This is a genomic window from Streptoverticillium reticulum (assembly GCF_047456005.1).
Taxonomy (GTDB): domain Bacteria; phylum Actinomycetota; class Actinomycetes; order Streptomycetales; family Streptomycetaceae; genus Streptomyces; species Streptomyces reticulum.
This window is the reverse complement of the sequence record NZ_CP179755.1, coordinates 8,210,983-8,268,653: the sequence shown is the minus strand read 5'-3', so window position 1 is coordinate 8,268,653 and position 57,671 is coordinate 8,210,983. Positions and strand designations below refer to the sequence as shown.

General features: G+C 70.4%; 37 protein-coding genes and 1 pseudogene (1 of these 38 running past the window's edge). 22 read left to right on the top strand and 16 right to left on the bottom strand.

What is annotated here, in order from left to right:
* From ACMATS_RS37225 to ACMATS_RS37200, 6 genes are all read right to left on the bottom strand, one after another.
* Nucleotides 1–839: the 5' portion of an alpha-hydroxy acid oxidase gene (locus ACMATS_RS37225; protein ID WP_414170557.1), read on the bottom strand. It extends 292 nt beyond the left edge of the window; 839 of the gene's 1,131 nt are visible here — the first part of the coding sequence; its start codon is at nucleotides 837–839; its stop codon lies off the left edge, out of view.
* Complete coding sequence (hppD, locus tag ACMATS_RS37220) at nucleotides 836–1,945, bottom strand: 4-hydroxyphenylpyruvate dioxygenase (RefSeq protein WP_414170556.1); 1,110 nt, start codon at nucleotides 1,943–1,945, stop codon at nucleotides 836–838. Before hppD ends, ACMATS_RS37225 begins: the two co-directional genes overlap by 4 nt.
* Nucleotides 1,946–2,731: 786 nt before the next feature.
* Nucleotides 2,732–3,289: an RICIN domain-containing protein gene (locus tag ACMATS_RS37215; RefSeq protein ID WP_414170555.1), complete on the bottom strand. Its 558-nt coding sequence runs from the start codon at nucleotides 3,287–3,289 to the stop codon at nucleotides 2,732–2,734.
* Between the two features lie 213 nt (nucleotides 3,290–3,502).
* Nucleotides 3,503–4,927: a DEAD/DEAH box helicase gene (locus tag ACMATS_RS37210; protein ID WP_414170865.1), complete on the bottom strand. Its 1,425-nt coding sequence runs from the start codon at nucleotides 4,925–4,927 to the stop codon at nucleotides 3,503–3,505.
* Between the two features lie 128 nt (nucleotides 4,928–5,055).
* Complete coding sequence (locus tag ACMATS_RS37205) at nucleotides 5,056–10,806, bottom strand: carboxyl transferase domain-containing protein (protein ID WP_414170554.1); 5,751 nt, start codon at nucleotides 10,804–10,806, stop codon at nucleotides 5,056–5,058.
* A 28-nt stretch (nucleotides 10,807–10,834) separates the two neighbouring features.
* Nucleotides 10,835–13,510 carry a methyltransferase domain-containing protein gene (locus tag ACMATS_RS37200; protein WP_414170553.1) on the bottom strand — a complete coding sequence of 892 codons (2,676 nt, stop codon included), beginning with the start codon at nucleotides 13,508–13,510 and terminating at the stop codon, nucleotides 10,835–10,837.
* 447 nt (nucleotides 13,511–13,957) lie between these two features.
* On the opposite strand from ACMATS_RS37200, the gene ACMATS_RS37195 reads away from it, so the two are divergent.
* Nucleotides 13,958–16,282, top strand: a complete 2,325-nt coding sequence (locus ACMATS_RS37195; RefSeq protein WP_414170552.1) for a BTAD domain-containing putative transcriptional regulator — start codon at nucleotides 13,958–13,960, stop codon at nucleotides 16,280–16,282.
* Here ACMATS_RS37195 and ACMATS_RS37190 read toward each other — a convergent pair.
* A complete protein-coding gene (locus ACMATS_RS37190; protein ID WP_414170551.1) occupies nucleotides 16,237–16,593 on the bottom strand; it encodes a DUF6355 family natural product biosynthesis protein in 357 nt (118 codons plus the stop codon). The genes ACMATS_RS37195 and ACMATS_RS37190 overlap by 46 nt on opposite strands.
* A gap of 231 nt (nucleotides 16,594–16,824) precedes the next feature.
* Between ACMATS_RS37190 and ACMATS_RS37185 the strand changes: the two genes are divergently transcribed.
* The 13 genes from ACMATS_RS37185 (at nucleotide 16,825) to ACMATS_RS37125 (ending at nucleotide 42,413) form a co-directional block, all read left to right on the top strand.
* On the top strand, nucleotides 16,825–17,172 hold the full coding sequence (locus tag ACMATS_RS37185; protein ID WP_414170550.1) for a VOC family protein: 348 nt from the start codon (nucleotides 16,825–16,827) through the stop codon (nucleotides 17,170–17,172).
* 538 nt (nucleotides 17,173–17,710) lie between these two features.
* Complete coding sequence (locus tag ACMATS_RS37180) at nucleotides 17,711–19,879, top strand: hypothetical protein (protein ID WP_414170549.1); 2,169 nt, start codon at nucleotides 17,711–17,713, stop codon at nucleotides 19,877–19,879.
* Between the two features lie 11 nt (nucleotides 19,880–19,890).
* On the top strand, nucleotides 19,891–22,653 hold the full coding sequence (locus ACMATS_RS37175) for a hypothetical protein (RefSeq protein WP_414170548.1): 2,763 nt from the start codon (nucleotides 19,891–19,893) through the stop codon (nucleotides 22,651–22,653).
* Nucleotides 22,654–22,716: 63 nt separating this feature from the next.
* Complete coding sequence (locus ACMATS_RS37170; RefSeq protein ID WP_414170547.1) at nucleotides 22,717–25,311, top strand: DUF6603 domain-containing protein; 2,595 nt, start codon at nucleotides 22,717–22,719, stop codon at nucleotides 25,309–25,311.
* 7 nt (nucleotides 25,312–25,318) lie between these two features.
* Nucleotides 25,319–27,520, top strand: coding sequence for a hypothetical protein (locus ACMATS_RS37165; RefSeq protein WP_414170546.1), 2,202 nt, complete (start codon nucleotides 25,319–25,321; stop codon nucleotides 27,518–27,520).
* On the top strand, nucleotides 27,517–30,972 hold the full coding sequence (locus ACMATS_RS37160; RefSeq protein ID WP_414170545.1) for a hypothetical protein: 3,456 nt from the start codon (nucleotides 27,517–27,519) through the stop codon (nucleotides 30,970–30,972). The genes ACMATS_RS37165 and ACMATS_RS37160 overlap by 4 nt, the downstream gene beginning before the upstream one ends.
* A 29-nt stretch (nucleotides 30,973–31,001) precedes the next feature.
* The gene (locus ACMATS_RS37155) at nucleotides 31,002–32,480 is read left to right on the top strand and encodes a hypothetical protein (protein WP_414170544.1); all 1,479 of its coding nucleotides are present in this window, start codon (nucleotides 31,002–31,004) and stop codon (nucleotides 32,478–32,480) included.
* A 243-nt stretch (nucleotides 32,481–32,723) separates the two neighbouring features.
* Nucleotides 32,724–33,614 carry a hypothetical protein gene (locus ACMATS_RS37150; protein WP_414170543.1) on the top strand — a complete coding sequence of 297 codons (891 nt, stop codon included), beginning with the start codon at nucleotides 32,724–32,726 and terminating at the stop codon, nucleotides 33,612–33,614.
* Nucleotides 33,615–33,669: 55 nt separating this feature from the next.
* A complete protein-coding gene (locus ACMATS_RS37145) occupies nucleotides 33,670–34,620 on the top strand; it encodes a hypothetical protein (RefSeq protein WP_414170542.1) in 951 nt (316 codons plus the stop codon).
* Between the two features lie 47 nt (nucleotides 34,621–34,667).
* Nucleotides 34,668–36,395, top strand: a complete 1,728-nt coding sequence (locus tag ACMATS_RS37140; protein ID WP_414170540.1) for a hypothetical protein — start codon at nucleotides 34,668–34,670, stop codon at nucleotides 36,393–36,395.
* 167 nt (nucleotides 36,396–36,562) lie between these two features.
* The gene (locus ACMATS_RS37135) at nucleotides 36,563–37,666 is read left to right on the top strand and encodes a M91 family zinc metallopeptidase (protein ID WP_414170539.1); all 1,104 of its coding nucleotides are present in this window, start codon (nucleotides 36,563–36,565) and stop codon (nucleotides 37,664–37,666) included.
* Between the two features lie 64 nt (nucleotides 37,667–37,730).
* Nucleotides 37,731–39,491 (top strand): hypothetical protein, encoded by a 1,761-nt coding sequence (locus ACMATS_RS37130; protein ID WP_414170538.1) that lies wholly within the window; start codon nucleotides 37,731–37,733, stop codon nucleotides 39,489–39,491.
* Nucleotides 39,492–39,536: 45 nt separating this feature from the next.
* On the top strand, nucleotides 39,537–42,413 hold the full coding sequence (locus ACMATS_RS37125; RefSeq protein WP_414170537.1) for a M91 family zinc metallopeptidase: 2,877 nt from the start codon (nucleotides 39,537–39,539) through the stop codon (nucleotides 42,411–42,413).
* A 191-nt stretch (nucleotides 42,414–42,604) separates the two neighbouring features.
* On the opposite strand, the gene ACMATS_RS37120 is transcribed toward ACMATS_RS37125, so the two are convergent.
* Together ACMATS_RS37120 and ACMATS_RS37115 are read right to left on the bottom strand one after the other, a co-directional pair.
* Nucleotides 42,605–43,747, bottom strand: coding sequence for a cytochrome P450 (locus tag ACMATS_RS37120; protein WP_414170536.1), 1,143 nt, complete (start codon nucleotides 43,745–43,747; stop codon nucleotides 42,605–42,607).
* Nucleotides 43,748–43,749: 2 nt separating this feature from the next.
* The gene (locus ACMATS_RS37115; RefSeq protein WP_414170535.1) at nucleotides 43,750–44,433 is read right to left on the bottom strand and encodes a class I SAM-dependent methyltransferase; all 684 of its coding nucleotides are present in this window, start codon (nucleotides 44,431–44,433) and stop codon (nucleotides 43,750–43,752) included.
* Nucleotides 44,434–44,534: 101 nt separating this feature from the next.
* On the opposite strand from ACMATS_RS37115, the gene ACMATS_RS37110 reads away from it, so the two are divergent.
* Together ACMATS_RS37110 and ACMATS_RS37105 are read left to right on the top strand one after the other, a co-directional pair.
* On the top strand, nucleotides 44,535–45,521 hold the full coding sequence (locus ACMATS_RS37110) for a DUF5937 family protein (RefSeq protein ID WP_414170534.1): 987 nt from the start codon (nucleotides 44,535–44,537) through the stop codon (nucleotides 45,519–45,521).
* Between the two features lie 647 nt (nucleotides 45,522–46,168).
* Complete coding sequence (locus tag ACMATS_RS37105) at nucleotides 46,169–46,690, top strand: GNAT family N-acetyltransferase (RefSeq protein ID WP_390779341.1); 522 nt, start codon at nucleotides 46,169–46,171, stop codon at nucleotides 46,688–46,690.
* Nucleotides 46,691–46,893: 203 nt separating this feature from the next.
* On the opposite strand, the pseudogene ACMATS_RS37100 reads toward ACMATS_RS37105, so the two are convergent.
* Nucleotides 46,894–47,040, bottom strand: a pseudogene (locus tag ACMATS_RS37100) (nitroreductase/quinone reductase family protein); the annotation flags it as partial.
* Between the two features lie 165 nt (nucleotides 47,041–47,205).
* Nucleotides 47,206–48,402 carry a GNAT family N-acetyltransferase gene (locus tag ACMATS_RS37095; RefSeq protein WP_414170533.1) on the bottom strand — a complete coding sequence of 399 codons (1,197 nt, stop codon included), beginning with the start codon at nucleotides 48,400–48,402 and terminating at the stop codon, nucleotides 47,206–47,208.
* Nucleotides 48,403–48,529: 127 nt separating this feature from the next.
* On the opposite strand from ACMATS_RS37095, the gene ACMATS_RS37090 reads away from it, so the two are divergent.
* The 4 genes from ACMATS_RS37090 (at nucleotide 48,530) to ACMATS_RS37075 (ending at nucleotide 51,573) form a co-directional block, all read left to right on the top strand.
* The gene (locus ACMATS_RS37090; RefSeq protein WP_414170532.1) at nucleotides 48,530–50,047 is read left to right on the top strand and encodes a M20/M25/M40 family metallo-hydrolase; all 1,518 of its coding nucleotides are present in this window, start codon (nucleotides 48,530–48,532) and stop codon (nucleotides 50,045–50,047) included.
* A 37-nt stretch (nucleotides 50,048–50,084) separates the two neighbouring features.
* On the top strand, nucleotides 50,085–50,534 hold the full coding sequence (gene coaD, locus ACMATS_RS37085) for a pantetheine-phosphate adenylyltransferase (protein WP_390779344.1): 450 nt from the start codon (nucleotides 50,085–50,087) through the stop codon (nucleotides 50,532–50,534).
* Between the two features lie 145 nt (nucleotides 50,535–50,679).
* Nucleotides 50,680–51,153 carry a nitroreductase family deazaflavin-dependent oxidoreductase gene (locus ACMATS_RS37080; protein WP_414170531.1) on the top strand — a complete coding sequence of 158 codons (474 nt, stop codon included), beginning with the start codon at nucleotides 50,680–50,682 and terminating at the stop codon, nucleotides 51,151–51,153.
* A 60-nt stretch (nucleotides 51,154–51,213) separates the two neighbouring features.
* Nucleotides 51,214–51,573 (top strand): putative quinol monooxygenase, encoded by a 360-nt coding sequence (locus tag ACMATS_RS37075; RefSeq protein ID WP_414170530.1) that lies wholly within the window; start codon nucleotides 51,214–51,216, stop codon nucleotides 51,571–51,573.
* A 138-nt stretch (nucleotides 51,574–51,711) separates the two neighbouring features.
* Here the strand turns inward: ACMATS_RS37075 and ACMATS_RS37070 are convergent, their stop codons facing one another.
* Nucleotides 51,712–52,326 (bottom strand): acyl-homoserine-lactone synthase, encoded by a 615-nt coding sequence (locus tag ACMATS_RS37070; protein WP_414170529.1) that lies wholly within the window; start codon nucleotides 52,324–52,326, stop codon nucleotides 51,712–51,714.
* Between the two features lie 224 nt (nucleotides 52,327–52,550).
* Nucleotides 52,551–53,231, bottom strand: coding sequence for a TetR/AcrR family transcriptional regulator (locus ACMATS_RS37065; RefSeq protein WP_390779348.1), 681 nt, complete (start codon nucleotides 53,229–53,231; stop codon nucleotides 52,551–52,553).
* A gap of 170 nt (nucleotides 53,232–53,401) precedes the next feature.
* Between ACMATS_RS37065 and ACMATS_RS37060 the strand changes: the two genes are divergently transcribed.
* On the top strand, nucleotides 53,402–54,352 hold the full coding sequence (locus ACMATS_RS37060; protein ID WP_414170528.1) for an NAD-dependent epimerase/dehydratase family protein: 951 nt from the start codon (nucleotides 53,402–53,404) through the stop codon (nucleotides 54,350–54,352).
* A 45-nt stretch (nucleotides 54,353–54,397) separates the two neighbouring features.
* Here the strand turns inward: ACMATS_RS37060 and ACMATS_RS37055 are convergent, their stop codons facing one another.
* Nucleotides 54,398–54,931 carry a GNAT family N-acetyltransferase gene (locus ACMATS_RS37055; RefSeq protein WP_390779351.1) on the bottom strand — a complete coding sequence of 178 codons (534 nt, stop codon included), beginning with the start codon at nucleotides 54,929–54,931 and terminating at the stop codon, nucleotides 54,398–54,400.
* A 126-nt stretch (nucleotides 54,932–55,057) separates the two neighbouring features.
* Complete coding sequence (locus ACMATS_RS37050; protein ID WP_391153684.1) at nucleotides 55,058–55,333, bottom strand: plastocyanin; 276 nt, start codon at nucleotides 55,331–55,333, stop codon at nucleotides 55,058–55,060.
* 298 nt (nucleotides 55,334–55,631) lie between these two features.
* On the opposite strand from ACMATS_RS37050, the gene ACMATS_RS37045 reads away from it, so the two are divergent.
* Nucleotides 55,632–56,384 (top strand): SDR family NAD(P)-dependent oxidoreductase, encoded by a 753-nt coding sequence (locus tag ACMATS_RS37045; RefSeq protein WP_414170527.1) that lies wholly within the window; start codon nucleotides 55,632–55,634, stop codon nucleotides 56,382–56,384.
* 102 nt (nucleotides 56,385–56,486) lie between these two features.
* Here the strand turns inward: ACMATS_RS37045 and ACMATS_RS37040 are convergent, their stop codons facing one another.
* Entirely contained in the window at nucleotides 56,487–57,107 is a 621-nt protein-coding gene (locus tag ACMATS_RS37040; RefSeq protein ID WP_414170864.1) for a LuxR C-terminal-related transcriptional regulator, read from the bottom strand.
* Nucleotides 57,108–57,671: the final 564 nt, after the last annotated feature.

The window sequence follows — 57,671 nt, the reverse complement described above, 5'->3', positions numbered from 1 at the left end:
ACCTCGGGCAGTGCCTCCAGGGCGGTGACGGCGCCGTCGAGCTGGCGGCCGCCGTGGTTGGACACCACGATCGCCTCCACCCCCAGGCCGGCCGCGCGGTCCGCGTCCTCTGCGGTCAGCACGCCCTTGAGGACGATGGGCAGCCGGGTCAGCGAGCGCAGCCAGGCCAGGTCGTCCCAGGTGAAGGCCGCGTCGTGGTGGCGTTCGGCATGCGCACCCAGCGCCGAGGCACCGGCCGTGCCGGCGTGCAGGCCGGCCGAGACCTCGCTGCCGAAGTTCGCGGGGGATATACCCGGCGGCAGGCGGAAGCCGTTGCGCAGGTCGCGCGGTCGGCGGGCCATGCGCGGGGTGTCCACCGTGACCACCAGTGCACGGTAACCGGCCGCCTCGGCCCGCCGGACGAGCGCCTCGGTGGTGGGGCGGTGCCGGAAGACGTACAGCTGCATCCACAACGGGCCGTCGGCCGCCCGGGCCAGATCCTCCAGCGGGGTACCGGAGAACGTGCTGACGACCATCAGCGCGCCGGCCTCCCCGGCGGCGCGGACGCAGGCGAGTTCGGCCTCGGGAGTGACCAGTCCGTGGAAGGCCATCGGCGCGATGCCGACGGGCAGCCGGACGGTGCTGCCCAGCAGGGTGGTGCCGGTGTCGCAGCGGGAGACGTCCACCAGGACCCGGGGGCGCAGCCGGTGACGGCGGTATGCCGCCTCGGACTCGTGCAGGGTGGTCTCGTCGCCGCTGCCGCCGTCGATGTAGTCCCAGGCGGAGGGCTCGACGAGGTCGCGTGCGGCGGTGCGGTAGTCGTCCAGCGTGACCAGCGCCTGCTGGACCGGTGCGCTCATGCCTGCGCCGTACCCGCGAGCACGGGGGTCTCGTCCGCGCCGCCGGTGCGGGCCCGTTCGCGTTCGACGGCCTCGTAGAGGGCCTTGATGTTGCCGCTGCCGAAGGTGCGGGCCTCGACGCGCTGGATGAGCTCGAAGAAGAGCGTGCGCCGGGCGTAGGGGGACCGGGTGAAGATCTGTATCAGGTGACCCCAGTCGTCACGGTCGACCAGGAGGCTCAGCTCGCGCAGGGTCTCCGTCTCCATACCGACGTCGATACCGCGGTCGGCCAGCGCCGTGTAGTAGGCGGACGGGGTGGAGAGGAAGTCCACGCCGCGGGCGGCCAGCGCACGTACGGCGTCGGCGATGGTGTCGGTGCCGAACGCGATGTGCTGGACGCCGGGGCCGCCGAAGTTGTCGAGGAAGTCGTGGAGTTGACCCCGGGGGCCGTCGGTGCGGGGCTCGACCATGGTGAAGGTGATGCGACGGCTGTCGTTCTGCACGACCTTGGAATTCATGGTCTGGCCGCCGACGACGATGGTCTCGTCGTAGGTGTGCTGCAGGCCGAGGGCACGCTCGTAGAAGGAGACCGAGCGGTCCAGGCTGTCCGGGCGCAGGCAGAGCGCCAAGTGGTCGACGCTGTGCAGGAGTCGGCTGCTGCTGCCGCCCTGGTGCGCGACGGGCCGGTGGACACCGGGCAGGAAGGAACCGTCCGGGTTCTCGCGCTGGACGAGTGAGTGGACCAGGTCGGACTCGGTTCCGATGACGGCGACGGTGACCCGCCCGGACTCGTCCTCGTGGACGGCCGGTTCCCGGACGGCCTCGGCCCCGGCCGCGACGGCGCGTTCGAAGTCGCCGACCGCGTCGGTGGACGAGAAGGCCACGTCCCGTACGCCGTCGCCGTGGCGGCGGACGAAGTCGGCCGTGGGGCCATGGTCGTTCAGGGAGGAGGTCACCACGAGCCGGACGTCCCCGTGCCGCAGCACGAACGAGCGGTTGCCGTCCGCCCCGGCACCAGGACCGGCCTCCGCCTCGGTGTGGAATCCGTAGGCCGAGCGGAAGTAGTGGGCTGCCTGAACGGCGTCCCCCACGCTCAGGCCAACGTGGTCGACAGCCAGCAAAGTCACGTCTCTCACCTCTGTTGCGCGATCGGGCCGACCCGCACGGCGGCACAGCACGCCGTCGGCTCGCCCGGCCCTGCAGCGGGCCGGTAATTCACTGCGTGGAACTGCGTGGAGTGGAACTGCGTGGAGACGAAGGGCACGCCGCTGTGACCTTCATCGGGCGATACACCACGGGGAGAGGTCACACAGTGGCCTTCTCCGGTCCGCATCAACGGTGTTGGGGTGGGGGGTGTTGGGGTGATCGCCAAGAACGGATGATGATCATCCTGTCCATGCCACTCAGCCACGAGCAAGGGCAATTTTCGGTCGTCCGGACGGGGGCGGTGAACCAGGTGTATGCGGCCGTGAATTGAGCTGTTCACGAAGGGGAACGGGCCCTGAAGCTGCTCTTGTGCGGGGCGCGGGAGCTATTGGCGCGGACTTGCAGGAAACCCCCTAGAGTTTCTGGAACTCCGCAGGTGGCTTGATCCGGCCGTCGGGCACGGAGCCTTTCCTCTTCCCGTCGGCAGCCTGGTCCGGCTTCTCCCGGATGACTGCCTTGATGTGGCGTTTCCCGCAATTGGTCCCGATTGCCACGGGACGAGCAGGACTTGTCCTCGGCGGGCACATCCGGCCGGGTGCGGGGGCAGGCGGAGAGGTACGGCCCGTACCGCCCGGTCGGCAGGTACGGGCCGACGGTCCCGCTCCGCATCATCCGCGAGTTGCACTCGTGTCACACGAAACGATCCACCGGATCGGGCCCCGCCACGAGGGCGGAACCCGCAGATCGATCACGACCCGAAACGCGCCTCAATAGGCGTTGTTGATCCACCAGGACTGGTAACCGGAGTTCTTCGACGGATCGTTGCACGGGTAACCGCGAACGCCGTACTCGGACTCGTCGAGGCAGTTCCACGGGGCGTTGATGCCGTTGCGCAGCACCTGGATGGTGGAGCCGGCACTGGTGGTGAAGAACTCCAGCGCCCACTTCTGGTAGCCGTTGGCGAAGCTGGGGTTGTTGCAGTCGTAGGTGCGCAGGCCGAAGTCGGAGGACCAGTCGAGGCAGCGGCCGGTGTTGACGTTCCGGAGCTGGCCGTAGCCGGAGGACCAGTTGGTGACGCGCCAGCGCTGCCAGCCGCCGTCGACGCTGTTCTGGTTGCACTCGTAGGTGCGCAGGCCGAAGTCGTTGGAGTCGTCGAGGCAGCCGCCCGACCAGTGCGAGCCGATGATGTAGTCGTGTCCGACCTGCCAGCCGTAGGCGGTACCGCCGTCGGCGTGGGCAGCGGTGGCGCCGGTCATGCTGACGCCGCCGGCGACCGCCAGCGCGGCGGCTGCTCTTGCGAGGCGCATTCTGAGCTTGTTGACCATGGTGCCCTCCTCTGTGAAGGCAGGGGCCCGCGCTGACGAGCCGGACCCCGCATCCGATCGCGCCCGAACCTTCCCACTGGCAGGAACGCGCTACAAGAGCATGAGCACGTCATGTTCCGGAATCGGGGGCTCGGCCGCCGACACCGATGCAAGGGCTGATACGAGGGCGTTCATCTCGCAGGTGTACTCGCAGGAGAGCCAGGGCAGTGGCTCTCAGCCGCCGCGCCGTACCCGGGCCGCCTTGCGGGCCTCGGCGAGCATACGGGCCTCGCTTGCCTTGCGGGACTTGCCGCCGGACTTGCCGCCGTTGCCGCGGGAAGCGTCCTTGCTGCTGCCCAGGCCGCGGAAGGGGACGTTGGTGTTCTTGGCCCGGGGTGCGGCGGGCCCGCCGTCGAGCGGGATGCCGGAGGGGGCCTTGGCCCCGGTGATCCGGCTCAGCTCCGCCTCACCCGAGCGCACCTTGGTGACCGTCGGCTCGATGCCTGCCTCGGCCATCAGCCTGCTCATCTCGCGGCGCTGGGCCGACAGGACCAGCGTGACGACGATGCCGGACCGACCGGCCCGGGCGGTGCGGCCCGCGCGGTGCAGATAGTCCTTGGGGTCGGTGGGCGGGTCGACGTTCACCACGAGATCGAGGTCGTCGACGTGCAGACCACGGGCCGCGACATTGGTCGCCACCAGAACGGTGATCTGGCCGTTCTTGAACTGCGCGAGGGTCCGCGTGCGCTGCGGCTGGGACTTGCCACTGTGCAGGGCCGCGGCGTGCACTCCACTGGCCCGCAGGTGCCGGGTGAGCAGGTCGACGGCGTGCTTGGTGTCCAGGAACAGCAGCACGCGGCCGTCACGGGCGGCGATCTCCGTGGTGACGGCGTACCGGTCGGGGCCGTGGACGACCAGCACATGGTGGTCCATCGTCGTGACCGCGCCCGCGGACGGGTCGACCGAGTGGACGACCGGGTCGCGGAGGTAGCGGTGGACCAGCTGGTCGACGTCGCGGTCCAGGGTGGCCGAGAACAGCATCCGCTGGCCATCGGCATGCACCTGGTCGAGCACCTCGGTGACCTGCGGCAGGAAGCCCATGTCGCACATCTGGTCGGCCTCGTCGAGAACGGTGATCCGCACGCGTCCCAGGCGGCAGGCCTTGCGCTCGATGAGGTCGTGCAGGCGGCCGGGGGTGGCGACGACGACCTCGGCACCATCGCGCAGCGCCGCGGCCTGCCGGCCGATCGACATGCCGCCGACGACCGTGGCCATCCGCAGCCGGAGTGCGTCGGCATACGGCGCGAGCGCCTCGGTGACCTGCTGGGCCAGCTCCCGGGTGGGCACCAGGACCAGGGCGAGGGGCTGCTTCGGCTCCGCGCGCCGCCCGGCCGTCCGTGCGAGCAGCGGCAGGCCGAAGGCGAGCGTCTTGCCCGATCCCGTGCGCCCGCGCCCCAGGACGTCACGTCCCGCGAGAGCATCGGGCAGCGTGGCTGCCTGGATCGGGAAGGGCTCGCGCACGCCGCGCTCGGTGAGCGTCCGCAGAATTTCGGCCGGCAGGTCCATGTCGGCGAAGGCGGCCGGGGACACCGTCGGGGTGGGGGTCACCGGCCGGGCGAGGTCGCCGTGCGAGGTGCCGAAGCGGTCCGGGTGGTCCAGGTGGTCCATGACGAGCCTTCCGCAGGGAGAACGTACCGAGGAAGGCCCGGCAAGTATGAGCAGCCGACGAACAAGGGGCACCGCGTGGACGGAGCCGCCAGCTGTTACAGCCGTCCAAACGTTTGAGGCTAACACACAGTGATATTCCGGCCCCCAGGACTGTCATGCGCCGGGAGCATGGGGCCTGGGGGTGTTGCCGGCTGGTTCGGCGTCCCCGTCCCGGATGTCACGCGGGGCGCTGTCTTACGACGCAGCCCGGTCTCGATCGCGTCGATGATCGCGGGGCGCAGGTGCGCCGCGCTGATGATCCTGTCGACGGAGCCGACCTCGACGGCTCGCTGGATGGTGTGGATCCCGTCGAACTCGGCGGCGACCTCGCTGAGCTTCTCCGCCCGGACGGCCGCGGTGACCTCGGCCAGTTCGACGTTCAGCGCGGCGCGGTCGGCAGTGTCGGCGGCGGCCGCCTCCTCCCGGAGCGCGGCGACGCGGGGGTCGGCTGCGCTGCGTTTGCGGACCTCGCCGGAGAAGACGACCGCGGCGGCGGGGGCGCCGCCGAGCACCGAGGCGAACGAGCCCTCGACGGCGAGGATCGTCATGCTCGGGTTGAGCGCCTTGGAGAACACGGCGAACGTGCCGCCGTGGCAGCGGGAGACGATGCAGAACACGATCGGGCCGTCGAAGTTGACGACCGCCCGGCCGATCTCGGCGCCGTACTCCAGCTGGAGCTTGCGCATCGACTCCGGGGAGCCGTCGAACCCGGACATGTTCGCCAGGACCACGAGCGGCCGGTTGCCGGAGGCGGCGTTGATCGCCCGCGCCGTCTTCTTCGACGACATGGGGAACAGGGTGCCGGCGGTGTAGGTGTCCGGGCCGTCGGTGGGTGGGAGGCCGCGCCGGGGTACGGCGTGGGACTCGACGCCGAGCAGGCAGGCCGGGTGTCCGCCGATGCGGGCGTCCTGGACCACGGAGGTCTCGGCGTCGGCCATGCCCGCCCACCGCTCGAGGACGGGATGGTCCTGGTCGGCGACGGCCCGCATCATGGTGCGGATGTCGAACGGTTTCTTGCGGTCCGGGTTGGACGCGTCGGAGAAGATCTCGCCGATGGTGGCGAAGTCGCTGTTGTCGGCCGGGTGCGGGTAGGCGCGGATGTCCCGGTCGGCCGGGTCGGTCGTCGGGGCCCGGCGCGGCGCCCGCTCGCCGGGCGCGATGTAGGCGTGGTCGTAGTGGGTCATGAGGAGCGCGGCCGCGGCGGTGAGGTTCGGCGCCCAGTACTGGGCCTGGCCGTTGGGTCCCATGATCCGGTCGTGGCCGCCGATGCCGAAGTTGTCCTCGGCGGACACGCCGCCGGAGAAGTCGAGGGACTGCTTGCCGGTGAGGACCATCGCCGAGTCCGGGGTCATGACCAGGATGCCCTTGGTGTGCATGAGCATCGTCGCCTCGGCGTTCCAGTACGGCTGGCCGCCGACGGTGATCCCGGCGATGACGATGTTGATCTCGCCGCCCTCCTGGGTGAACTCGACGATCCGCTTGAGCGCGGCGGCGACCCAGTCCATGTTCTCCGAGCCCGAGGTCATGGAGATCTTCGCGCCGGCGGACATGGCGAACCACTCGATCGGGACCCGCATCTCCTCGGCCAGGTCGAGGGCGGCGATGACGCGGGCGCACTCGGGCTCGGACAGGGAGCCGAGGGACTTCGTCGGGTCGCCGAGCAGCGCCACGCGGGTGACGCCCTCGGGGTACACGGCGGTGGGCGTGGTGACGATGCCGGCGACGATGCCCGCGGTGTTGTTCCCCTTCGGCCGGGCTGCCGGGACGAGTCGCCTGCGCCTGGTGCCGGCCCAGGCGGCCTCGCCGGGCTCGAGGTCGTACTCGGTGAACGTGCCCTTGTCCCCGGCGAGCAGGCCGATGAGCTCGTAGGGGTAGACGGTGCCGCGGCGGGCCGCGGACAGGACCTTCTGCCGGTAGCCGTCCAGCGGCAGGATCGCGTCGGTCGGCGGCGGGCCCGTGTGCAGCACCGGGGCGCCCTGCGGGTCGGCGGTGATCCGCAGGGACGTCTCGGCCGGTTCCCCGGTCGCCTGGCGCTGCCGGACGACGAACTGGACCTCTTCCAGGCCGGCGCCGGACACGGACGGGCGGAGCCGGCGGATGAGCGGGGCCAGTTCCTGCGCGCTGAAGTCGCTGGAGGGCCACACGTACATGATGATCCGGTTGGTCCCTGTCTCCGTGCCGCCCGGCCGCTGTGACCCGGCGGCGCGGATCGCGTCGCAGCAGGCGGCGAGGGTGTTCTCCACCTCGGGCAGGGCGACGAGCCGGCCGTCGGCGTCGCGCAGCGGGGTCAGGTCCCGGACCTGGCCCATCGCAATCAGCCGCTCGTCCCTGCCGTCGCTCTTCGCGACGGCCCGCAGCAGGTGCAGGTCCTCGTCCACGGACGGCAGCCGGGTGAGGCTGAACTCGCGGAGCCGGCCGAGCTGCAGCCGCTCGGCGATCTGCGGGTGCAGGCCGCGGACCGGCCGGTCCTCGACCAGGCGGCCGCCGTCGCCGGGCCGGAAGGTGAAGTGATGCTGCATGACGGGGCCGGCGACCGTGACGGTGATCCGGACGACCCCGGCGGGCGCCGGCCGCGCCGCAACGGCGCTGGTGACCGCCGCAGCGATCTCGTCGGCGGCGGGCCGGCCGGCCCAGGCGACGTAGATGTCGGCGGCCAGGCCGCCGCCGGGCGCCCGGCCGGAGAGGGTCCCGGTGGCCGCGACCGCGTCCGGCAGGCCGACGATGTCCGTGGTGGTGGCCGCGACCCGGGTCACGGCGCCGGCCTGTCCTGCCGCGAGGGTGCCGGCGTGCTCCACGGTGACGAACCGGTGCCCGGCGATGCCGACGGTGGTGACGTCCGTCAGAGGCCGGTTGCCGTAGTGGCTGCGGGTCAGGACCTCCAGCAGCGGCGCGTGATCCAGGCCGGGCCGGCCGGCACCCGCCAGGCGCGTGGAGCGGATGATCCGCTGCCCGAGCAGCCGGACGAGGGGCCCGGGGCCGGCGGCCATCGCCCGGATGCGGTCGCCGCGGTCGGCGGCGGCCGGGTTCGCGTCGAGGTGGCGCAGGTCCGCGCGGACCGCGGCGTACACGCGGGCCCGGCTGCGGCGCAGCACCGGCTGGGTGAACCAGCGGAACACGACGCCGCGGGCGAGGCCGGACACCGCGGGGAACCGTGCCCGGGTTGCCTCGATGAGGTGTTCCAGGGCCAGGCGCGCCTGCTCCCGGGTGGGCTCGGCGGGCGGTGCGCTCGCCTGCCACTGCCGCAGCAGCTCGGAGACGATCACGGCGCCGTCGGCCATCCGCTGCTGCGCGAGGAAGATCCGGAAGACCGCCGTCTCCAGCTCCGGCGTCCGGTCCGGCCCGGTGACACCGTAGTGGGCCAGGACCCGGCGCAGCCGGGCCCGGACCTCCTCGGGAACCCCGGCGCGGTCCGCGTCGAGGCTGCCCAGGTAGGCATGGAAGTACTCGCGCGGGCTGTGCAGGAAGCGCGCGGGGCCCGCCGCGGCCGGGTCCGGGCCCGCGGCCCCCGCACGGCGGACCGGCCGGTTCCGGCCCAGCTCCGACAGGTCGGCGAAGACGGTGAGCAGGTCCAGTTCCGCGGGGACGAGCTCGTCGCCCAGTTCGGCGCGGGCCTCCAGGTATCCGGCGCGCAGGAGCTTGCGGTCGTCGGCGTCGCCGTCGAAGCCGAGCAGCAGGCCGCGCAGATCCCGCAGGCACGCGCCGGCCAGGTCCGCGGCCGAGCCGCTGCCCGCCACCGCAGGCAGGTCGATGGCCTGCTCCCCCGCATCTACGGCGCCGGTGACCGCCGCGCCGTCGCCGGACGCGCCGTCCTGATCGGGCAGTTGCTCCAGGTGCAGCAGCGGCGTACCGGACGCGACCTGGGTGCCGGCCGACACCGGGCACTCGCGGACCAGGGCACGGAACGGGGCCCGCAGCACCGTCTCCATCTTCATCGATTCCAGCACCAGGACCGGGTCGCCCTCGGCGACCTCGTCCCCGGCAGCGACCGGGGTCGCGATCACCAGGGCCGGGGCGGGCGAGCGGACCACGCCGCCCTCGGCGCGGCTGACCCCGTGCGCGACGCCGTCGACCTCGACCAGGTGCACGGGCCCGTGCAGGGAGGCCGTCAGCCGGAACCGCTGCCCGTTGACGGTGATGGCGCCGCTGTAGCCGTCGAAACGCTCGAGCACGGCGTCGGCCACGGCGATGTCGCCGCCGGCCGCGATCCCGACCCGGAACCGGTCCGGGCCGCGACGCGCGACCCGGACCCGGTAGGAGACGTCGCGGAGCTTGTAGTCGACGGCCTGCCCGGGGTCGTGGCGGACGTGCGGCCGCCCGCCGCGGGCGGCGGCCAGCAGGGCCTGCCGGCCGGCCGCCTCCTCGTCCTCGTAGGCCCTGACGGCCGCGGCGACGAGGGCGACGCCGGAGTGCTCGCGGGCGGCCAGGCGGCCCTGTGCGCGGACCCGGTCGATCCAGCCGGTGTCGGCCCAGCCGCCCTCGCCGTTGCCGTCGGTGACCTCGGGCTGGTCCAGCAGGTCCAGGACGAAGCTCTTGTTGGTGGCGCCGCCCTCGATGACGACGCTGGTCCCGGTCATGGCGCGGCGCAGCCGGGCCAGGGCCTCGTCCCGGTCGCGGCCGTAGGCGATGACCTTCGCGATCATCGAGTCGAAGTCCGCGGGGATCGTGTCGCCCTCCCTGACGCCGGTGTCGACGCGTATCCCCGGCCCGGCCGGCAGGACCAGGCGGGCGATGCGGCCGGGAGCGGGCGCGAAGTCGCGGTCCGGGTCCTCGGCGTTCAGCCGTGCCTCGACGGCGTGCCCGGCCTCGGCGGGCCGCTCCCCGGAAAGGCGCCCGCCGGACGCGACGTGCAGCTGCATCCGCACCAGGTCGGTGCCGGTGGTCAGTTCGGTGACGGGATGCTCGACCTGCAGGCGGGTGTTCACCTCGAGGAACGCGAACTGCTTGTCGTCCGGGTGGTAGAGGAACTCCACGGTCGCGGCACCCCGGTAGCCGACCGAGAGGACGAGCCGCTCCGCGGACGCCTTGAGGTCCGTGACCTGCTCCGCGGACAGCAGCGGGGAGGCGGACTCCTCGATGACCTTCTGGTTGCGGCGCTGCACCGAGCAGTCCCGCACGCCCAGGGCCCAGGCCGTGCCCCGGCCGTCCGCGATGACCTGGACCTCGACGTGCCGCGCACCGGTCACGAGCCGCTCGAGGAAGACCGTGCCGTTGCCGAACGCCCGTAACGCCTCGGAACGGGTCCGCTGCAACGCCTCGGTGAGGTCGGCGGGCGAGGTGATGACCCGGATGCCGCGACCGCCGCCGCCGGCGGTCGCCTTGAGCATCAGCGGGTAGCCGATCCGCTCTGCCGCCCGGTGCGCCTCCTCCAGGGTGGCGACCGGGCCGCGGCTCCACGGGGCGACCGGAACGCCGGCCTTCTCGGCGATCAGCTTCGCGCCGATCTTGTCGCCCAGCTTGCGCATGGCCTCCGCGGACGGGCCGACGAACGTGACCCCTGCCTTCTCGCACAGCTCCGCGAACGCCGGGTCCTCCGCGACGAAGCCCCAGCCCGGCCATGCCGCGTCCGCACCCGACTCCGCCAGGGCCCGCTCCAGCACCGCCAGGTCGAGATAGGGGCGGTCCGCGGCCGCGCCGAGGCAGACCGACCGGTCGGCCTCCCGCACGAACGCGGCACCGCGGTCCGCGTCGGTGTACAGCGCGACCGTCTCAGTGACCTTCCCGGTCTGCGCGGACAGGTCACGGACCGCGTGGATCAGCCGCATTGCGGCCTCCCCGCGATTGACAATGGCAATACGTCTGAACACCGGCCAGGTCTCCTTCTGATGATTCATGCGGCGCCGGAAATGCCGTGCGACAGCGTCAGGAAATGCCCTGGCGGCGCTCGAAGACGCCGAACTTCCACTCGATGTTGTAGCCGCGGCCCGTGGCGGCCGGCCCGGCGGAAATCTCCGGGAAGACGTGTTCGCGCACGATATGGCGAATGACCGCCTCCCGCGTCGCCCGGTCGGTGATCTCGGCGAGGTATTCCGCCTGATTCGACGGGACGAGAGCGGTCGCCAGGTTTTCCTCGGCAAGCAGTTCGAAAGTCTGACTGGTCGTGATGCCGGTCATGAACTGCTCAAGAGCCGCGACAACGCCTTCGATGGACTGCGGCGTGGGCAGAATCCGGCGGTCCGCACGCTCCTGGGCGTTCGGGTTTCCGGCCGCACGCGCACGGACAACAGCCTCGCGCAACGGTGTCGGGAGAGCGGACGGGTCGGCTGCGTCCAGCGCATTCAGCCAGTGCTGTCGGAGCAGCCGGTTGGGGTCGTGGAAAAGAACGGAATTCCTGGTGGCGGGCGCGAGGTCGGGCGCGTTGAAGACCAGTTTGCCGCCGGGCGCCAGCACGTCCGCGATCGAGGCGGCCGCGTGCCGCATCGGGCCCTGACGGAGCAGGTGGAACACCATGTTGGCCATCACCACGTCGACGTGGTCGCCGTTCATGACGTCGAGGAGACCACGGAATCCCCCGTCGTCTCCGCGCAGCGAGTGGAACCTGGCCCACGGGACGTCCTTCAGGAGTTCGTGGCCCTGGGCGAACCATCCGGTCGGCAGGTCGACCAGGTGGAGCTCGAAGCCGATGCCGCGGCCGGCGAGGCGTTCGGGCAGGTCCTGCGCGATGCAGATCTTGGAGAGTTCGATCGACGCCAGGCCGGTGCCCGCCCCGTAGTCCAGGACTCGGATGACGTCGCCCCTGCCGGCCTGCTCGGCGCGCGCGTTGATCGCGGTCATGACGTCGCGGACCACGACTCCGGTTGCTCCGGAGGACCACCTGCGGGGCTGGGACAAGTCGCCGTCCCAGTAGAGCAGTTCGTGCAGGCCGCGGCCGTCGTCCAGATCGGAACCCGGTTCCGGGCGCCAGTCCCCCGCCCGCACGGTCGTCGCAAGGTCCGGTCCGGTTACCGCGGTCGCCCGGAGCTGCCGGTTCCGGCCGGCCGGCTGGATGACCTCCAGGGGGTTGGGCTGCGCGCACACCAAGTGGTTGGCCGAGACCGCGACGAAAGGCCGCGTGGCCGGGTGGCGGCGTTCGAGGTGGCTCACCGCGGACAGGCCGGCTCGACGGCAGCAGTCCATGAACGTCGAGTACTCCACCGGATACCGGTGTGACAGGCCGCGGTAGGCATCGAAGGCGACCGAGTGCAGCGTGCCGAGATGCCGGGACGCGACGTGCGGAGGCACGCAGTGCGCCTCGAGGAGCACCATGCCGTGCTTGCCGATGTGCGGCTTCCAGCGCTCCAGATGCGCGACGAGATCCGCCTCGACCGCGGCGGCCGACAGCGGCGTGCCGTCGGGCGCCACATACGCGCCGGACGCCGAGCCGGGGGCATCGGACGGCGATCCGCCGTGGTAGGTCCGCTCGTGATCGGTGAACGCGCGGATGTGCAGGCCGTCCTCCATCGACAGCCCGTGCTCGGCCAGTTGCGCCCGCAGTTCCAGGGGCGACGCGACGTCGCCGAGCAGGAGCAGCGGGTCGGGTACGCCGGCAGCCTGCAGTTTCTGCCGGGCGTCGTCGAGGGCAACCGGGCTGGCGTCGATCCCGATGTAACGGACGCTGTCGCCGAACAGGGAGTGCAGGTGGACGAGCCAACTGCCGTCCCCGCACCCCATGTCGGCGATGAACGCCGGAGGCCGGCCGTAGGCGAACATCTCCTGGAAGACGGGGTCCGCATCAGCGAAGTACCGGCGATGAGCGGCCGAGCCGGCCCGCGCCATGAGCGTGCGCTCGCCATGCCACTGGTCACCGCCGGGGCTTACCACGAGCTCGCCGCGCAGTAGCTCTTCCAGACGGGCCAGCAGGGGAAGGCAGGAGCCCGCCAGGGCGAAGTGATCGCTGAAGTCCCGGAAGGCCCGGCCTTTCGGGGTCCAGTGGCACTCGGTGTCGACCCAGCCGAGCAAGGAGAGGAGACGTTTGACGTCCTGCGGGATTCCGTCGCTGCCTTCGCGGGCGCGGAACAGCAGCATTGCCGGTACTGCCAGCGCTCCTTCCAGAAAGGCTCCTGCGAGCTCGTCCTGCTCGTTGCCGGCGTGCCGTTCCTCCAAGCGCCTGACCGCGGCCGAGAAGGCATCCGAGGTCTCGGCGTCCCACGGGGTCTGCCACGCGTCGGGTGTGCTGCCGGCGAACCGGGCGAGTAACCGGCCTGCCTGTACGAGGTCGTCGCGATGGCGCAGGGCAGCCCGCCCGGACGGCGTCCACCCTGCCGGCTCGGCGTCGCCGTCGAACCAGCCGACGCTCGCGAGGGAGCGCCGGACCACGCCCAGGTAGCCGGTTTCGGGGAGGCCGCAGTCCTTGCCGGGGCCGGCTTCCAGCAGGTCGAGCGAGGCGAGCGCGCGGATGACCGAGGAGATGACCACGCCATCCTGGTAGAGGAAATGACGACGGCGCGCATAGGCACGGTAATCCGCCGGCGCCTCGGCGCCGGTTGTCGGGAACGTAGTGGTTATCGTCGTCTCAGAAGGCACTGCATACCCCTTTAACCATCCGTGGTCAGCCGACAACGCGAGCCTGGTAGCCGCATCGGGTCTTCTGCCTGGTGCGTCGGTCAGCGGGAAGGGCTGGCCGAAATCCCCCGTTCGCAATCCCGTCGGTCGCGTTGGAGGGCGTTGAGCGGGGACAGCGGACGAGCGTTCCTGCGGCTGCTCCTCAACTGATCGAAAAATCAACTCTCTTGTCGTGTGGACGGAAACGCTAACGACGAGGTTGGGGGGAGATGAGGCTTTGGCGGCACAACTAGTGAAAGGACTAGAGAATCGAGTACTGCGGCGATTCCGGTAACAGGACGTCCGAGAACCGGATGCCGCGCAGCGGTCCGCACCCGTGGCCTGCGCATCGAAGAGCCCGACGACCTGCGCGAAGGGCTGCGCGCTGTACGGCACCCGTGCGTCGCCGGCCCGGACGGCGGCGCGCTCTGGCAGAGCCGGGCCGGCAGCGGCGCCTGCCTGCACATGCCGTGGACCAAGCTCACCGTCTGCTCAGGCGGCGACATTTCGCACGAGGTGCTGGCAGTGCTGCTGGCCGCCGCCGGCCGGACGGTGTCGCCGCCGCTGCTCGTGGACGCCGTCTGGGACGAGGGCGACCGGCCGTCCCGTCCGGAGCACTCGGTCCGTACCCATGTGTGGCGGCTGCGCCGGGCGTTGGCCCGGCACACCGCCGAGCCGTTGCTCGTCACCGTCGGCGACGGCAGGAGCGGGGGGTACGCGCTGCGCGTCCCCGCCCACACCGTGGACGTCCGGTCCTTCGAGCGCGCCGCTGCCCGGGCCGAGGAGATCCGGGCCTCCGGCGGCACCGCCGGGCAGGCCCGTGAGGTCCTCACCGGCGCGCTGGAGCTGTGGACGGGCGAGCCGCTGGCCGGGCTCCACGGACCGCACGCCCGGACCCTGCGCGCCCGCCTCCAGCAGGCGCGGCTGTCCCTGCTGGAGGCCCGGCTCGGCCTCGCCGCCGAGCTCGGCGACCGGCCCCGCCTGGCCGCCGAAGCGGGCGCCCTGGTCCTGGAGTTCCCCGCTGGCGAGCGGCTGCGCGCGGTGCAGATGCCGGCACTGTACCGCGCGGGCCGCCAGGCCGAGGCGCTGGGCGTCCACGAGGACACCCGGCGCTACCTCGGCACCGCGCCCGGTGCCGAACTGGTCGCGCTGCACCAGCGGATCCTGTGCTCCGACCCCACCCTGCGACTGCCCGAGGACAGCGGATGCCGGCCCCGCACAACACCCGGTTCGGGCGGCGCCTTCCCCTCCCCCGTCCCCGGCTTCACCGGGCGCGACGAGCAACTCCGGGATCTGACCGGGATGCTGACCAGGAAGGAAGCCTCGGCCGTCGTCGTCTCGGCGACCAACGGCATGGCAGGCGTCGGCAAGACCACGCTCGCCGTGTACACCGCGCACGGGCTCGGCGACGACGCGTTCCCGGACGGGCGCCTGTACGTCGACCTGCGCGGCGCCGACGCCGAACCCCTGCAGCCGCACCACGTACTGGAGGGATTCCTGCAGGAGCTGGGCGTCGCCGACGAAAACGTCCCCGACGACGCCGAAGAACGCGTCGCGCTCTACCGCACCCTGCCGGCCGACCGCCGGATGCACCTGCTGCTGGACAACGCGGCCTCCTGCGAACAGCTCAGACCGCTCCTCCCCCGCGCCGCCGACTGTGCCGTCCTGGTGAGCAGCCGAGCCTGGCTCACCGGACTTGCCGGGGCGCGCCACCTGCGGCTGGACATCATGCCGCCCGAGGACGCCCTGCGCCTGCTGCGGCGCGCCATCGGCAACCGCGCCGTGGACGCGGAACCGGAGGCCGCCGTCGCGCTCGTGGCCACCTGCGGACACCTGCCGCTCGCCCTGCGGATCGTCGCCTCCCGTCTGGCGGCCGAACCCGGCCGGCCCCTGGCCGACCTGGTCCGGCGGCTGGCAGACGAACGCCGGCGCCTGGACGAACTGCGCACCGGCGACACCGCCGTGGACGCCGCCTTCGAGCTCTCCTACGCCACCCTCACCCCCGAACAGGCCAGCGCCTTCCGGCTGTTGGCCGTCCCGGACGTCCCCGACCTCGCCCTGCCGAGCCCGGCCGCCCTGCTGGGGCTGGGCGCCGACGAGGCGGAGGAGCTCCTCGAATCCCTCGTCGAACTCAACCTGCTGGAGTCGCACCGCCTGGACCGCTACCAGTTCCACGACCTCGTCCGCGCCTTCGCCCGGACCCGGGGCGCCCGCGAGGCCCCCCGGCACGACGACCCGCGCCCTCGTCGGCCTGCTGGACTTCTGCCTGGCCACCGCCCGCAACACCGACACGGTCGCGCACTCCGCCGAGCCGGGCGAGCGCACGCTCATCGACGCCGTACCGGCCTCCCCCGGGATCGCCTTCGCCACCGCCCGGGAGGCCACCGACTGGATGCGCGAGGAGACCGTCCTGCAACGCCCGGGTGCTGCGCCTGTGCGGGAACGGTACGAGGCGCTGCGCAGGGCCGACGCCGCGCTGCCGCTCTTCCGCACCCTGAACGTGTCCTCCTTCGAGGCCGCGTCGGGCAACCTGATCGCCGAACTCCACGCCGAGGAGGAGCGGTACGCACTCGCGGCGCAGACCGCCGAGACGCTCCTGCCGCTCGCCCGCAAGGTCAGCGCGATGCTGGAGGGTGGTCTGCTCCGGACGCCCGGCCGCAGCCTCGTCTGGACGAGCCCCTGGTGCGGCGCGCGGATGCCGTGGACGCTCCGGGGGCTCGGGCGGCGCGTCGGGACGCGCCCGGTCAGGGGCCGGTGTCCCCCGGGTGGGAGCAGAGCCCGCCTTGGTAGTTGCTGTCGTACCAGGCGCCGGTGGCGTCGAGGTCCAGGTTGGTGCGTCCTGGCCCCACGCAGCGGTGGTAGTCGGCCCGCGGCCACCGCTTGACCTGGATCCACACATTGGTGTTCGTGGCGCAGTGCTCGTAGTAGGCCCGTTCACCGTTCTGGCTCTCGTTCCAGCCGCACCCCTGGATCCGCTCGGCGGCGGCCGTTGCCGGGGTGACCGTAGAGCAGGCGAGGGCGCCGGCCAGGGCCACGGCCGCGAGGCCGAGCCGGGGTGCGCGCCGAAGCGCTGTGGTGGCAAGTGATCCACGGAGTTTCATCGTCGTCTCCTTCGCCGGAGGGTGGTACCGGGACCGGCCCGGCACCGCTGCTGACGACGCCAGAGTGGCCTGGCGGGAACCGTGCCGCCAACTGTTTCGACGGTGACCAAAATAGGCGGAACAGCCTTGCCGGGGATCAAACATTCGTCCCCTTCTCGGGTGCGGCGACGGACGGGCCGTAGTACTTCTAGGGAGTCCTGGAGACTCGTCCGTTCTTCCCTGGAGCCATCGATGACCGTTCGTCGTGTCGTGCCCAACGTCCAGTCAGAGACTGTGCAAGAGAGCCGTGAGTTCTATGGCCTGCTGGGTTTCGAGCAGGTCATGAACCACGGCTGGATCATGACGATGGCCTCCCCGTCCAGTCCGGCGGCGCAAGTGAGCTTCACGGCCGGCGACAAGACCGCCCCGGTCACTCCCGACATGAGTGTTGAAGTGGACGACGTGGATGCGGCCTACGCAGCCATGCGAGGCAGCGGTGCAGAGATCCTTCATCCCCTGCAGGATGAAGAGTGGGGGGTGCGGAGGTTCTTCGTTCGCGATCCCAATGGCCGGGTGATCAACGTGCTGGGCCACCGCTGACAGCGCCGCGCCCAAGCGGGGCCCCAGGAGCTGTGGCGCCCGGGGCTCCGGTCCGGGCGAGGGGATGGTGCAGCGCCCTCTCGGCAAGTTCCTCAACGGAGAGTGACATAGCCGATTCCGTCCTCGATATTTCTTCGGTCGCTTACGGCCGCCCCCTCGGCGAACGGGTACTGAGCGTCACAGCGAGCAACCCCCATTGCGTTTAACACTCAACAGAAATTTGTGTTCAACGCTCAACCGATCGGACTCCGACGCGCTTTGCATACCGATCGGACGACGGCACGGCGCATCAACTTACAACGGACTCGATTCACAAGCCACTTAGCGTTGCGTGGCGTAACTCACAGCAGAGCCGGGGACCTCAGCACAGGATTGGCGCGTTGTCACCTCACGCGCCGGCCGAGGCACCATGGAAATTGACGTGCAACGCGATTCCTGAGCTATCGTCATCACGATCCGGGCAGACCTCCGAAGCGGAGTTCCGGCTTCCCTTTCCGAGAGACCCGTGCCCCGACCAACCATCAGGACAATGCGAACCATGTGCATCACTGCCCACGACCTCCGGGCATCCATTCAGGAGGCATTCGACGGCAGGATTCCGTTCGTTCTCCCGTTGCGCAGGCTCGGGATTTCCGAGCAGCCTGATTCACGCCACAGCCAGCTGTATGCGGACCGTCCCGTCGGCCTCTCCTCCGTGGATCTGGAGGGACTGGAAATCACCGGCCGGGCCGCGCTCTTCGAAGCCTGTGCCCCCACGCCGGTCCGCATCCGCTTCACCGAGGATTCCGACGGACGCATCTCGGCCGTGACACTGTCCGCGGACGGCGACATCGGTCCGCCGCCGACCGTGCGTCATCCTGCCCTGGACGAGGCACTGCATGCCATACCCGGGCTCGGGGAATACCGCGCCACGCGGCTGACGGTGTCCTGCGACATCAGCCGGCAGATCAACACCGTGTCGTACGGGATCGTCGCGGATCTCGACGGGCCCGCCCAAGGCTGTCAGGTCCGGGCCACCGTTCGGTGCGTGGAGGAAACAGGGCGCACGGAGCAGGTCAGCGCAACTGCGGACATCACACTTCCCGGGCACGGGACCGAACCGGGCCCCGGATTCTCCGAGTTCGCCGGCTGGGCAGGCGCAGATGCGGCCCGTTTCGGTGGTTCGCTGGACGCATTCGCCGTCCGGTCCCTTGCCTTCGGCTATTCCTCGCACCCGAACGCTTTCACGTTCAGGCTGTCCGGAGAACTCGGCCTCTTCGGTGTCTCCGGCACGGCGACGGTCGAGATCCGGTCAGTCGCATCGGATGCCGGCACGGAACGGACCGTATCCGTCTCCGGCGCACTGAGCGTCCCCGTCCAAGCGGGTGAGGGTGCACGGAATCTCGTCCTCAGTCTCGCCTATGCGCACGAAGAGACCGACACGCTGACGGTCTCGGGACGATTCGCCGACGCCCCGGCATTCGACGGCCTCGACGGCGTCGCGCACCTGCCGTTCGTACCTTCCGAGCCGAAGCTCATGGCCGAGCTCCCGGAAGGGCTGGCCGATATCGTCCGGCACATTTCGGTGAACGGACTGTCGGCCTGCTTCGACCTGTCCACCATGTCCCTGGCCGCCATAGGGCTCGACATCGCCGTCAAGGGTGAGTGGGAGCTGGTGCCCGGGCTGCTCGCTCTCGAAGAGATCGACCTGTGGTTCCTGCTCGGATTCGGGAAGGGCGCCCGGCGGTCCCAGGGCGGGCTGACGGCACGCGGCCGCCTGCCGGGCGGCTTGGAGGCCATCGCCTCGGCCACCTTCCCCGACCCCGTGGTCCGTCTCGTGGTGGAACCGGACGCGCTCCGCGACCGCGAGGTCGGCGAGTTCGGACCGCTCCGCCTCGACGGCGGGGGCGTCCGGCTCCGCGAGGCGCAGGCGGAGTACGCGGTGCGCGACGGCTCCTTCCTCGCCGCCTTCGCGCTGGAGTCGGAGATCCACGTCCCCGACCCGCGGCCGGGCAGCGACCGCTCCCCGATCACTCTGACCGGGGCGGAACTGCGGCTCTCGGGCAGCAAGGGCGAACCCGTACAGGCCCTCATCGCCGCACGCATGGATATCGGCAGTGCCCACGCGGAGGTCAGCGCCCGCCACGAACAGGATCGCTGGATCCTCGACGCGCGGCTCACGCACGCGGACTTCGGCGAGCTCAGCGACTGGCTGCACGACGAATTCGGCATCACGGCCCCCGAGGCGCTCGCGGGGCTGCGCCTGGACCGCGCGGAGTTGTCCTACGAGCCGGGGCCGGAGTGCCGGTTGAGCCTCGCGTGTGACGGCTCCGTACTCCTCTTCGGCCACGAAGCGGTGTTCTCCACGACCATCGACCTCACGGATCGGGAGGCGTCGTTCGACGGAACCCTGCGCATCGGCCTCGTCTCCCCCGACGGGGAACCGCACCCGATGGAAATGCGCGCGCATTTCCGCAAGGGGGACGGCGCCTGGGAGATCCGGGCGAGTTGGCGCGACCCCGGCGGGATTCCCCTGGCCTGGCTCCTGCCCGATGCGCTGGATTCCGGCATTCCCTCGGCGAGCCGGATGCGCATCGACGAGGTTGCACTCACCTATGACGCCGCCACGGGGTCCTGCGTCCTCGGGCTGAGCGCGGGCGGCTTCTCGCTCGTGGCGGTCGACCAACGCGTACGCAACCAGAACCCGCAAGCCCTGAGCACCCTTTGAGGACAACATCCATGCCCCATCAGGAAACGGATGCCACGATCGCGCCGTTCCGCCTCACCGGCTGCTACCAGACCCCCGGCTGGCAGGACTGGACGGCTGACTACGAGGTCAGGGTCGGTGCCGCGCTGGCGCGGTCGCCCCAGGTAGTGGGAGCGGCCCGTAAGACCCTCTCACGGCTTTTCGAGGTCCTCTGGCAGGACTGCGCCCTCAGCAATCCCGAGTTGACCGGGGAGGAGATTGGCCGGAAGGTCGTCAGCGCCTTCTTTCTCGACGACCTCACGTCCGCCGGGCAGACCGGTATCGAGGGTTACGAGCAGCGCATGGAGAGGATCACGTTCCTGCGGAGCGAGCCGTCACGGCGGGATGTGGAGCGCGGTGACTGGAGTTTGCGCGAGGTGATGACGGCCATCTACAACGCCGCGTACTTCCGCTCCAGCATCCTTGCCAAGCGCGGCAAGGAGCCTGTCGCGGACGTCTCGTTCAAGACACTGGTCCACAGGCTCTGGCTTTCCACGGAGGCGCCCCGCAGAGAGCGTGTGCAACGGGCTCGCGAACTCGGCCTCAACACCCGTCACCTGGACCCGTACGCGCACTTTCTCGCCGGGGACGGGCAGCTCCTGGTGCAGCGTGCCGCCACCGCGTTGACCCCGTTCGGCTACAACTTCGCCCGGGACGTCTACGCCCTGGGCTGCATGTCCTTCTACTCCGGTGCGGCCGATACGTACGAGATCGCGCAGAGCCAAGCGGCCCGGCAGGCCCGTACAGATCTCAACTCGGCCGAGCGCAAGCAGAACAGGGCGCACTGGGAACGGCTGGCCCTGCCGCTCTCCGCCGCGGAACGGGCGTTCCTCGCCACCGACGAGGATTCCTTCCTGACCCTCGAAGGCTTCGACGTCGAGGAATTTCCGGTCGACCAGATACTCAAGGACGCCTTCGGCCATCCCGACGAAGACGCGACGCGGGAGAAGCTGAGACAGGAAAAGGGCGTCCTCGACGTCCAGTTCCACTACGACTACGGCAGTCCGCGCAATCCGGTGAACGACCAGTACCCCGTCGTGAAGGTGCTGAAGGTGGTCGCCCGGCAGGTCGTCGCACACCGCCTCCGGCTGGGTGATCTGCGCGGCACCACGCTCTCCGGCCCCGAGTTCCCGCTCCCCTGGGCATCCGGCTGGGCCTACTACGACATCGACCCCGGCAGCCGCTGGTACCGGTCCGTGACGGCCAAGGGGTTTCCGGTGGCCACGGGCGTGTCCGGCACCACCGCCCGCATGCTGGCCACCTTCGGCTGGCTGAACGTCCCGGGGTGCCGACCGCGCGATTTCCTGTACGCCCTCATGGGCTGGATGCTGCCTGCCCGGGACCACTCCTTGTACGAGATCCTGCGCGGCGCCGGGATGGCGCTGCTGACTCCGCGACACGAGCGGAACGAGGTGGGGCCGGAAGGCTTCACCATGCGGCAGCGGACGCTGCTGGGACCGGACCACCGTGCGGAAGAGGAGTTCCTCGCGGGCCTCACGCCCACGGACGACGTCATACGCACCTATCGCACCTTCCACGAACGGTGTGTACAGGAAATCCTCCAGCCGGCCGACGCCGCACGGCTGTCCCCCGACTCGCTGCCGTACGACTTCTACACCGGCCGCGTGGAGGCAGCCGAACTCCACGAAGCCGACCCCCCTCAGCTCAAGGAAGCACGGGACGTCATCGAGTCGTTCCGCAAAATCTCCGAGCAGTACCGGTCCATGGACGAGGTCTACCAGCAGGGGGACCGGGAGTCCGCCAAGAGCATCACCTGGATCCTTGAATCCGATGCCCGCATCAATCAGGAACGAGACCTCGCGACGCACTGGAAGCTGGTCCAGGATGCCGCGAAGCAGATAGTCGACCGCATACATCCCGCTCATCTGGTCGCGGTGGGCGTCTACACCACCGACAGCCATCAGGCCATGAACTTCCTGCTGGAATTCGAGCAGCGCATGCCCGGTCCCATCACGAGCTGGGTGGACGCACCCGCCCACATGGCCATGCGCAGATGGTTCAAGGCCCTGGTGAAGGCTCATGCGGATGCCGAGCTGAACAATGACTCGAATCCGGATCTGCCGTATGTACTGACCAGAGGAGATGCCTGCGGTGACGCTTTCTCAGACCTCAACAGCGCGCTGAGCGACTGGGGTTGGGCCACGACCGACGAAGACAAGGCCGAGAAACTGCGCGCGGTCAATGAGCGGATAGAGGATTTCTGCCGGATCATCGACCGCCTCCCCATGGACGCAGTGGTCGCCGAGTTGAGAATGCATATCGGCCTGGCGTACGAAGCCCTGGAGAGATTGCCCGGTTACGTCGGAACAGTCCATCGCGGAGACTGGACGCTGTCCGGTGGGAAGGGGTTCCTCGATGCCATCGGAGCGACCTTCGGAACGTACGGACGTCCTGGGTCGAAGGTCACCTTCACCACATTGACGAGTTCCACGCTGGACCGCGGCAAAGCGGTCGACTTCGCGAAGAAGAACACATCGCGGAACGCCGCCCACAGCAAACCGGTGCTGCTCAACCTCGACCTCAGCAAGGGCGAGGGAAGTTTCATCGACCGATTCAGTCGGGCCATCGGAGAAAAGGAGGTGCTGATCAAACCGGGCACCAGACTCCGCGTGACCGCCCGGGAGATGCGGCCGGCGTATCCGAACAGGGACGAGCTCATCGAGGAGATCGATCTCGTATCCGACGACTCCCGCCCCGGGTCGTGGAGCCTGCTGAGTTTCGTGCGCGCGAAGTAACCGTCCCCATTCCCCTGTCGACCCCTCGGCCAGCGACCCCTGGCCCGGCCCGAAAGGCGCCCTTTGTTCGCCCTCCTCGTCGATGCGCAACTCGCCGCCAGACTCAGCGACCTCCCCCTGGTCGGCGACCGCATCTCCCCCGAACACGACCTCGGCATCACCGGCGTGAAAGCCGTCATCGCCTCCGACGCCCTCACCGCCGAGCAGGTGAAAGCCCTCAACGAACAGATCTCCCGCCTGGACGGCACCCACCCCCGGTTTCCCGAGGAGACCCGCGGGCGCGCCCTGGTGGCCCTGGACTACGAGTGGGGAGGTGAGAAGCGCACTCCCCTGATGTTCCGCCTCGCCGGCGCCAAGTCCCCCGAGCCCAGGTCCTCCAAGTCCCCCGAGGACCCCGCGAAGCAGCAACTCGACGCCGCACCGCGCACCCTGGCAGCATCGGCCCCCGCCCCGGCCGCGTCCGACGACCCGGCGGCGCCGGCCGTCGCCTGGGTCACCCTCGACCGCTCCTTCGGCCCGCTGCTCCTGCGGCGGCTGGGTGCCGGCTACCAGGACGAGAAGATCTGGGTGCTGTGCGACGCCGGCGTGCACGCCGGTCCGCTGGAGATCGGCGTGGACGGGCTGGGGCTCGGCATCCCCCTGAACGGCGGGGACTTCACGCCCTCCGGCCGGCTCGACGGTCTGAGCCTGGCCTTCCGCAAGCCGCCGCTGGAGATATCCGGCGCGTTCGTGAACAAGCCGGTCACCGAGGACTCGCCCTACGACCGTCTGATCGAGGGCAGCGCCCTGATCAAGACCCCCACCGCCAGCTTCACGGCGATCGGCGCATACGAGCACCTCAAGAGCGGGACGCAATCGCTCTTCCTGTACGCCGAGTTGGGGGCGAAGTTCGGAGGCCCGCCGGCCTTCCGCGTCACCGGCGTCAAGGCCGGCTTCGGCTACAACAGCAGCCTGCGCGTGCCCGCCATCGACCAGGTCGCCGGATTCCCCCTGCTGCGCGGAATCGACGGAGCGGGCCAGGACACGCCGCCCGAGCCGCTGGACGTGCTCAAGGAGCTGACCGAGGGGACCGACGCCGCTCCCGCCTGGGTCACCCCGCACGAGGGCAGCACCTGGCTGGCCCTCGGTCTGAACGCGGACGTCTTCGAGATCGTCCACTGCAAGGCCCTGGCGTTCGCCGAGTTCGGCCCGGACGACCTGGTGGTGGGGCTGCTGGGCTCGGCCAAGGCCCAGTTCCCCGACCCCGAGAAGAAGATGGGCGAGCCGTACGCCGGCGTCGAGCTGGACATCTCCGCGGTCTACCGGCGTTCCGCCGACATGCTCGCCGTCGACGCCCGCCTCGCCCCGGACAGCTTCCTGCTCGACCGGGCCGTGCACCTGACCGGCGGGGCGGCGCTGCGCCTGTGGTTCGGCAACAGCGACCACCCCGGCGACTTCGTCTTCACCATCGGCGGCTACCACCCGCGTTACGCCCCCGCCCCCCACTACCCGCAGGCGGACCCAGTCGGCGTCGACTGGACCTCCGGCTCCTCGGTGGCCCTGAAGGGCACCAGCTACTTCGCGCTGACCCCCTCGGCCGTCATGGCCGGCGGCCGCCTGGACCTGCGCTACGACAGCTCGTGGGCCAAGGCCCGGGTCGACGTCGGCTTCGACGCCCTGGTCGAGTGGGCGCCGTTCCACTACGAGGTGGACGTGTGGGCGGAGATCACCGCCCAGGTGTGGCTGTTGCTCGGCTGGAGCGGCGAGGCGTCGCTGGGCGCGCGGCTGTCGGTGTGGGGCCCGCCGTTCGGCGGCACCGCGCACGTGAAGGTGCTCGGCATCTCCATCCCGATCGACTTCGGCGAGCGCAGGGCCGGTCCCGCGCCCATCGGTTGGGACGAGTTCCGCACGCTGCTGCCGCAGCACCCGCTGACGGTCGCCCCCGTCGACGGGCTCCACCCCGACCACGCCACCGCGGCACAGCAGGCCGCACCGGCCGACGGTGGCTCCGGCGCGTGGACCGCCACCGCCGACGGTTTCGCCTTCACCGTCGGCAGCGCCTTCCCCGCCTCCGCGCTGAAGGTCAACGGCGTGGACGAGACGGGGGACGAGACGGGAGACGAACGCGCCAAGGTCGGCATCCGTCCCATGGGCAAGACCGGCCTCGACGTGACGCTCTCGGTCACCGTCGAGGAGGAGACCACGGACGGCCACTGGCGGCAACTGCCCGCCGACCGCTGGCGGGACTGGACGGTCACCACACAGCACACGCCGCAGCCGACCGCGCTGTGGGGGGACGGGAAGGCCGACGACGCACTCGGCGCGGACCCCTTCGTCCACGGCCTGGTCAGCGGCGCACGCATCGCCGTACCGGCCCCGCGCCTGCCCGAAGCGGCCGCCGCCGGCCAGAGCGGTCGCCTCGACCACGCCCCGCTGCTGCCCGAAGGGATCCTGCCGCTCGACCCGGGCGCAGCCCCCGCCGGGGTCCGCGGGGAGCGGGAGGAGACCGCCGGCACCGGCGCGCTGCGGGTCGACACGTCCGAGCAGACCGCGCTGCGCAAGGACGCGCTCGCCGCCCTGCGCGCCGCCGGTTATCCGCTCGGCGCCGCCCCGGAGCTCGACCGCTACACCCGCGAAGCGGCCTTCTCCTCCCCGCCCCTGCGTCTCGCCCACTCGTGAGGACCTCATGACCACGCAACCGACCGAGCCGTCCGCACCGGCGGGCAACACCCCCGTCACCTTCTACGACCACCTGCTGCCCGGCATCGAGGCCGGCCGCTACCGGATCACCGTCGACCAGCAGTTGCCCGCCGAGCAGTTGCCGGGAGCCCGGCTCGACCCGGTGGAACAGATCGTCGACGTACGGGCCGCGCAGTTCCGTCTCGACCCCTCGTGGGTGCACGCCGTGTACCCGGCCCCGCACAGCCAGGGCCCCTTCCACGGCCTGCTCCCGCACATCACGCTCAACCCCGCGGCCCTGCCGTGGGAGCGCGAGCCCTTCACCGGCAACGTCCAGAACCCGGCCCGGGCCCCCTGGCCGGCGCTGCTGCTGTTCGGTGAGGGCGAACTGCCCGGCGACCCCAACGCCCTGGGCACCACCGCCTCGGTGACCGTACGCGCGCTCCTCGACGGCGACGCCGCGGTGTCCGGGCCCGCCCTGGACCGGAACGCCGTCGACCCCGCCCTGCTCGACACCCCCTGCCGGGTCGTCGACGTACCGCGGGACCTGCTGGCACAGCTGCTCCCCGAGCTGTCCGACCTCGCGTTCCTCGCCCACGTCCGCTCGGGCGGCGAGGACGCCGCGCCCGCCGAAGGCCAGGACGGCCGGCTGCGCCAGGAGGCGCACGCGGTCATCACCACCGCCCGCTTCCCCGCCACGGCCCAGGGGCGGTACGTGGCCCACCTGGTCTCGCTGGAGGGCCACGCACCGGCCGGGGCGCAGGCCGACGGCAAGCCCGTACGCCTGGTGTCCCTGCACAGCTGGACGTTCACCTCCTGCCCCGAATCCGGGGACAGCTTCAGCCGGTTGGCCGGACGCTTCGCCCCGGGGCACGGCGAGCACAGCGCCGCCCCGCTGTGCCCGACCCCTGCCGCGGACGCCAATCTGCCGGAGGAGCTGGGCACCCTGCTGGAGCAGGGCATGGTCCCGATGACGCACATCACCGACTCCGGCGAGCGCGCCCTCGCGTGGTACAGCGGCCCGTTCCTGCCCCGCGTCGCGCCCGGGCTGCCCCGGCCGGCGGACGGTCACTTCCCCGACGCCGACGGCCTGTTGCTCCACGAGCCGCACACCGGCACCTTCGCCACCGGCTACGCCTGCGCCTGGAACGTGGGCCGCGCCCTGGCCCTGGCCGACCCCGGCTTCGCCACGACCCTGGTCCGCCTGCGCCACCAGGGCCGGCTGCGCCGGGCGACCGACCGCCAGTACGCGACGTACCGTCGGCAGCTCTTCCACAACGCCCCGTCCGCCGGTCCGGCCCCCCGCATGGCCGCCCGCGCGGCCGCCCCGACGCCGCGCGAGCAGTTCGAGGAACTGCTGCGCGGCGACGCCCTCGACGCGCTGGCCGAGTCCTTCGCCGCCCCCGACGACGCCGGGCCGCGCCCGCGGACCGTGCGCGCCGCCCCCACCGCATACCGCCTCGACGCACCGCCGCGCTCCTCCGCCCCGCAGTCGGCGCCGTCGGACGCGCGGGAGACGGCGGCATGGCTGGCCAGACTGCGCACGCTCAGCGGAGTGCCGTTCGACTGCCTCGTACCGGACCAGCGGATGCTCCCGCCCGAGAGCCTGCGCCTGTTCCACGTCGACCGCGGCTGGCTCGACGCCCTGCTCGACGGCGCGCGCAGCCTGGACCGGCACCCCGGCGCCGACACCGCGACCGATGCCGAACTGGACGGCCTGCTCGACGGCCACGGGTCCGTGCCCGCCGCCGGTCTTCTGCTGCGCTCGGCCCTCGTTCCGGGCTGGCCGACGCTGCGCGTCGAGGCCCACGCCGCGTCCGGGACCGTCCCGGTCGAGGTGATCCGCCGCGAAGCCCTGGGCGCCGACGTCCTGTTGATGCTCTTCGACCGGATGCCCGACCGCCTGACGATCAGCGAACCGCACCAGGGGCTGCACTTCGGCATGGACGACCAGGGGAACGTGGCACTGCGCAGCCTGGCCCCCGGCGAGGTCGGCCGGCCGCTGGGGCGCTCGGTGCCCGTCGGCGCGGACCCGGCCCTGACCGTCACCACGCCCGCCGGGGCACGGGTGCTGGACCTCGGCAGGCTCGCGGCCCGCCTCGCCGAGGACGTCAAGCCCGGATCCCCGCTCTCTCCCGCCGAGTTCGCCGTGCAGCTGGTGCGCGCCCCCGAGCAGCTGACCCTCTCCTTCGAAGGAACCACCCGATGAACACCGACCTCCTGGTCCCCGTCAGGCTCCGGGCCCTGGTCGTCAACGACCAGGTGCGCGCCCGGGACTCCTTCCTGCGCTGGATGCCCAACTACCACCTGCTGGGCGTCCACCGCTCCCCGGAGCCGTCGCCCTACGCGAGCACGACCGCGGAGTCCTTCAAGAAGGCGGACAACGACGGCGTGTACCTCCACTGGGAGCTTCCGGCGGCACTGCGCCGGGCGACCACGCCCGGCGGCGAGGTCACGCTCCCGCCCGCGCCGAACCGCTGGCTGGTCGTCCGGCACGCCCACACGGCAGCGGGCGAGTACGCCACCGCCGCGTGGGTCGTCGAGAGCGACTTCCTCGACAAGCGCACGGGCACCGTTCCCTACCTGCGCCCCGGCCGGGGCCACGTCACACCGACCCGGATCGGACGCCACACCGAGGCCGCGCAGTGGACGGAATCCGCGGCGGAGCAGCCCACCTTCCTGACCGCGACCGGCCCGGGCACTCTGACGTTCGCGGCATTCCAGCCGCACTGCCAGGACGTCTTCTCCTTCCACGACCCCCTGGACCAACTGCCCCAGCAGTTCGACCGCCTGGGCTACCAGGTCATCGGCTGGCACGCGACGGGCTCCGACGACCCGCTCGCCGACCCGCAGGTCCGCGAGGCCCTGGAAGGCTCCCTGGGCTGGCAGACGGACAGCACCCCGCCCCCGGGCTCCCGTACCGTCTACACCGGCCGCGTCCACAGCGTGCTGCCCCACTACGACCCCTCCGGCGAGCAGCGGCCCGACCCGACCGTGGCCGTCGCCGACAGCGCCCGTTCCGCACTCACCGCCCTGACCGCCGGCAAGGCGGCCACCGACCCGTCCCTCACGCTCGCGCCCGCGCTGCTCGACCAGCTCCAGTGCAACACCCTCGCCCGGGCGGACGAGCCGGACAACACACACCTCCTCGCCGACACCCTGCTCGGCGCCGGCTTCGGCGACGGCACGGCCTCGTACGCCTGGCACGCGGTGCCGCCCAGCACCGCGGAGGAGGCCGCCTCCTCCGAGGACGAGCGCCGGGCCCGGTCCGTCGAGGCCGGCTTGAACGCCGCGCAGCACGCCTACGACCGGGCGGAGCGCGAACTGGCCGGGCTGCGCCGGAGGCTGTACGGCATGTGGCGCCTGCAGGGCCTGCCCGTCCTGCCGCGCGGCTATCACCACCAGCAGCTGACCCAGGAGCTCGACGCCGGGCGCGAGGGAAGCCTCGCAGCGCGCGTGCGTGCCGACCGGGAGGCGGTCGACCGCCTCCGGTCCGCCCTTCCGGGCGGGGACACGCCCGCGCAACTGGCGGAATCGGTCCGCCAGTACGCCCAGGCGCAGGGCCTGCCCACCGGCTGGGGCCTCAAGCGCGTGGCCCCGGCCCCCTTCCACCGGGCCCTGGACCCCGCCGTCGTCCTGCAGGGCGCCGGCTCCCTGCCCGTCTCGGACGACGCGACGCTGCGCTGCCGGTTCGGTGACCAGACCGTGACGGCCGTGCAACCCGCCGACGGCTCCGCCGAGTTCACCGCAGACCGGGCCGATCTCGCCTGCAACACGCTCGACCTCGGCGCCGGCGAGCACACGGCCATGCCGGACTCCACGCGCGCCCTGCTGCGTGAGGCGTTCCTGCTCGACCCGAACAGCCGGCCGGACGCGGGCGCAGTGGCGATGCCGCGCACCGGTACCGCCCCGGCCTTCGGCGACGATGCCTGGGAACAGCCGTGGCACCCCCTCCACCTGCTCTGGGAGATCGAGTACCACCCCCTCCCCCACGACCAGTGGGAGTTCGACGGCGACCGCTACACCTGCCCCCGGCCCCGTCCCGAGGCCGCGCGCACCTACATCGGCCGGACGCTGCTCAGCGACCACCTGCCGCGGAGCCTGGCCGACCAGCTCCGGCAGTACGCACCCGACGACCCCGGACTCGCCCCGCACTGCGACGCGTTGGCGGAGCGTGTGGTCCGCGGAGACGTGCTGTCCAGCTCGCTGGCGGGGCTGCGCGACATGCTCATCGGCCAGGACCCCGGCCAGGGCGTCCCGCCGCTGGGCGCGCCGCCGGAGCTGGCGGAGCTGATCGGGGACGCCTACCGCACCAGCCCCGACCCGGGGCCCCTGCCCGTGCCCTTCGAAGGCTGGCCGGACTCCGGCTTCCAGCAGCTGCGCGCAGGCCAGTTCCGCTTCCTGCGGCTGACCCTGGTGGACTCCTTCGGACGTGCCCTGGACGTCATCACCCCGGCGGGCACCGGCGGGGCGAGCGGCCTCCGACACCCCGTGGTGGCCGAGCAACTGCGCCCGCAGCACGTCCCCGAGGCCCTGGAGACCACCCCGGAGCACGTCATCCAGCTGCCGCCGCGCCTGCCGCAGGCCGCGCGCCTGGGGCTGGACCTCATGGACGCCGCCCGCGACGCACACCAGGCCACGCACCTGGACGACGGCAACCCGCTCGGCGGCTGGATCGTCCCCAACCTGGTCGACGGCTCGCTCGCGGCGTACGCACCCGACGGCACCGCCCTCGGCCTGCTGCGCTGGGCGTACCGCATCGGCCGGCCGTCCCGGGAAGCGGTGTGGACGCCGCTGCCCGGTGCCGCCCCCACCGGCCTCGACGCCCTGCGCACCGCGTTCCCGCAACTGCACGCGCTCATCACCTGGTTCCAGGGCACCGGTGCGGACGGCAGCCCGCTGCCCGCCGCCATGGATCTCCTGGAGACCTCGCTGGTGGACATCGTGCCCACCGCGGGCGCCGCCTCCGCCGCGCTCGCCGGGCGTCCGCTGGCCCTCGTCCGCTGCCGCCTCCACCTGGACCTGGACGGACCGCCGCCCACCGACCCGGGCTGGCAGCACATCTTCGACCACGAGCCGCCGAGCCCGGAGTTCACCCACTACTCCTGGCCGGTGCGCCTGGGCGAGCAACTGCGCATCGGCGACGGGCTGGTGGGCTACTTCGCCGACGCCGACCCGGACGTGCTGCGCACCGTGGTCGCACCGGGCGACGCGCATCCGCGCATCGCCGCCATCGGTGACGGAACCCACCTGCGCGTCACGGCGGGAACGGCCCAGCAGCTGACCCTGCTGGTCGACCCGCACGCCCCCGTGCACGCCACCACCAACCTGCTGCCCACCACGACGCTGGAGATCCCCCACCGCTTCACCGACGGACCGCTGAACCGCATGCGCACCGTCCTGCGCACGGGGCCGCTGCTCACCCCGGCGGCCGCCCTTCAGAAGGGCACCGTCGCCCTGCCGGTGCGCACCGTCGACGACCAGACGTGGACATGGGCGGAGCGCGCCGCCGACGGCACCTGGGCCCACTTCCCCACCTCGGCCGCGAGCACCACCCCGCGCTGGACCGGCCAGGCCCCCGTCCTCCGCTCCGGCCTGCTCACCTCTCGCAGTCCGCTCCCGCAGGCCGGCTCCGCCGCCGTCACCGCTGCATCCGAGTAACTCCCGCAAGAACCGAAGGAACAGCCACCATGAGCGCCAACATCGGCGGCACCAGCCGCCTGACCTACGGCCTGGCCACCGTCCCGGCCCCGCTGGCCACCGGCCGGCCGGCCCACATCGACATCGTCGTGTCCAACTCGGGCACCGAGGCCGTCCTGTGCAAGCAGATCCTCGTCGAGATCCCCACCGGCGACCTCGCCCAGGACCTCGTGCCCGCGGGCGGACACGTGCGCCCCAACGCCGAACCGAAGGAGCAGTGGACCGCCGACGAGATCGAGAGCGGCGTCCTCCTGGCCCTGCCCCAGGACGAATTGGCGGCCTTCACCCCGGGCAACACGCCCGTCGTGGTCCGCCCCGTCACCGGCGAGTCCGTCTCCCTCACCACGCACGGACTTCTCCTGAGCCTCAAGGACTTCAAGGCCAACGGCCTTGCGGGCACCGCCCTGCTGCGTATCCGGGAAACGGTGAGCGTCGACAACGGCCAGACCTGGGAGACCAACCAGGTCGTCCTCCCGCTCGCCAAGTACCCTATGGCCGAGGCCCTCACGCCCGACGTGGTCGGCGACCTCGTCCTCCGCGAGATCGACACCAACGGCAACCCCGGCTCGACCCCCGTCACCCTGCTCAAGGCGCGTCAGAAAGCCGCCCTCACCTGGACCGCGCCGTCCGACGCCGTCTGCGACGTCTACTACGACGGCCGGCACGACGGGCCGCTCAGCGGACGGGACAAGTGGCAGTGCGACGTCACCGGCCTCACCCGTGACACCCAATTCCACGTCCGGGTGACGCTGGAGCGCTCCGGCGAGACGATCACGCACCACCTCTCGACGGCCGTCGCGGTCGAAGAGCCTGTCTTTCCGCAATTGACCGTCACCAAGATCTCCGCAGGCGGCCAGAGGGGCAAGTACGACCACCCGCTGCTCACCATCGACGGTGCTGTGCAAGTGGAAAAGGACAGTCACTTCTCCGGTTCCGTGGGAGTGGCAGGGGAGAGCCACTTCTACGGAACCGTGTACGGCGGAGACGGAACGCTCGCTGTGGGCGATGCCGTGGTCGCGAAGAAGGACCTCACCGTGACGGGCAAGCTCGCCGTGACCGAAAAGGCGCTCGTCGGCTCGACGGACTTCAGCGGCATGGGCAACGGCGACCTCTGGATCAGCGGCAAATTCTCGGCCGACCGCGCCGATCTCAACACCCTCCTCGGTACCCCGGACAAGCTGACCGGCGCCTTCCAGGGCGCGGAACGCACGGCACAGTCCCACGGCCTGCTGCTCCTGTGGATCAAGACCGTCGGACGTCACGCCACCAGGACCGTCTACGTCGACATCAACACCGGCGGCGACAACTTCGAGACCGTGGCCGCCGCATCGATCGACTACGGCAACGCCCCGGACGTCTGGGGTGCCTCCGCCACCGTCCCCCTGCGCAAGGGACAGCGGTACAAGATCTGGCAGGAGGGCGAAGGCGGCACCACCGACGCGTACTTCTTCCCCGTCCTCTCCGGATGACGCCGGCAAGGCCACGCTCGTCTCCGCCGACGTGAACAACACCGGCCCCGCACGAGTCGCCATCGCGTGGGGCGACCACCCCTTCCCTGCGTGAACCGGGCGGCCGGGCACAGCGCAGCGCACGCCGTGCCCGGCCGCGGAGCGGCCTCCGCGCGCCGGCCTTCTCCCCCGTCCGAGCCCCCCCGGCCCCACCCCGAACCCGTGCCCCCGAAGGAGAACAACTTGAGCCCCCAGCCCGGGCCCATGACGGATGGAACCCCTGCCCGTAAGCCGGCCGACATCGTGCTCACGGACACCAAGGACACGACCTGCGCCGTCATCACCTTCCCGGAAGCGGCAGATCAGCATGCCGGGCCACCGCCGACCGTGATGATCGACTGCGGAAATTCGCTCGGGTCGCAGGAGACCGCCGAGAAGATGCGCGCCACCGTGCGGCGGGCCCTCGCCGGGCGCACGCGCATCGACCATGTGTTCCTCACGCACCCTGACTCCTCCCATTGCAACGCCCTGATCCCGGTGACCCGGGGGCTGGAGATCGGGCAGGTTTCCTGCGGCGGAGACCTCCGGCAGTACGCCGGCCTCCAGGGAGGAACAGAGCTTCACCGGTGGCTGGTCGGCAACAATGCGCGCACCTTTCCGCCGTCCTTCCGGGGATTGGGTGCGCCGGTCGTCTCGTTCGGCGGAATGCGGCTCTATGTGCTCGCGGCGAACTCCACCGGCAATCCGGGATCGTCCGATGCGGACGCGAACGGATGCGTCCTCCTGCTGGTCTACGGTTCGCTGCGCATCGTCTTCCTCGGCGATGTGCCGGGCGCCGTTGCAGCCGGCCTTCAGGCGGAGGCGTTCCCGGCCGATGTCGCAGACGGGCTCACAGGTCATCCCCTCGCACCCCAGGGACAGTTGCTCGTGCTCGGTCATCCCTCGGCCGACGGCGCCCACGGGTGGCCCTGGGGTCCGGAGGGGAACCACCGGTACACCCTCGTGCAGGAGCACACTCCGTTCGCCTCGGAGGGCGGCCCGGCCACCGGACACGCCAGCGCCGCGGTGCTGTTGTCGGGCCCGTCGGCGGAAACGGCGTCCGCCGCCGAGGCGGCGGAGAAGGACCGGTTCACTTTCACGTCCGTCGATCTATAACCCGCCCCCCCCCGAAGCGAACTCGTTCACCTTCTTCCCCGAATCAGGATCACAGATGCCGAACGGCAGTCAGAAGAAGCTGCTCCCCATTTTTCCGTACGTGCCGAAGAGGGTGCCGGACTGGGTGTACCGGATCGACAGCCGGGGCCCGGAGGAGATATTCAAGGACGGGTTCACGGGCTGGGACACGTACTACGACATCCCGGGCCACCTCGCGGACTGGAAGAACTTCAGCAGGAAGAGCGGGTTCGTCAGTGTGGCGCGGGATGCCGACACCGCCATCAAGATGTTCGTCCGCTGGGAGCTCGGCGATCTGCTGGAAGAGATGAGGGAAACCGACCTCAATGCCGGACTGGCCGTCCGGGAACTCGAAAAGAGAAGGCACGGCAGCGAGGCGGACCTCTCCGAACTGCGGAAGATAGCGCGGGAACTGGCCAGGGACCGGGACGGCACCTCCCTGAAGAAGTGGCTGTACGTGATCAAGCCGACCAAGTACTTGGTCAGCATGGAAGGCAATGTGCTCGATCCGGGGCGGCGCGGCCATGCCGGAGGCCGGGCCCGGAAACTGGTGAAGGAAGCCACCGAGTGGGACGCGCCGTGGCACATCCCCCCGCAACGGGTCCTGGAGGCGTACCAGGTGGACATCACCCTGCGCTTCACCTTCTCCGAGCGGCCCGACGGCCGCCTGCCGGTCAAGCAGCATGCGTGGTCCTCGGCACGGGACTTCATCAAGCATGAGCCGGACCGGAGCAAGGGATTTCCGGGATTCGACCGGGGGTTCCGTTACAACCCGTTCCAAGACGAAGCGGCACGCTGGACAGGGCTCGTCGGCTATTGGACGAATCTCGACAAAGCGCCCCGGACCCCTGGCTCCCCGAAGTTCACCCCGCCCCGAGGATGGCGCGGTGAAAAGGAGTTCTGGCCGGATCGGGGCCAGGCAGAGCCCAGCCATCCGTTCGGCACCCCGGCAGAGGTGACTCCGGTCGTCCCCCGGTGGGCCCGTTGACGGCCGTGCACGGCGCAGAAAAGCATGCAGAAACGAAAGGCGAAGTGGTGTCCCTGTCGATGGCGCAGGTCCGGACGATCCTCACCGACACGAAGGGGGAATTGACGCTCACCCCAGAGCAGTTGGTGCACGAGAACGCGCTGAAGCTCTTCGACGACTACCTCTTCACGGACGCTCTGACCGTCCATGACCCCGAGGTGGACCTCGAAGCGCCGGCCGTCACCGGCCGGTTGGCACTGGCTCACCACGGCGCCGACCTGCCCTGCACCCTGCGGTTCCTCGGCGATGCCCGGGGAACGGACGTGAGCGCCGTCGTGCTGGACGTACAACTGCCGGACTGGCGGTTCCGACTGGGCGATCTCGACCTCGACCTGGGCTTCCTGGGCACCGCGTGGAAGTCGGGGCGGCTGCACGCCGTCCTCACCCTCGGCCTGTCCGAGGACGGGGGCCCGGCCGTCGTACCCCGCTGCGTGGTCCGCCTGCCGGGAATCGGCGCAGACGCTCGACAGTGGGAGTTCGACGTCACTTCTTCCGGGGCATCGACGGTCACCGCGTCGCTGGCTCTGGGCGAGGGACTTTCCTTGTCCGCCCTCGCCGATCTCGCTCAATTGCCGTTCGGTTCGGGTGCCGATTTCGCCCTTCCGACGGAGATACCTGTCACCGCTCCTCGAATACGGCAGATCCAGATGGTCGCCGATACCGGCCAAAGACGGCTGTGCAGCGTCTGGTTGCGGGTGGGCCTGGCCGATCACGTGGCAGTGGTCCCGGGGACGGCGGAGCTCACCGCCGTCGAGGCGGAGTTCACCCTGACCTTCCCCGAGGGCAGCCCCGTACGGACCCGGGCCGCTCTGCATGCCGGTATCGACATGCACGGCTACACCCTCAGCGGAACCATCACGGTTCCGGAGCTGGAGGTGACGGCCGAGGCGGCCGGCCCCTTCCCGGACACCGGCACACCGGCCGAACTCGCCTCCGGGAGCGGTCTGGAGGGTCTTCCCGTCGCCCATGCCACGCTCAGGGCCGATCTGCGGGAGGGGAGTTATGCCCTCGCGCTCGGCTATTCGGCACCCGCAGCATCCGGTGCGGACTTCGCCCTGGAGAACGCAGCCCTCGAAATAGCCGGCCACGGGAGCGGGGCTCCGGATGTACGGATCCTCGGCGAGCTGGCCATCGGCTCCGCCCAGGTCCGCGCCGTCGCCGCCCGTACGACGGACGGCCGGTGGGAACTGGCCGGATCGGTGCGCCATGTGGACTTCGCTTCGGTCGCCGACTGGCTGTCGGAACGCATGGGAGTCACCGTGCCGGAATTCCTGCGAGGCGTCGTCCTCGACGACCTGTCCGTGGCCCGGAGGGCCGATGGTTCCTTCGAGTTCTCCGCCGACAGCCTGTTCTCTCTCGGCAGCCGCACAACAGACCTCCTGATCAGCGCCGCCAGTGGCACCGGCCCGGGAACCGGGCATCTGCAGGCCACGCTGTCCGTCGATCTGCCGGCGGCCGAACCCATGATTCTGGAGCTCCAGGCGCAGCCGGGAGGCCGTGTGCAGGCCTCCTGGCAGGGCGACGCCGCGGTATCCGTGACAGATCTCGTCGAATGGCTCGGAGGGACGGTGGACGATTCCGTACGGAACCTTCTGCCCAAGGTCACCAAGCTCGAACTCATGACGGGGGACGGCGGTGTCGTCGTCGCCGCGGACGCCGGAACCGTGCGTGCCGTATTCGCCACGGCGCCATCCGGAGCGACGCCCGCCCCGCTCGCGGACACCCACCGCGGCTGACCGATCACCTCCTCGCATTCTCCTCGCATTCGGAGCACCCAGTGACCCACCCCTCCACCCCCAGGACGCCCCCCGCGCGCATGCGGATCACGATGGGCACGCGGGGTTCCTGCCCGGCCGTGGAACTCCGCCCGGGAATCGCCGTCACGTCCGTCAACCGCACCACCATGCTGTCGCACCCGACAGCCCCCCTCGACCAGGCGTTCCTGGACCATGTGGACGACCTGCTGGCCCGGTTGGAGGCCGTTCCCTCCGGTAAGCGCCTGGTGGACTTCTTCGGGCAGGCCACTCCGCTTCCCGGCCCCGACGGGTTCGGCGCATCCGCCTTCACCGCCCAGTACGAGTCGGGGAATTCCCCGGCGAGCATCTCGACGGTGATTCTCTCCCGAGGGGGCGGGACCGTCGCGGATACCCGCACTCTTACCGACGAGACGCCCGCCGCCCGCACCGGTCTCGGCTACTTCTCGTACATCGAGTTCAATCCGCGTTTTACCGTGGTTCAGGACAGGGTCATTCTGGCGCCCGAGATCGTCCTGGGCCATGAACTGGTCCACGCCGCCCACATCGTCGCCGGATCGATGGAGACGAACGAGGAGGAGCAACCCTATCTGGCGGGACTCCTCAACGGCGCTCTCGCGTTCGACACCAGCCCGCTCGAAGAGATCGTGACCCACGGCAACCCCGTCGCTCTGGAGTGGCTGCTGGGCACCACGACCGATCCCGGAACGGGACGGAAGGTCCTGCGCAACACCCCCGGACAACTGCGGAGTATCGAGGCAGTCGACCTCCACATGGCCAACGACGCCGCGCGGGCACAGCACATACGCACACAGCGCATGGAGTTGTTCGACATCAGCGAACGCCGGCTGGCCAAGGAGCTCGGATTCGCTGCGCGCCCCACCTACGGCCCGTTGGCGAAGGGAGATCAAGCTGCGGGCATCTGGAAACGGGGCTGGAAGCGACCCGAGGGGGACTCGATGTTCAGGGACCTCATCCTCAATGACCCTAAAAACAACGCGAAGAGAAGCCTTGCTGTGAAGTACTTCGACCGCTTCTTCAACGAGCTGGACGACTTTCTCGCGGATCGCACGACGGCCGAGCCCCACGTTCGGCAGGAGCTCGAACCCGAGCACGCCGATCGGGCCGGACGCATCATCGCGGCCCACGACGGCCCTTCCCCTGTGCTGGAGTTCGCGCGCCCGCAGCCGCCCGTGGCCGACCCCGGAAACGGCCCCGCCGTCATCAGGATCAGTGAAGAGACCTATGCCTGACCCCACCGCTTCACGTGGGTACGGCCCAGAGTATCGCCCAGAACATCGAGGACGGGATTCGGCAATGCCATTGTCCGTTGAGGAAATCGCCGAGAGGGCACGGAACGGAAGTCTGCGCATCGAGGCCGAGGAGTTCGCCGACCCCGCGGTCCGGGGCGCGTTCTCCACGTATCTCGGCTCTCCCGAACTGAACTTCTCGGACGCGGAATTCACCGCGGAGAGCATGACGGTCCGGGGGCGCTGCGTCGTACCCGACCTCGGGCCGGAGCCGTGCCCGGCCGTGGCGGAGTTCCTGGCCGACACCTCGGGCAGGACGGTCGTGGGATTCGTCCTGGTCGTGGACGCCCCGAAGTGGCAGCTGCCCGGGCCTTTCCCGGCGCACGACCTGAGTCCGCTGCAGGCCCTGGGGGCGCAGTCGCCCGTCGTCGTGCTCGACGCCACCCCCCGGCCGGGCGAGGAAGCGGGAGGGGAACAGCAGAGAGCCGTCCCGGGAGCCCGGTGGGAGCTGCCCGGTCTCGACGAGCCGGTGCTGTTCCTCGCCTCCGTGCACGAGGGCACGTTCACGGTGTCCGCCCGCTTCCCCGACGGGCTCACCCTGCCGTCCCTGCGGTACGTGGCAGACCTGCCGGGCTGTACGGGCGCTGATGCCGTCACCGAGCACTTCCCCGCGGAGTGGCAGGGGCTCCTCGCCTCGGCACTGCCCGCGCTCCGCGAGGTCACCGTCTCGTACGCCCCCGGGGACGGGCGGGTGACCGGAGAACTCGAAGTCGATCTGGCCCAGGAATGGCCGCTGTTGGCGGGTGTGACGCTCGGCCGGGTCCGTGCGCGGATCGCCCTGGACTCCGCCGCCCGGCAGAACGGCTGGGGAGGGCTGTCGGTCGAGCTGGGTGCGCACCTGTCCGTGGCCGGACTGGAAAGCGCCGTCACGGTCGACCTGCCCGCCCTGACGGCGTACGGCGAACTCGCCGACGGCAGCGGCCTCTTCGAGGACGCCGCCCCGGGCCTCGGCAAGAACGGCTGGGGACGGCTCTCCTTCCTGTGCGACCTCCGGGAAGGCGCCTTCGTCGTCGCGGGAGAGCTCCTGAGCCCCCTGGAGATCGCGGGCGTACGCATCGAGGACCAGACGGTCCTGGTGTCCGGCGGCGGGGACCGGGCGCTCGAAGTCACCCTGGCGGGCACGCTCGTCGTGGGCGGGACCCGGGTCGGGGTGAAGGCCGCCAGGAGTGCCCGGGGCTGGGGGCTCACGGTGGAGGCGGACCGCATCGCCTTCCGCGACATCAGCGCCTGGACCGAGCAGGCCATGGGCAGCGGCCTGCCCGCCTCCCTGGCGGAACTCACCCTGCAGGAGCTGTGCTTCGAGATCGTCCCCACGCCCTCCGGCCGGCTGTTCGCCGCGGCCGGATCCGCCAAGTTCCCGCTGCCCGCCGGACTGCGGGCCCGCGCCCGCCTCACGACGCGGATCAGCACCGGGGACGGCCCGTCCGAGGTCGAGGCCACGGGCTCCCTCCTGCTCAGCGGCCCGGAGTCGTCGCTCATGGAGCTGGACCTCGTGGCGGACAAGGATCCGGACGCGACGAGCTGGACCGCGACCTGGGCCGCCCAGGAAGGCATCACGCTCGGGGAGGCGCTCGCCCCCCTGCTGCCCGCGACGGGGTCGCCGACGGCGGAGCTGCCGAACCTGCTGCCCGCCGTCGAGAAGATCTCGCTGCGCTACACCGCGCCGACGGCGGACGGTGCCGCTTCCTCCCTGGTCCTGACCGCCGACGCCCGTCAGCAGGCCGACACCCGTCATCAGGCGCGGGCCGTCCTGGTCGTCACGGACTGAAACCCCCTGAATCCCCGCGGGCTCCCCGAAAGGAAACCCCCCGTCATGCGTCGCCTCACAGGGCTCGCCCCTGCCCGTCTGACACCACCGCAGCCGGTCCAGGCAGCCGCGGAGTCGCCCATCGAGATCGCCTGGCTCGGCGGCAAGCCGCTCTCCCTCACCGTGATACGGCCCGGCATCGCCGTGTGTCCCGACCCGGACGTGCTCGACATCCGCGACGACACCTCCAACCCCGAGCCCGGCCTCGAGCTGGACCACGGGGACTACATCGGGGAGATCGACTTCCTGCTCCGGCGGATCGAGTCCTCCGAAGCGGGCAAGCGCCTCGTCGAGTTCCTGGGCCACGCCCGGCCGTTGCCGGACCCGGACGGCACCTACGGCGGGCCGGAGGACTGGGACGCGGGCGTCAGCACGCGGGTCCTGTGCCGCCACAGCGGCTCCCGGAAGAGCGGTCGAACGCCGAAGCAGCGGGACCTCGTGGGGATCAACGTCATCATCACGCAGGCCACGGACGGCAAGCCCGCCCAGTGGTCGCTGAACTCCAGGCTCGAGGGACCGCTCTACAACGGCCGGGGCGTGTACTCCGTCGTCTCCTTCCACCCCCGGCTGCTGCTGCTCTCCGACGACGTCGCCACGGCCCCCGAGGTGACCCTCGCGCACGAGCTGATCCACGCCGCACACGCCCTGGCCGGGACCATGGACGACACGGGTCACGACGACGACGAACGCGCCAGGGTCCGGCAGGCCGCACTGGCCGAGACCGAGCGGCTGTTCCGCGAGAGGTACGGCACCGGCTACGCGGTCAGCATGAAGAACCCGGGCCCGGTGGACGTACCCGACACCGGCAAGCCCGAGACGCGCAAGGAGCGCGAGGCGTTCTACAAGGCGACACTCACGGAGCTGTCCCTGAGATACCTCAACCCGCTCCCGGTCGCGGAGACGGAGCAGGGGCTGGTCGTGCTGCGCGGCATGAACTGGGAGGAGATCCGCACCCACGGCAGCGACGTGGCCCTGGAGTGGATCGACGGCGTGGTGGTGCGGCACAAGGGGCGTCGGATCTCGCCCTCCCCGGCCGAAGCACGAGCGGAGCGGGTGGCGTTCGACCACCACGCCCGCGCGGTCGTACACGCCGGCCGGCGGGACGCCGACGGCCTCGCCGCCCTGCGCGACGCCGCCGCCACCTGGCAGCAACGCATGCGCGTGCGTGGGGTCACCGAGGTGGCCATCGCCCGCGACCTGGGATTCCGGCACCGCATCGCCTACGTCGCGCTGACGAGGGTGGAGCGCGTGCACCACTTGGCCGTGCCCCGCAAACGGATCCCCCACCAGCTCTTCGCCGGTGCAAGCAGCTTCGTGTACAAGCGCGACGTCTCCTCCCTGAACGCGCTGGCAGCGTTCCTGAGTCGTGTCGACCAGGCCGCCGCGTTCCAGGTGTGGGACCACCGGGACAAGATCGGCGCTGCCCGCCTGGAGCAGGGCTACCTGGTCGAGCAGCGCGCGTGCCATCGCAGCCCGGGCCGTCCGGTCGAGACCTCCCGGCCCCAGTGGACGAGCCCCGACAGCCTGTCCGAGGAGCAGCGGAAGCAGGCCGGCGTGATCGTCAACCAGGTCCGGCCCGCAACCCCGGCCACCGTCAGGACACCCTGGGAGCCGATCACGGACGTGTACGCGGGACAGGTGGTCGGCAGTCTCCGGCCCCGCAGGGGAAGCGTGGGTTTCGTCGCCATGGTCCCGGCGAAGGTCGACGACCACGGCAAGCTGCTCACCCTGGCGCGCCGCTACCGCGACGAGGCCACCGCGAGCGGGCAGGGGTGCGCGCTCGTCATCGGGCTCAACGAGGGCTACCCCTACGGCGAGAGCGATGCCAGACGCGCGGAACGCGTCGCACGGCAGCGGCAGATCATCGACGGCTTCACCAAGGCCTGGGAACGGGAGAAAACCGAATTCCCGGTCGCCGTCCTGTCCTTCCTCTGGTGCGCGCCCAGGGGCAGGACGAGTCTCGGCGATCAGAAGACCATCCCCTACGGCGCCATACGGCAGGCCATCGCCGGGAGCGACAAGGCGCAGGAGTTCGCGAAGGCGCTGCACGCCGACGGCAAGGGATACGAGCAGATCTACTTCCACACCGGCGACGCCGATGTGATCTCGCTCAGGACCCCCGACGGCGCGCCGCTGTTCGACGCGGCGGCGGACCGGCTGCGGGAGGGCAACTGGCCCGATCTCTTCAGCGGGGGCTACCGCCTCTCCGCGGGCGGCGATCCGCGCGTGGACATCGCCACCGCGATGGACCGGGACGTCCGCGTCGCGATGGCGAAGGTCGACCCCAGGACCGTCTACTTCCCGGAGCCCAACACGTTCATCAAGCTCCTGGACGGCGAAACCCGCCTGGAGGACGGCATCACCTTCGGCATGGGCGACCAGGAAGGAGAGGCCCTGGCGAAGTCTCTCGGGAAGCTCCGCGGCGAGGACAAGGACAAGAGGGTGTTCGCCCCCGGCTGCTCCGTCGTCACCGACGGCGAAAGGCTCGTCAAGGCCATCCTGGACACACCCGCAACAGGCCCCGTCAGCGGCCGGCTCGTCGCGCTCCGCCAGTCCTACACCCAGAGCCATGCCCGCCGTGAGGAGTGGCGCAAGCGCGTCCTCGACTTCTACGGGGTGGCGCCTGATGCGGCGTTGGGCCTGTCGGATCTCGTCTTCGCCGTTCCGGACGACACCAGGCTGGCAGAACTCGCCGGAATGAACGAGGAATCTTTCAGGCAGTACGTCACCAAGGACAGAGCGGCGGAGCTCTCGAACAGCATCAAGGAGAAGAGCCTCGACGCCCCTCTCCGGGCCCAGCGCCCGCTCGGCGCGATCATCAACGGCACCCACCAGGCCCTGCTGCGCAACTACGTCGCCGCGTATCGCCGGCTCCCGCACTGAGCACGCAGCGACTGGGCGGTGCGGGTGGGTCCGGAAGAACTTCAGGGCCCGACCGGCTCGTTGGGCTCACACGTCCGAGAGTTCGCCGTGTGAGCCCGTCGAGTCGGTTCACCGACCGGTGTTTACGGCCATTCCCACCGTACGGCCGGCTTGCGGTTGAGGACGCGGTGCAGCAGAGCAGCCATGTTCGTTCACCTCCTTCCGGTGTCGTGGACCTGCCTCACGGCGCGGTGGACCGTGAAGGACCGGGGGACGGCGCCCTCGATCATGGCCGGGCGCAGGTCCCCGCCGGTGATGCTCAGGCGGGCGTCGCCGGTGAGGGCGGTCAGCGCTTCGGTCATCAGCACGTGTGCCACCGCTGCGCCGGCGCAGGTGAAAGGGCCTGCGCCGAACGGTATGTAGGGACCGTGCGGGGCCGGTTGCGCCCATCGTTCGGGGCGGAACTCCTCGCAGTCGGTCCAGCCTTGTTCGTCGTGGTGCAGCAGGTAGGGGCTGACCGAGATGGTGTCGCCCGCCTGGAACGGGATGCCGCCGAATTCCGTGGGGCGGGGTACGGAACGGCCGACCATCCACACCATCGGCCGGTGCCGAAGTGCTTCCCGTACGATCCAGTCCGCTTGCCACGGCAGGGGGGAATCCGATGTGTGGTGCGAGAAGGCGAGCAGGACGGCCCACGCGAGTGAGGCGCTGACGGGTGCCACGATCGACCGGTACATCGTCAGGAAGACCTCGGCCACGGTCCGGGCCGTCAACTCGTCCGGGCATGCGCCGAGCACGGCGTCCAGCACGTCGCGGGGTTCGCCCGCATCGTTCTCCCGGCGGTGTCCGACCTGTTCGGTGAGCGCCGCGAGGAACTTGGCGCGCAGGAGTTCCGCGCGTGCGCGTTGCCACACGCGTGGCGCCTGGAACACGATTCCGCCGTGCACGGCCCTGTCCATCAGGCGCCGGACCCGGGTCGGGGTGTCCGGGTGCAGGAGCAGGTCGGCGAGACTGCGGTACATGAGGTCGGTGGCCGTGGCCGGCCACTGTGTGGTCGGCGGCAGTCGGGCCACCTCGGCGGCGAGTGCCTCGCGGTACTGCGGTACGTGCGCCCGCAGGAGGTTCCGTACCGCGTGGCCGACCTCGATCTGCGCGGAACGGGTCGGCAGCAGGTCCCCGAAGAAGCCCGATCTGCCGGAGTTGAACTCCGGTCCGCGCAGCAACGCCTGCGCCATTTCGGCATCGCTCACGCACCAGCCGCCCCAGGGCAGTGGGACGATGCCCGTCGCGCTGCGGCCGCGAAGTCTCTTGAGGTACGCGAACGAGTCGTTGCGGTACTGGCGCTGATAGCCCACCCTCAGCCACCCGCCTGGCAGAGGGTCGCCCGGACCCAGGCCCGGTCCTCGGTGAGGAAGGCGTCGAACTCCAGGCCCGCCTCGTGCAGGCAGGCGACGAGCCGTGCGTCGTCGAGCTCGTGGTTGGTGATCTCCTGCCGCCAGGTCCGGCCGTCCATCCGGTATTCGATGGTGGCAACGACCAGGTCGTCGCGCAGGCGGCGGACGTCGGCGACCGTGATGACCGCTCCGCCGCTTTCGGTGGGGCCGACGGCGGACGGCGGTTGTGGCACGGCGCGGCAGATCAGTACCGCACCGTCCGGCCGCAGATGGATCCGGCAGGTGTCCAGGAACCGGCGGCGCAGGCTCTCGTCGGCCGAGTTGAGCAGGAAGGAGCCGAGCAGTACCGCGTCGAAGCGCCGGTCGAGCCGCAGATCCTCGATGCGGGCGCAGACCGCCTCGGTGCGGACGTGTTCGAGCATTTCCGGGGACTCGTCCACTGCCACCACGGAGTGCCCGAGTGCGACGAGTTCGTGGGCGACCCGGCCGGCGCCGGAGCCCAGTTCGAGCACCGTCGCCCCTTCGGGGATCGCCCGGTGCACGATCGTCGGTTCGTCCCTGGCCCCGAAGAGCGCGAAGAACTCCACGGGGCTTCCGTCCGGGGCGATCGCCCCGGGCCCGGTGCCCGACTGACCCATGCTTCCCATCACGCATCCCCCCGTGTGGCCCGTGAGCACCGGCCCACGATGCGCTCAACGCGCGCTGCCTGCAAAAGATTTGCTCACGGGCATATCTTCAGTGAATGGTCATGTTCGCGACAAGCAGCGAGGATCTCGGCCGTGTCCGGTTCGCCTGGTCCCCGGCATGGGAAACGCTGCAGGCCGTGCGCACGCTGATCGACCCGCGCGCACGTCTGCACCATGAGTCCTGGTACGCGGCGATAGCCGGCGAAGCCGCTCGGCTGCACCTCATGCAGCTGTTGGCGGTCAATCCGCTGCACGGATCCGTCCCCGACTTCCTCGCCCCTCCGCCGCGTACGCCGGCGCCCACGTTCCACGATCAGCTGGCGGAGATCCGGTCGACGCCCTCGACACAGGTGGCCAAAGACCTGAAGCGCTGTCAGGCGACACTGCGGGGAGCGGCACTGGAGACCGTCGATGCGATGCTCGCCGGTCCGGCCACCGCCCGTGACCTGCTCGCCGATCAACTGCACGCCGCGTGGGAGCAGCTCGTCGCACCGCTCTGGCCACGGATCCAGGCCGTGCTCGACACGGACGTGGCCCACCGGTCGCGACAGCTCACCGACCACGGGCTGCGCTCGATGCTCGACCGGATCGACCCGCGGATCGCCTGGAAGGACGGCACCGTGATCGTGGACGACGGCGTGGACCTCACGGCCGAGCTGCACGGACGAGGCCTCGTGCTGATGCCGAGCGTCTACCTGTGGCCTGCGGTGGTCGCGATAGCCGACGAGCCGTGGCAGCCCGCGATCGCCTACCCGGCACGGGGCATCGCCGACCTGTGGCGACCGAGCGCACCGCCGGACGCCCTCGCCCGGCTCCTCGGACGGACCCGCGCGTTGTTACTGGCCCGGCTGGACCGCCCCGCATCCACCACCACGCTGGCCCGGCTCCACGGACTGAGTCCTGGCGGGACCTCCAAGCACCTCCTCGCCATGCGCGACGCGGGGCTGCTCGCCGGCACCCGGTACGGCCACGAGGTCCGCTACGAACGCACCCGGCTCGGGAACGAGCTGGTCCGCCGGGCCGAGCGGACCGGCAGGCCGATGCAGTGACGGCGAAGGCGGCTGCCGTCCCCGTGACGACGGGGACGCGGATGGGGATGGGTCTCGGAACCCATGCGCCGGTCGCCTGCCTGCCCGAACACCCCGAGAAGGCACGGGTGTTCATAGTGGCGTTGATGACTGCACTGTGACTCCGCCACCATCCGACCCGGCCTGCATTCTTCGGAAGACTCAGCCCCAGTCGAGCCCACTCCGCGCCCGTAAGGTCACCCCGCCCCATATGGGACGGGACGGAACGATCCACCGTCAGACCCGTCACAGGCCAGGGAGTTCGAACCGTCTCCCCCTGCGCGGGATCGAACTGCTGTGACCTCGAGCAAACACGAAGCGAGCACCTGACGACCGAACCCACCGAGTCGGCACGCGCGTTGCGCAATGGCTGACGGATCCGCGCTACGGACTGACCGCCACGCACGCACTCCCGGCGCCGACGGGAGGGGCCGGAGCACTGGGCTGCGGACGGCGTGCACCCGACGCCGGCCGGTCACGCCGCCCTCGCGGCGGCCTGGCTGCGTCTGGTGACGTGATCACCGTGAGGTGACCGACGCGGTAGCGTTCACGATCCGGACCTGACCAGACCCCCGCTCGACGTCGAAATCCGGGTGCGGAACGCTCGTCCGAGGGTGTTCTCTCATCTCATGCACACAACAAGCCCGGTCCGCCTCCAGCCCTGGGCGGACAGTGATCTCTGGCTGCTCCGCCGCCGCAACGCCCCGGAGATGACGGCACACCTGGGCGGCCCGGAATCGGACACCGCGCTTCTCGTCCGCCATCGCCGCTGGACGGCGATGAGCGCGCAAGCGCCGCACAAGGGCCGGGTGTTCCGCGTGGAAGACCCGGCGGGGAACACCGTGGGCACTGTCTCCTTCGTTCCGAAGGAGCACGACGGAGAGCCGATCTTCGAAGTAGGCTGGGGCATCCTTCCGGAGCACCAGCGCCGAGGCTGGGCCACGGTCTCCGTGAGCGCTCTCCTCGCCCTCTTGGCTGCCCTGCCACCGGCGCATCGCCGCCCGGCCGCCCATGCATTCCCCCGCGTGAAGAACACGGCCTCGAACGCAGTCTGCCGCGCGGCGGGTTTCACCTTCCTCGGCGAAACGGTGCACGAATACCCCCCTGGCCACCACCACCCCAGCAACAACTGGCGCTACGCCTTCCGTTAGTGGTCCGGTCCGGAAGTCCTTCGGGAGGTGACGGCGGAGGCAGGGGTGTTGACCCTTCTCGCGAGACCTCACCTCTGTCTCACCTGACCTTGTTCGGTTCGCATTCCGGGAACAAGGTCAGGTGAGCCTGTCCAGGCCGGCGCCGGGCTCCTGTCCCCAGCCGCACGGCGCCTTACCGGGCCCGAGCGCATGGGGTCCAAGGCTCAGTTCCTTGTCGGCGCCGGGGCCTTCGCCGGCCCGGCCAGGTGCTCGGGTTCGAGTACGAAGACCGGGATCACGCGGGAGGTCTTCTCCTGGTATTCGGCGTACGGCGGATACGCGGCGACCGCGCGCTGCCACCACAGGGCCCTCCTCGCCCTCAAGAGGCATCGCATGCCCCCCATCGCCGTGTACGGATGACATCGGGACAGTCCAACACAAACCTCGCGCGAAGGGGAGACCGCGTTCCCGCTCTGCCGATAACTTCACGTGAGACGGCAAGGTTCCGGTGTCGCACCCGGCACCGCCGAGTGAGGTCAGCCCAGGTATGCGGGCAGGTGGTCGCGCACGGCGTGATGGAAGGCAGCGAGCCGCTCTTGCTCGGTATCGAGGTTGCTCAGGGTCTCGTAGGCGTGCGCTCGGGCGACGATTGATGGGTGGGTGGTCAACTCCCGGTAGAGGATCCAGATCCCTCCGCGAATGAGCTCCTCGCATTCCTCCTGTCGGGACGTGTCGCCGGCAGTGAAGGCCAGGAGGAGCCACAGGAGTTCGGTGCGGGCGAGAGGGGTCGTGAGGATGGGATCAGCCAGGGCTGCGAGGACTACTGCGGTGACAGCCGGGGCAGGGTCCATGAGGTTTGACTGGATCATGACGTGGCCGTCGATCCCGGCCAGGGACGTTTCTCCGGGCGTTCGGGCAGCGATGAGCCGCAGAAGGGCATCGGGCAGGTGGCTCGCGGACTCGCCGCAGCCGCACTCGATCGTGGCCCAGTCGTGGCGGTCGAGTTCGATGCGGACGGCCTGCATCGAAGGATGCTCGGTCTCCGTTTGCGGGCCGGACGTGGGCGGGGCCGACTCGGTGCGGCACTGGTCCGGCAGGCGGAAGAACTCCTCGACCGGGCTGGAACCGTCGGGCAACCGGACGCCGGGGCGGAGCCGGATCTGTTCCAGGAAGTACTGCCCCCACTGCTCCTTGGTGATCTCGTACCGTACGCCTCCATGCTCGGAGCCCTCGACCATCTCCATGTCGGAGGGAGTGGGGACGGTGTCCGCGAGCGTCATGTCGAGCTTCTCCATGATGTTGCGCGAACCGTGGTTCACGGACATCGTCTCGGCCCAGACCATGCGCACACCGAGCTCGGTGAATGCCTTGCCCAGCAAGGCCCGCGAACCCTCGGTGGCATAGCCCTTGCCCCAGGCCACCTGCCGCAGCCGGTAGCCGAGTTCGGCTTCGTCCAGAGGACCCTCCGGCTCGGGACGCAGGATGAACCAGCCGATGAACGCGCCGCCGTCCTTCTCGTGCGCGGCGAACAGGCCGAGGTCGCCACCCCACTTCTTGTAGCCGGCGAGGATGTTCGGCAGGTGGCGCTCGCGGACGATTTCCGGCGCGGTCGGACTGCCGCCGGTCAGGTAGCGCATCACCGCCGGGTCACTGTCCAGCACGATCAGCAGATCCGCGTCATCGGCAGTGAATCGGCGCAGGATCAGGCGCTCGGTCTCGAGGTAGGTGTCCACGAGTTGATCATGCCTGGAGCAGGTCGGGCAGCCCAATGGTTTTCCTCGGATACCGCTGGCGGACTGTTTCTTGCCGGGCCGAAACCGGGTCTTGCGGGGGTGATGGGGCGGGCGTGACGATGGCGGCATGACGCAGCCGGGTGAGGACGTGGGCAGCAGACGCAGCGGTCACGACGGGAACAGCGGGCACGGCGGACGGGGTACGGCGCGGCGTACGGTGCTCGGCGCGGCCACGGTCGGTGCGGCGGCTCTCGGGCTGCCGTCGGCAGCGGCGATGCCGTCGGCGACGGCCGGACCCGCACAGTCCGGACCCGCACGGTCCGGGCCGGCGCAGCCCGGAGGGCCCGCCCGCCGCCGGCCCACCGAACAGCCCCCGTCACACGAACTCCGGGCACTGCTCCGGGAGATCGACCCGCACCGTATCGAGGCGACCGTGCGCAAACTGGTCTCCTTCGGCACCCGGCACACCCTGTCCGCCCAGGACGATCCCGTACGCGGCGTCGGCGCGGCCCGCGACTGGCTCCTCGCCGAGCTGCTCCGCTGCGCACAGGCCTCCGGTGGCCGGATGACCGTGGAGCTCCAGTCGTACGTACAGCAGCCCGCGGCCCGTATCCCGGTGGCGACCAGGATCACCAACGTCGTTGCCACGCTGCGGGGTTCGGTGACGCCCGACCGGATCTATGTGGTCTCGGGGCACTACGACTCGCGCAACAGCGACCCCATGAACGCGACCGACGACGCGCCCGGCGCCGACGACGACGCCTCCGGCGTGGCCGTCGCCCTGGAGCTGGCCCGGGTCTTCGCGACCCGGCGGCCGGCCGCGACCGTGGTGTTCGCGGCGGTGGCGGGCGAGGAGCAGGGACTGTACGGGTCCGGGCACATGGCCCAGACGTACCGGGGCCGGCAGGCCGACGTGCAGGGCATGTTCACGAACGACATCGTGGGGAGCCCGACCGCCGAGGACGGCTCGCGCGACCCGCACACGATCCGGTTGTTCGCCGAAGGGGTGCCGACCTCGGAGACGCCGGAGCAGGCCGAGATACGCCGCTCGGTGGGCGGCGAGAACGACTCGCCCTCGCGCCAGCTGGCCCGGTTCGTCCAGGACACCGCCGAGAACGACGCGACGGGGATGCGGGTGCGGGTGGTGTACCGCCGCGACCGCTACCTGCGCGGCGGCGACCACATCCCGTTCCTCCAACAGGCCTATCCGGCGGCCCGGTTCACCGAGCCCGCCGAGAACTACGCACACCAGCACCAGGACGTGCGGGTGGCGGACGGCAGGCAGTACGGGGACCTGCCCGAGTTCTGCGACTTCGGCTTCATCGCCAGGGTGGCCCGGGTGAATGCGGCCGCCCTGTGGTCGCTCGCCCAGGCCCCCGGCACCCCGCGCGGCGTGAAGATCCGTACCGCCGCCCTCGGCAACTCCACCGAGCTGGTGTGGGAACGCGGCCCGGAGCCGGACCTCGCCGGGTACGAGGTGGTGTGGCGGGAGACCACCGCATCGGAGTGGACCCACGTCATCCCGGCCGGGAACGTGACCCGGCACACCGTCAACTTGTCCAAGGACAACGTCTTCTTCGGCCTCCGCGCGTTCAACCGATCCGGCCTGCGCAGCCCGGTCGCTTTCTGCGCACCCCAGCCGTGAGGCTTCGGGGGCTGGCCGCTTGTTACTCTTTCCGATCATGCGAGCCCTCTTCCCAGGATCCTTCGACCCGGTCACTCAAGGGCACCAGGACGTACTCCGGCGCGCTGCCCTCCTGTTCGACGAGGTCGTCGTGTGCGTGATGTTCAACGCGAACAAGACCGGCCGCTTCCCCGTCGCGGAACGGCTGGACCGGCTCCGCGCTGCAGCAGCTGACTTGAGCAACGTCACGGTCGACTCCCACACCGGCGGCCTGCTGGTCGACTACTGCCGCCGAGCCGGAATCGACGTCGTCATCCGTGGAGTCCGCGGCGTTCGCGACCTGGACTACGAAATGCCGATGGCCCGTATGAACCACGAGCTGGCCGGAGTCGAAACGTTCTTCATCGCTGCCGACCCCGCCCTGGCCCACATCTCCTCAACTCTCGTCACCGCGATGAGTCGACAGGACCGTGTCCCGAATAGTGTGCCGGTCGAGTCTGGCCAGTAGATCGCCCAGCACTCGACTGCGCCTGCCCGGAACCTTGCCGTCTTACGTGAAGTTATCGGCAGAGCGGGAACGCGGTCTCCCCTTCGCGCGAGGTTTGTGTTGGACTGTCCCGGTGTCATCCGTACACGGCGATGGGGTGCATGCGATGCCTCTTGAGGGCGAGTACGGGCCGGGTCCGGCGCAGTGGGTGCGTGATCAGGTCGAGCTGTACGAGAGTTCGGGTGGTACACAGGGCACAACGCTCTGGGACACGGGCCTGCCGGTCGTCATTGTCACGATGCGCGGTGCGAAGAGCGGCAGGATCCGCAAGATTCCGCTGATGCGCGTGGAGCACGAGGGGCGGTACGCGGCGGTGGCCTCGAAGGGCGGCTTCCCGCGCCACCCGGTCTGGTACTTCAACCTCAAGGCCGACCCACGGGTGGATCTCCAGGACGGCCCCGAACGCCGGGGGATGGTGGCCCGTGAGGTCACCGGGGACGAGAGGGCCCTGTGGTGGCAGCGCGCGGTCGCCGCGTATCCGCCGTACGCCGAATACCAGGAGAAGACCTCCCGCGTGATCCCGGTCTTCGTACTCGAACCCGAGTACCTGGCCGGGCCGGCGAAGGCCCCGGCGAACTGAACAAGGTCAGGTGAGTCTGCAGGCCGGAACGATCGGTGAAAGATCGTTTACCCTGATTGGGTGTCCGAACCTCCGCACTGCCAGCGGGGGTTCACCACCCACCTGAGGAGCACGTTGTTCGACCTCATCGTCATCATCCGGGTCCCCGAGAGCAGCAACATCGACCTCGTCGCCGACGCCCTGTCCCGGATGCGCCCCTTGTGCCTGGCAGAAGACGGCTGCGTCAGCTGGGAGGCATACCGGTCACACGAGGAACCCGGCCGCTTCGTCCTGGTCGAGCACTGGGCCAGCCGCGCCCACTGGGAGGCCCACGATGCCGGTGACGCCATCCAGAAGATCTACATCCCGGAGATCATGCCGCGTATCGAGCGCGAAGTACATCCAAGCATGCGCGTACACAGCAGGCATGAACAGGAATGAAGCGGTAACTGATGGAAACTGCGACGCCGTTCGACCGGCTCGGCCAATGGCCGAGCGGGCCGCCGTGGTGCTGACGCCATTGCACATCCCACCAGGCCTGCCGTGCACGTGGTGGGGACCGGGACTGGTCAAGAGCCGTCAGGCGAGGGCGTCGAGGGCGGCGGCGGGAACGCTGTACGCGGTGCACAGCACGGTCCCGATCCGGGTGGGCCGTTGGAGTCCGAGTCGGGTGCTCGGGATGCCGCTGGCATTGCCGCGGCGCTCCACACTGAGGCCTGAAAGGGTGACGAATTCCTCTATCCCGTGGCCTGCCGCATAAGCACCGACCGCAGCCAGAAGGGCCCGCGCGGCGGGGCCGAACCCGGCCGCTGCAGGCCGGGGATTCGTGTCGGCTGTCGAGCCGGGACCGGCCGGTGAGGAACTGGCCAGCCTGCTGATCTCCCAGATGCGGGAAGAGCTCGGCGATCGGTGGCCTGCAAGGGCGGGCTGAAAGGCTTTGACGTCACGAAGCATATGCGGGCCGGTGGTGGGCAGAAGGCGGACGCAGCCCACCACCGTGTGACTGGCGCGGTGCATCGCGATGGCGTAGACGGGATTCAGGTCGTCGAACTCATCGCGTTCCAGACCTCCTTCACCGCTGACCTCCCAGCCGAGCTGCTGATGGAAGACCTTGTAGCGGAGCCGGAACATCTGCTCCAGGAGCGTCGGCGTCATGCCCGGGTCGCCGGGTCCACCGGTCACCACCTCGTACACCGTGCGCGGGCATAACTCCGTTCGCACTGGAGCCCTCAATTCCCTGATATCCCGCGCAATCGTGCGCCCCTCGTGTCCTGGCAGAGGGATGCTACTCGATCTTGGATGGACTCTCTCCTCGACGGCCGAGGAGACTTCGTGTGACAGTCGACGGACGGGTTAGGGCGTGTCCGGTGGGTCAGCGCCGACCCGGCGCTACAGCCGGTCCCGCCTTCGACCGCGCGTCATCTTGAGATGCGGGCTTCAATACCGTCGAGCACGAAGTCGAGGCCGATCCGGAAAGTGTGGTCGGCGTCCAGGTGGGCGGCATCGCGCACCACCGTGGCCAGCGCGGGGAATCGGCCGGTGGCGAAGGTTCGCTCCAGATAGGGCCCAAGTGAGGACTGCCAACGCTTCTCGTCCATCCCGGTGGCCCGCTCGGCACGCCGCTCGGCGACCTCCCGACGCACCGCGCCGATCGCGTACGCGTTGACCGCGGCGACCACCGGCATGATGGCGTCCACGTCGATGTCGCCCAGTGCGGCCACCACGGTCTCCCCATTGGCCAGCGCGTGCGGCCCCAGCTGGGGTCGGCCACCCAGTAGATCGGCGAGCCATTCGTGCTCGTGAGCTGCGTGGCGAGTGGCTTCGGCAAGAGACCGGAGCACCTCCCGCCAGTCGTCTCCGGCCGGCCGGATCTCGGCGTAGGCGGCGTCGACCATGAGGTCGAGCAGTTCCTCCTTGCCGGCGATGTAGCCGTACAGCCGCATCGGACGGACGTCCAGCACGGCGGCGACCTTGCGCAGCGACACCGCGTCCAGGCCGTCCGCATCGGCCAGCTGGATCGCCGCTCGCACGATCCGTTCCCGGCTCAACGGGACCGGCACGGGTCGATTCGGCGGCTCCGGCCTCTCCCATACCAACATGCCGGCCACGAGTCCGGCGCGCTCCGAGATCTTGCCTGAACCCGCATCCGTCACCCCTTCCGCGGCCCACACATGAAGAGTTACAGTCTCTAACAGACGCGATGCCCAATAACGCACGGGCTCGTGGCGCGGACACCAAGGCCATACGAAGCAGCAGAAGGGGACACCCCATGCATGCCACCGATCTCCACGTCGTCCTCGGCGCCGGCCCGGCCGGCTCGACCCTCGCCGGCGAGCTGGCCCGCCGGGGACACACGGTTCGTCTCGTCGACCGTTCCGGGACCGGCGCGACCCCCGACGGAGTCACCCGCACCCGGGGCGATGTCGGCACCGTCGACGGCGCCCGGGCCGTCATCAAGGGCGCCGCCGTCGTGTACCACTGCGTCAACGTCGCCTACCACCAGCAGATCGACGTGATGCCCGGCATCCAGGACGCCGTGCTCGGCGCGGTCCGGGCCGAAGGCGCCCGGCTGGTCGTCCTCGACACCCTCTACCCCTACGGCGAGACCCACGGCCGGGTCATGACCGAAGACACCCCGTGGAACGCGACCAGCGCCAAGGGCAGGATGCGGGCCGCCCTCGATACGAAGTACCTGGCCGCACACCGCGACGGCCATGCCCGTGTCGTTCTCGGCCGCTCGGCGGACTTCGTCGGCCCCGGCGTGCTCAACTCCACTCTGGGCGGCACCGTCTTCCCCGGCGCCCTGACCGGAACCGAAGTGCTGGGCCTGGGCGACATCGACCTGCCGCACAGCTACACCGACATCCGTGACGTTGCCGCCGGCCTGGCCACCCTGGGCGAACACCCCGACGGCGACGGCCGCGTCTGGCACCTGCCCACCGCCCCCGCCCGGACCACCCGCGAGGTCTTCCAGCAGATCGAGCGGCAGGTCGGGCAGCCCCTGAAGACCACCATCATGAGCGAGCCGCGCCCCTTCGGGCCGTTCGACGAGGTGTTCATGGGCTCCTACGCCGAGCTGTTCTACCAGCACACCGAACCGCAGGTGATGGACTCCACCGCGATCCAGGAGGCCTTCGGCCTCAAGTCGATCGCCCTCGATACGACCCTGGACGACACCCTCGGCTGGTACCGCTCATTCCTTGCCCGGACCCGGCACTGACCGACAGCGGCCGGCTGCCTGGTGATGATCGACGGCTCGGCCGGTTCACGCCTCGAACTCGGTGAGATCGATGGCGTGAATGCGCAGCGGGTGGCCGTACACCGGATGCGTCGTCTCCCGCTCGAACTCCATGCCGAGTTTGCGGATGACGTTCTCGGAGGCGTTGTCCCCCACCCGGCTGATGCTGATGACGCGGTCCAGGCCGCGGTCCTGGAGCGCGAACTCCAGCGTGGCGTGCGCGGCTTCGGACGCGTATCCCTGGCCCCAGAAGTGTGAGCCGAGCCGCCAGCTGATCGCCACGGCGGGCATCACCTCGGGCAGGAACTCGGGCACGGACAGCCCCGTGAAGCCGATCAGTTCGCCAGAGGCCAGCAGCTCGACGGCGAAGAGCCCGAAGCCCTCCTCGTCCCACTCCTCCTCCCATTGCTCGATGGCCTCGGCCGTGTACTCCAGGTCGCGCACCGAGCCGTCGTCGATCCAGCGCATGACCCGCGGGTCCGCGTTGATGTCCGCCATCGGCACGAGGTCGTCGTCGTGCCAGCTGCGGAGGAGGAGACGGGGGGTGCGGATCTCAGTCATGCGCCCATCCTGCCGAAGGCAAGCCCCTCACCGGAAATCCGGCGCTCGACCGGGCTGCCGCTCCGTCACACGGCCCCGGAACACCGGCTCAGCCTATCCCGGCAGGGGGTAGCCGGCCCTCCCCCGTCAGTGAGTGACGACGGACCTGATGTCGGCCTTCATGTCCGGGTGGAAGGTGCAGTGGTAATGGGAGACGCCGACGGTGGTGAAAGGCACCGGACCCGAGATCTGCCCTGTGGCGATGGCGCCGGTGTCCCACGTCACCGGCTGGTTGGGGTCGGACGTAGCAGTGTGGTCATCACTGTCCTGGTTCGTCCAGACGACGGAGTCGCCGACGTTGATCACCAGGTCGTCGGGAACAAAGGCGAAGTTCTGGATCAGTACCGTGTGCTGGGTTGGCATGAGCAACCCCTTTCCTCGCGCCCGACCCTCGCCGGATACGAGGCTCGAGCCCCAAACGGAGTACGAGGTCTGTGCCCGGATTCGCCCCGGCAAACCCTGCATCACTCGAATCGGCTACCGAACCGGGGGAGTTGAGGCGCAGGGCGTGCCGGTGAGTGACGGCACCGCGCCTTCCGCTCGGCAACTCGGCGTGACACCCAGAAGCTGTCAGTAACTCTCCAGCGCAGGAATGCGCGGTGGTGATGCCGGGGTGAGAGTGGACAGAGGGGGCGCCGTGCAGAGGGAAGGGAGTGGCGACATGCAGATCAAGGACTCTGTCGTCCTTGTGACAGGCGCCAACCGCGGTATCGGCCGGGCTCTGCTGGCCGAGTTCCTGGCCAGGGACGCAGCCCGTGCCTACGCGGCAGCCCGGCGGCCGGAGGCGCTGGAGCCGGTGACCGCGGCGGACCCGGAGCGCGTGGTCCCGCTGGTGCTCGATATCACCGACCCGCAGGCGATCGGTGCGGCCGTGCAGGCTGCGCCGGATGTGACGGTTCTGGTCAACAACGCGGGGGTCGTCACCCTCGGCCACCTGATCGACATGGAGTTCGACGCCGTCGAGAACGTCCTGCGCACCAATGTCCTGGGCCCCTTGCGGATGGCCCGCGCTTTCGCCCCGGTGATCGAGCGCAACGGCGGTGGCGCCATGGTCAATGTCATCAGCATCGGAGCTTTCGGCGGTACCCCGGGCATGGGCGGTTATCCGGCTTCCAAGGCCGCGCTCAACCTCATGACCCAGGCCTTCCGCGAAGACCTCGCGCCGCGTGGCATCACCGTGCACGGCGTGTTCCCGGGACCGGTGGAGACCGACATGCTCGCGCAGGCTCTCAGCTCGGCCCCGGACCTCGGCACCTACCCGACGGCGACACCACAGGAAGTGGCTCGCGCCGTGCTGGACGGACTGGAACGCGGAGATCCGGACATCTTCCCCGACCCCGTCTCCCGCGAGATCGGCGAGACATGGGCGCGCGACCCCAAAGGCGTCGAACGGCGGCTCACTCAGATGCGCTGACCCGGACAAGCGACTTGGCCACCCCGCGGCGGTGACCTCGTCCGCCGGTTCCTTCTGCGAACGGCCGCCAGGGGTTGCGCCATTCTGCCGAAGGCAACCGTTCTACTTCACGAAATCGTCCACGACCTCGGGCGGCCAGATGCCGACCTTGAGCACGCCCATGGAGTAGGCGCGGGAGACCAGCGCGGCACGGTTGGGCACCTTCAACTTCCGCATCAGGCAGGTCACGTGGTACTCGACGCCGTGCCGGCTCAGATAGAGGCGCGAGGCCAGGGGGACGGTGGAGATGCCGGCGGCGATGCCTTCGAGGATGCGGGCGTCCATCTCGGAAAGGATCTTCTTCCGGTTCGTGACGACGCGCGCCCCTTCCGCGCTCCGTGTCGTGGGCATCATGACCACGATCGCCGTCGTACCGGGCAGGCCGCCGCGCACCGCAACTGCCGTGAGCGGAACGGTGAATGCGGACTCCTCGCCCCGGCCCACGGCGATGACGGGGGTGACGAAGCGCTGGTGCCTGCCTTCGAGCAGGTTCGAGAACTGGCGCATCAGCGGCTGCTGGACGCTGGGGTGCACCACATCGCGGATGCTGCGGCCGCACAGCTCCTCGGACGAGACGTTGAATTGCCGGAAGAACTCCTGGTTCGCCTGCTGGAAGGTCAGGGCCGCGTCGAGGCTGGCCATGCACACGCCGGTCTGGTCGGACGGCCGGCCGTCCGCGTTCATGACCTGATCCAACGGATTGCCGTGCGCCACGAGCGGGGCCGCATCAACGAGGGTGGGGGCTGCATTCGCCAAGGGGGAAGTCCCTTTCATCAAACTTCACATGCAGGATTAATTCGTTTGCGAGGCTAGTTAACCGCCGGATCGGGGGTCAACGTCCACCGCCCGTGGGCGCTTAAATCTGCGGCTCCGCCGAAAAGGTTCGGTTTCCGGGTGACGGCTTCGGTGGCTCCGTACGGCCTGGATCCCGCCAGAAACGGCGTTTTTGCGCCACCCCTGCAGCCCATTCTCACCTCATACGCACAAGTGGCTACGCTCCGTCAAGGTTTCGGAATCGTGAACACCACATCACAGGTACCGAACCGCAACCGGCATGCCGATGAGGAGAGTTCGCCGTTGATTCTCAATTCACCACCGGAATACCCCTGAGGAGTTCGCGCCACCCCCGGTTGCCGCACCCCCGACAAAAACATGTCAAGGAATCCGGGGTTGCACGAGATGTCGCGCCGGATGGTGTGCCGGCCTCCGCCGTGGCGCGCCGCGGCCGACGGGTGCGAGGGGCCGGGC

Bases quoted from the DNA above. Each gene is read 5' to 3' on its own strand.
- ACMATS_RS37165 (WP_414170546.1), top strand. From the start codon at position 25,319: ATGACCACGCAACCGACCGAGCCGTCCGCACCGGCGGGCAACACCCCC.
- coaD (WP_390779344.1), top strand. From the start codon at position 50,085: ATGCGAGCCCTCTTCCCAGGATCCTTCGACCCGGTCACTCAAGGGCAC.
- ACMATS_RS37215 (WP_414170555.1), bottom strand. From the start codon at position 3,289: ATGGTCAACAAGCTCAGAATGCGCCTCGCAAGAGCAGCCGCCGCGCTG.
- ACMATS_RS37160 (WP_414170545.1), top strand. From the start codon at position 27,517: ATGAACACCGACCTCCTGGTCCCCGTCAGGCTCCGGGCCCTGGTCGTC.
- ACMATS_RS37180 (WP_414170549.1), top strand. From the start codon at position 17,711: ATGTGCATCACTGCCCACGACCTCCGGGCATCCATTCAGGAGGCATTC.
- ACMATS_RS37135 (WP_414170539.1), top strand. From the start codon at position 36,563: ATGCTGTCGCACCCGACAGCCCCCCTCGACCAGGCGTTCCTGGACCAT.
- ACMATS_RS37110 (WP_414170534.1), top strand. From the start codon at position 44,535: ATGTTCGCGACAAGCAGCGAGGATCTCGGCCGTGTCCGGTTCGCCTGG.
- ACMATS_RS37040 (WP_414170864.1), bottom strand. From the start codon at position 57,107: ATGAACGCGGACGGCCGGCCGTCCGACCAGACCGGCGTGTGCATGGCC.
- ACMATS_RS37050 (WP_391153684.1), bottom strand. From the start codon at position 55,333: ATGCCAACCCAGCACACGGTACTGATCCAGAACTTCGCCTTTGTTCCC.
- ACMATS_RS37065 (WP_390779348.1), bottom strand. From the start codon at position 53,231: ATGTTGGTATGGGAGAGGCCGGAGCCGCCGAATCGACCCGTGCCGGTC.
- ACMATS_RS37185 (WP_414170550.1), top strand. From the start codon at position 16,825: ATGACCGTTCGTCGTGTCGTGCCCAACGTCCAGTCAGAGACTGTGCAA.
- ACMATS_RS37190 (WP_414170551.1), bottom strand. From the start codon at position 16,593: ATGAAACTCCGTGGATCACTTGCCACCACAGCGCTTCGGCGCGCACCC.
- ACMATS_RS37090 (WP_414170532.1), top strand. From the start codon at position 48,530: ATGACGCAGCCGGGTGAGGACGTGGGCAGCAGACGCAGCGGTCACGAC.
- ACMATS_RS37205 (WP_414170554.1), bottom strand. From the start codon at position 10,806: ATGAATCATCAGAAGGAGACCTGGCCGGTGTTCAGACGTATTGCCATT.
- ACMATS_RS37195 (WP_414170552.1), top strand. From the start codon at position 13,958: ATGCCGTGGACCAAGCTCACCGTCTGCTCAGGCGGCGACATTTCGCAC.
- ACMATS_RS37130 (WP_414170538.1), top strand. From the start codon at position 37,731: ATGCCATTGTCCGTTGAGGAAATCGCCGAGAGGGCACGGAACGGAAGT.
- ACMATS_RS37125 (WP_414170537.1), top strand. From the start codon at position 39,537: ATGCGTCGCCTCACAGGGCTCGCCCCTGCCCGTCTGACACCACCGCAG.
- ACMATS_RS37055 (WP_390779351.1), bottom strand. From the start codon at position 54,931: ATGACTGAGATCCGCACCCCCCGTCTCCTCCTCCGCAGCTGGCACGAC.
- ACMATS_RS37145 (WP_414170542.1), top strand. From the start codon at position 33,670: ATGCCGAACGGCAGTCAGAAGAAGCTGCTCCCCATTTTTCCGTACGTG.
- ACMATS_RS37115 (WP_414170535.1), bottom strand. From the start codon at position 44,433: ATGGGAAGCATGGGTCAGTCGGGCACCGGGCCCGGGGCGATCGCCCCG.
- ACMATS_RS37155 (WP_414170544.1), top strand. From the start codon at position 31,002: ATGAGCGCCAACATCGGCGGCACCAGCCGCCTGACCTACGGCCTGGCC.
- ACMATS_RS37060 (WP_414170528.1), top strand. From the start codon at position 53,402: ATGCATGCCACCGATCTCCACGTCGTCCTCGGCGCCGGCCCGGCCGGC.
- ACMATS_RS37045 (WP_414170527.1), top strand. From the start codon at position 55,632: ATGCAGATCAAGGACTCTGTCGTCCTTGTGACAGGCGCCAACCGCGGT.
- ACMATS_RS37080 (WP_414170531.1), top strand. From the start codon at position 50,680: ATGCCTCTTGAGGGCGAGTACGGGCCGGGTCCGGCGCAGTGGGTGCGT.
- ACMATS_RS37150 (WP_414170543.1), top strand. From the start codon at position 32,724: ATGACGGATGGAACCCCTGCCCGTAAGCCGGCCGACATCGTGCTCACG.
- ACMATS_RS37175 (WP_414170548.1), top strand. From the start codon at position 19,891: ATGCCCCATCAGGAAACGGATGCCACGATCGCGCCGTTCCGCCTCACC.
- ACMATS_RS37105 (WP_390779341.1), top strand. From the start codon at position 46,169: ATGCACACAACAAGCCCGGTCCGCCTCCAGCCCTGGGCGGACAGTGAT.